43 protein-coding genes, 1 tRNA gene and 1 pseudogene (1 of these 45 only partly in view) are annotated in these 57,671 nt (G+C 46.3%); 19 read left to right on the top strand and 26 right to left on the bottom strand.

What is annotated here, in order from left to right; genetic code table 11:
- On the top strand, nt 1-2,199 hold the 3' portion of the coding sequence (locus tag QUA44_RS11490; protein WP_333250461.1) for a C39 family peptidase. It extends 453 nt beyond the left edge of the window; 2,199 of the gene's 2,652 nt are visible here — the last part of the coding sequence; its start codon lies off the left edge, out of view; it ends in the stop codon at nt 2,197-2,199.
- A 585-nt stretch (nt 2,200-2,784) separates the two neighbouring features.
- On the top strand, nt 2,785-7,290 hold the full coding sequence (locus QUA44_RS11485) for a DUF4347 domain-containing protein (protein WP_333250459.1): 4,506 nt from the start codon (nt 2,785-2,787) through the stop codon (nt 7,288-7,290).
- A gap of 65 nt (nt 7,291-7,355) precedes the next feature.
- Here the strand turns inward: QUA44_RS11485 and QUA44_RS11480 are convergent, their stop codons facing one another.
- Both QUA44_RS11480 and QUA44_RS11475 read right to left on the bottom strand, forming a co-directional pair.
- Nucleotides 7,356-8,258: a PEP-CTERM sorting domain-containing protein gene (locus QUA44_RS11480; RefSeq protein ID WP_333250458.1), complete on the bottom strand. Its 903-nt coding sequence runs from the start codon at nt 8,256-8,258 to the stop codon at nt 7,356-7,358.
- A 399-nt stretch (nt 8,259-8,657) separates the two neighbouring features.
- The gene (locus QUA44_RS11475; RefSeq protein WP_333250456.1) at nt 8,658-8,873 is read right to left on the bottom strand and encodes a hypothetical protein; all 216 of its coding nucleotides are present in this window, start codon (nt 8,871-8,873) and stop codon (nt 8,658-8,660) included.
- 612 nt (nt 8,874-9,485) lie between these two features.
- On the opposite strand from QUA44_RS11475, the gene QUA44_RS11470 reads away from it, so the two are divergent.
- The 8 genes from QUA44_RS11470 to QUA44_RS11430 all read left to right on the top strand — a co-directional run bounded on the left by QUA44_RS11470 (nt 9,486) and on the right by QUA44_RS11430 (nt 22,172).
- Complete coding sequence (locus tag QUA44_RS11470) at nt 9,486-11,369, top strand: ferredoxin--nitrite reductase (RefSeq protein ID WP_445243652.1); 1,884 nt, start codon at nt 9,486-9,488, stop codon at nt 11,367-11,369.
- A gap of 155 nt (nt 11,370-11,524) precedes the next feature.
- A complete protein-coding gene (locus QUA44_RS11460; protein WP_333250454.1) occupies nt 11,525-12,847 on the top strand; it encodes a CmpA/NrtA family ABC transporter substrate-binding protein in 1,323 nt (440 codons plus the stop codon).
- Between the two features lie 173 nt (nt 12,848-13,020).
- Nucleotides 13,021-13,890 (top strand): nitrate ABC transporter permease, encoded by an 870-nt coding sequence (ntrB, locus tag QUA44_RS11455; RefSeq protein WP_333250452.1) that lies wholly within the window; start codon nt 13,021-13,023, stop codon nt 13,888-13,890.
- Nucleotides 13,891-14,063: 173 nt separating this feature from the next.
- On the top strand, nt 14,064-16,088 hold the full coding sequence (locus QUA44_RS11450; protein WP_333250450.1) for a nitrate ABC transporter ATP-binding protein: 2,025 nt from the start codon (nt 14,064-14,066) through the stop codon (nt 16,086-16,088).
- Nucleotides 16,089-16,192: 104 nt separating this feature from the next.
- The gene (locus QUA44_RS11445; protein ID WP_333250448.1) at nt 16,193-17,845 is read left to right on the top strand and encodes a nitrate ABC transporter ATP-binding protein; all 1,653 of its coding nucleotides are present in this window, start codon (nt 16,193-16,195) and stop codon (nt 17,843-17,845) included.
- A gap of 374 nt (nt 17,846-18,219) precedes the next feature.
- The gene (locus QUA44_RS11440) at nt 18,220-20,415 is read left to right on the top strand and encodes a nitrate reductase (RefSeq protein WP_333250446.1); all 2,196 of its coding nucleotides are present in this window, start codon (nt 18,220-18,222) and stop codon (nt 20,413-20,415) included.
- Nucleotides 20,416-21,047: 632 nt separating this feature from the next.
- Nucleotides 21,048-21,353 carry an RNA recognition motif domain-containing protein gene (locus QUA44_RS11435; protein WP_106151106.1) on the top strand — a complete coding sequence of 102 codons (306 nt, stop codon included), beginning with the start codon at nt 21,048-21,050 and terminating at the stop codon, nt 21,351-21,353.
- A 360-nt stretch (nt 21,354-21,713) separates the two neighbouring features.
- Complete coding sequence (locus QUA44_RS11430) at nt 21,714-22,172, top strand: phosphate-starvation-inducible PsiE family protein (RefSeq protein WP_333250444.1); 459 nt, start codon at nt 21,714-21,716, stop codon at nt 22,170-22,172.
- A gap of 171 nt (nt 22,173-22,343) precedes the next feature.
- Here QUA44_RS11430 and rimM read toward each other — a convergent pair whose 3' ends face one another.
- The 3 genes from rimM to QUA44_RS11415 form a co-directional block, all read right to left on the bottom strand.
- On the bottom strand, nt 22,344-22,985 hold the full coding sequence (rimM, locus tag QUA44_RS11425) for a ribosome maturation factor RimM (RefSeq protein WP_333250442.1): 642 nt from the start codon (nt 22,983-22,985) through the stop codon (nt 22,344-22,346).
- A 209-nt stretch (nt 22,986-23,194) separates the two neighbouring features.
- A complete protein-coding gene (locus QUA44_RS11420) occupies nt 23,195-23,827 on the bottom strand; it encodes a response regulator transcription factor (protein WP_332995821.1) in 633 nt (210 codons plus the stop codon).
- A gap of 88 nt (nt 23,828-23,915) precedes the next feature.
- On the bottom strand, nt 23,916-25,190 hold the full coding sequence (locus QUA44_RS11415) for a molybdopterin-binding protein (RefSeq protein ID WP_333250440.1): 1,275 nt from the start codon (nt 25,188-25,190) through the stop codon (nt 23,916-23,918).
- A gap of 117 nt (nt 25,191-25,307) precedes the next feature.
- Here QUA44_RS11415 and QUA44_RS11410 point away from each other — a divergent pair, with 117 nt between their 5' ends.
- The 3 genes from QUA44_RS11410 to cobO all read left to right on the top strand — a co-directional run bounded on the left by QUA44_RS11410 (nt 25,308) and on the right by cobO (nt 27,354).
- The gene (locus QUA44_RS11410) at nt 25,308-25,925 is read left to right on the top strand and encodes a hypothetical protein (protein ID WP_333250438.1); all 618 of its coding nucleotides are present in this window, start codon (nt 25,308-25,310) and stop codon (nt 25,923-25,925) included.
- A gap of 159 nt (nt 25,926-26,084) precedes the next feature.
- A complete protein-coding gene (locus tag QUA44_RS11405; RefSeq protein ID WP_333250436.1) occupies nt 26,085-26,663 on the top strand; it encodes a Uma2 family endonuclease in 579 nt (192 codons plus the stop codon).
- Between the two features lie 55 nt (nt 26,664-26,718).
- Entirely contained in the window at nt 26,719-27,354 is a 636-nt protein-coding gene (cobO, locus tag QUA44_RS11400; protein ID WP_333250435.1) for a cob(I)yrinic acid a,c-diamide adenosyltransferase, read from the top strand.
- A gap of 49 nt (nt 27,355-27,403) precedes the next feature.
- Here the strand turns inward: cobO and QUA44_RS11395 are convergent, their stop codons facing one another.
- From QUA44_RS11395 to ribBA, 8 genes are all read right to left on the bottom strand, one after another.
- Nucleotides 27,404-30,052, bottom strand: a complete 2,649-nt coding sequence (locus QUA44_RS11395; RefSeq protein WP_333250433.1) for a CHASE4 domain-containing protein — start codon at nt 30,050-30,052, stop codon at nt 27,404-27,406.
- A complete protein-coding gene (locus QUA44_RS11390; protein ID WP_333250519.1) occupies nt 30,040-30,537 on the bottom strand; it encodes a hypothetical protein in 498 nt (165 codons plus the stop codon). Before QUA44_RS11390 ends, QUA44_RS11395 begins: the two co-directional genes overlap by 13 nt.
- A 465-nt stretch (nt 30,538-31,002) precedes the next feature.
- Nucleotides 31,003-32,007, bottom strand: a complete 1,005-nt coding sequence (locus QUA44_RS11385) for an RNA polymerase sigma factor, RpoD/SigA family (RefSeq protein WP_333250432.1) — start codon at nt 32,005-32,007, stop codon at nt 31,003-31,005.
- A 733-nt stretch (nt 32,008-32,740) separates the two neighbouring features.
- Nucleotides 32,741-34,129 (bottom strand): ATP-binding protein, encoded by a 1,389-nt coding sequence (locus tag QUA44_RS11380; protein ID WP_333250430.1) that lies wholly within the window; start codon nt 34,127-34,129, stop codon nt 32,741-32,743.
- A 7-nt stretch (nt 34,130-34,136) separates the two neighbouring features.
- On the bottom strand, nt 34,137-34,688 hold the full coding sequence (locus QUA44_RS11375; RefSeq protein WP_333250429.1) for a heme NO-binding domain-containing protein: 552 nt from the start codon (nt 34,686-34,688) through the stop codon (nt 34,137-34,139).
- A 586-nt stretch (nt 34,689-35,274) separates the two neighbouring features.
- The gene (locus QUA44_RS11370; protein WP_333250427.1) at nt 35,275-37,011 is read right to left on the bottom strand and encodes an ATP-binding protein; all 1,737 of its coding nucleotides are present in this window, start codon (nt 37,009-37,011) and stop codon (nt 35,275-35,277) included.
- Nucleotides 37,012-37,238: 227 nt separating this feature from the next.
- Nucleotides 37,239-38,678, bottom strand: coding sequence for a pentapeptide repeat-containing protein (locus QUA44_RS11365; RefSeq protein WP_333250426.1), 1,440 nt, complete (start codon nt 38,676-38,678; stop codon nt 37,239-37,241).
- Between the two features lie 49 nt (nt 38,679-38,727).
- Nucleotides 38,728-40,446: a bifunctional 3,4-dihydroxy-2-butanone-4-phosphate synthase/GTP cyclohydrolase II gene (gene ribBA / locus QUA44_RS11360; protein ID WP_333250424.1), complete on the bottom strand. Its 1,719-nt coding sequence runs from the start codon at nt 40,444-40,446 to the stop codon at nt 38,728-38,730.
- 170 nt (nt 40,447-40,616) lie between these two features.
- On the opposite strand from ribBA, the gene QUA44_RS11355 reads away from it, so the two are divergent.
- A complete protein-coding gene (locus QUA44_RS11355) occupies nt 40,617-41,465 on the top strand; it encodes a site-specific DNA-methyltransferase (RefSeq protein ID WP_333250422.1) in 849 nt (282 codons plus the stop codon).
- Here QUA44_RS11355 and QUA44_RS11350 read toward each other — a convergent pair.
- The gene (locus QUA44_RS11350; protein ID WP_333250420.1) at nt 41,457-42,068 is read right to left on the bottom strand and encodes a ScaI family restriction endonuclease; all 612 of its coding nucleotides are present in this window, start codon (nt 42,066-42,068) and stop codon (nt 41,457-41,459) included. The genes QUA44_RS11355 and QUA44_RS11350 overlap by 9 nt on opposite strands.
- Complete coding sequence (locus tag QUA44_RS11345) at nt 42,069-42,290, bottom strand: helix-turn-helix transcriptional regulator (RefSeq protein ID WP_333250418.1); 222 nt, start codon at nt 42,288-42,290, stop codon at nt 42,069-42,071.
- 266 nt (nt 42,291-42,556) lie between these two features.
- On the opposite strand from QUA44_RS11345, the gene QUA44_RS11340 reads away from it, so the two are divergent.
- Nucleotides 42,557-42,742 (top strand): hypothetical protein, encoded by a 186-nt coding sequence (locus QUA44_RS11340; RefSeq protein WP_333309684.1) that lies wholly within the window; start codon nt 42,557-42,559, stop codon nt 42,740-42,742.
- A gap of 89 nt (nt 42,743-42,831) precedes the next feature.
- Here the strand turns inward: QUA44_RS11340 and QUA44_RS11335 are convergent.
- Nucleotides 42,832-42,904, bottom strand: a tRNA-Phe gene (locus QUA44_RS11335).
- A gap of 134 nt (nt 42,905-43,038) precedes the next feature.
- Here QUA44_RS11335 and QUA44_RS11330 point away from each other — a divergent pair.
- Nucleotides 43,039-45,732 carry a glycosyltransferase family 39 protein gene (locus QUA44_RS11330; RefSeq protein WP_333250414.1) on the top strand — a complete coding sequence of 898 codons (2,694 nt, stop codon included), beginning with the start codon at nt 43,039-43,041 and terminating at the stop codon, nt 45,730-45,732.
- 89 nt (nt 45,733-45,821) lie between these two features.
- Nucleotides 45,822-46,769, top strand: a complete 948-nt coding sequence (locus QUA44_RS11325; protein ID WP_333250412.1) for a cobalamin-binding protein — start codon at nt 45,822-45,824, stop codon at nt 46,767-46,769.
- Nucleotides 46,770-47,050: 281 nt separating this feature from the next.
- On the opposite strand, the gene QUA44_RS11320 is transcribed toward QUA44_RS11325, so the two are convergent.
- The 10 genes and pseudogenes from QUA44_RS11320 to thrS form a co-directional block, all read right to left on the bottom strand.
- Nucleotides 47,051-47,695 carry a fasciclin domain-containing protein gene (locus QUA44_RS11320; RefSeq protein WP_333250410.1) on the bottom strand — a complete coding sequence of 215 codons (645 nt, stop codon included), beginning with the start codon at nt 47,693-47,695 and terminating at the stop codon, nt 47,051-47,053.
- A gap of 165 nt (nt 47,696-47,860) precedes the next feature.
- Nucleotides 47,861-48,643, bottom strand: a complete 783-nt coding sequence (locus QUA44_RS11315) for an MBL fold metallo-hydrolase (RefSeq protein WP_333250409.1) — start codon at nt 48,641-48,643, stop codon at nt 47,861-47,863.
- A gap of 482 nt (nt 48,644-49,125) precedes the next feature.
- Nucleotides 49,126-49,713, bottom strand: a complete 588-nt coding sequence (locus QUA44_RS11310) for an aminodeoxychorismate/anthranilate synthase component II (protein WP_333250407.1) — start codon at nt 49,711-49,713, stop codon at nt 49,126-49,128.
- 177 nt (nt 49,714-49,890) lie between these two features.
- On the bottom strand, nt 49,891-50,403 hold the full coding sequence (locus tag QUA44_RS11305) for a diacylglycerol kinase family protein (RefSeq protein ID WP_333250405.1): 513 nt from the start codon (nt 50,401-50,403) through the stop codon (nt 49,891-49,893).
- A 161-nt stretch (nt 50,404-50,564) separates the two neighbouring features.
- Nucleotides 50,565-51,101: an rRNA maturation RNase YbeY gene (ybeY, locus tag QUA44_RS11300; RefSeq protein WP_333250517.1), complete on the bottom strand. Its 537-nt coding sequence runs from the start codon at nt 51,099-51,101 to the stop codon at nt 50,565-50,567.
- Nucleotides 51,102-51,442: 341 nt separating this feature from the next.
- A complete protein-coding gene (locus QUA44_RS11295) occupies nt 51,443-51,664 on the bottom strand; it encodes a DUF3285 domain-containing protein (protein WP_194012213.1) in 222 nt (73 codons plus the stop codon).
- 96 nt (nt 51,665-51,760) lie between these two features.
- A pseudogene (locus QUA44_RS11290) lies at nt 51,761-52,552 on the bottom strand (DUF4058 family protein); the annotation flags it as partial.
- A 146-nt stretch (nt 52,553-52,698) separates the two neighbouring features.
- Nucleotides 52,699-53,484 (bottom strand): DUF4058 family protein, encoded by a 786-nt coding sequence (locus QUA44_RS11285; RefSeq protein WP_333250403.1) that lies wholly within the window; start codon nt 53,482-53,484, stop codon nt 52,699-52,701.
- A gap of 30 nt (nt 53,485-53,514) precedes the next feature.
- A complete protein-coding gene (locus QUA44_RS11280) occupies nt 53,515-54,303 on the bottom strand; it encodes a DUF4058 family protein (RefSeq protein WP_333250401.1) in 789 nt (262 codons plus the stop codon).
- Nucleotides 54,304-54,415: 112 nt separating this feature from the next.
- On the bottom strand, nt 54,416-56,242 hold the full coding sequence (gene thrS / locus QUA44_RS11275) for a threonine--tRNA ligase (protein WP_333250399.1): 1,827 nt from the start codon (nt 56,240-56,242) through the stop codon (nt 54,416-54,418).
- A 536-nt stretch (nt 56,243-56,778) separates the two neighbouring features.
- On the opposite strand from thrS, the gene QUA44_RS11270 reads away from it, so the two are divergent.
- Nucleotides 56,779-57,108, top strand: a complete 330-nt coding sequence (locus QUA44_RS11270; RefSeq protein WP_333250397.1) for a DUF2605 domain-containing protein — start codon at nt 56,779-56,781, stop codon at nt 57,106-57,108.
- A gap of 158 nt (nt 57,109-57,266) precedes the next feature.
- The gene (locus QUA44_RS11265; protein WP_333250396.1) at nt 57,267-57,578 is read left to right on the top strand and encodes a DUF2973 domain-containing protein; all 312 of its coding nucleotides are present in this window, start codon (nt 57,267-57,269) and stop codon (nt 57,576-57,578) included.
- Nucleotides 57,579-57,671 lie beyond the last annotated feature (93 nt).

Here is a 57,671-nt window from a genome sequence, read left to right as displayed (position 1 = left end):
GTTCAACTAAATAATCCAATTTCTCCGGTGGGAACCTCTGGCTTTTTCTACGAAAAACACGTACTTATAACCAAAGGCGCAAAAATCCTCATATTCGATCGCGCCGAGTTGCCCGCCCCGCCGCCTGGAATGCAGTTACTATGGGTAATAAAAAAGACCTGGTTAAAGCTCAACCCCACAGATTCTGCTACTTTAGGATCAAGTCAGAAATTACAATTTAACCCGGGAGAAACTTTCAATATTCTCGGCTACGCCTGCGTGGAAAACCATTTTCGAGTCGCTTTTGCTGGGGCAGTTCCTAAGTTAGGAACTTCGGGATTTGTGTACTCGCAGCACGTCCAAATTTTGCGAGACGGCCGGGGAATTGAGTATGATAGAAATGCAGTTACCATGACTGTTATCAAAACGACAGTGTTTAAAAAGCGGCCGGTAAATGCGACTAACCTGCAACCGGAAGAAAAATTTACTTTACCGGCGGGAAGGATTTACGGAATTGCGGGATTCTCGATCGAACAAAGCCACATTAAAGTCTCCCTGACCGAGAATTTGCCGCAATTTGGCAATACGGGTTTCATTTATCCCGATTTTGTGCAATTCAGCCGCGGTGGCAAATCTTTTAATCCCGCTGTGAACTTAACTTATCAAGGGCCGTCAGAAGTTTTAGTAAATCAGCCGATCGTCCTTCGGGGTACTTTTGACCGGCAACAAGCGGCAAAAATTGACCTGATAGCTGAGGATACATTTCCCCTAAGCGTCACGCTAAACCAAGAAGCCAGCACTTGGCAAGTTAATTTGTCTAAAGGATTTAGCATAGCGGGAGCTCGGTGGCTAAGGTTGCGGGCAACTGACAGCAAAGGCAACGTTACTGGCAGCCAAATAATTTACATTACCGTCAGTTCCGATCCGCTGACTGTCGGACAAGGTTTGACCTTAAAGATACTTTCTGACACTTTGTTTAAGGTAGCTGCGGTTGATTCTTCCCGGCTCAACAATCAGCAAAAAATTCTTGTCCAAGCAGGCCAGACTTTGACTGTTAGCAAGTACGGATTTATTGACGGGCATCTCAAAGTGATTCTGGATTTAGCTATTTGGCCGATCGGCACTTTTGGCTATTTTTACGAACCCGACGTTCAGTTGGCAAAAGGTACGAAAATCCTAAAATTTAACCTGGTTGACGTACCGAATAGCAACGTCAGCGCTCAACTTTTGGTAACTCAAACAACTCAGATTAAAGCTCAACCCGAGGATTCATCGAAACTGCCTGCCGATCAAATTGCTGACCTACTTTTAGGCACTACCTATGCCATTACTGGCTATGCCTGCGTTTTAGGGCATTTCCGAGTAACTCTCGCCGAATCAATTCCCGGTTTCGGCAAGATCGGATTTATTTATTGGCAGGACGTTAAAATTAAAAAAGACGGCAAAGAAGTTCCTTTTGACACCAGTGCTTTGACGATGACAATTCTGCAAGCAACTGTGTTTAAAAAACGCCCAGTAGATGCTGCTAGCCTGCCCTCTACCGAGAGAACTACGCTGCCTTTAGGTCGAGTTTACGGCGTGCAAAGCTACGGTGTGGAAGGTAATCACCTGAAAGTTGCTTTGACTGAAGAACTGCCGAATTTGGGCAATACAGGTTATGTTTTTCCTAGTTTTGTGCAGTTCAAGCGGGGAGATAAAATTTTCGATCCGGTTCCGAACAATGTCGAATTGAACGTGCCGTATTTTTCGCAGCGGGACAATCCGCGTTTTGACTGGTCTACTTGCAACGTAACTGCGATCGCCATGGTGCTTTATTATTATGGCCTTCGTTCTGAGTGGGGCGGACAGTTGGAGGATGAGTTGTTGCAGTGGTGTTTCGATTATGCCGGTCAGGGTTCTCAAACGGATCACAGTGTGCTTTCGGCGCTGATTCAGGCCTACGGGTTTAAGACGAGTTTTAGTACGACTCGCACATGGGCCGAGGTGCGATCGGAATTGCTGAATCGGCGGCCGGTAGTTTTAGCGGGAGATTTTACTGCGGCCGGTCACATTCTCACTTTAATTGGCTACAATTCTCAGGGTTATATCGTGCAAGATCCTTGGGGAAATGCCCTCACTGGTTACAGCGATACTGAGGGGAGAAAGTTGATGTATCCCTACAATTATGTCAATCAAGTTGCTGGGCCAGATGGGAATGTTTGGGCGCATTTTATCTCTTAATAATCTTTTGAGGTGCGATCGAGATTGCGACTGTCGATCCGGCTAGGGTTGGCAGTGCATTTGTGTCAATTTACAGCAGATTGCAGGTTTATAGGTAGTATCAATATCCCCGTAGGGACACGGCAATGCCGTGTCCCTACCTCTATTAGCTATATCGTTTGTATCGCAGTCTCGATCGCCCGCAATCAATATTACTTAATAATTTGAGCTATTTTTATGGGTAAAAATTTACATAAATTTCTGAAAAAAATGTTAGGGTTGGTACAAATTTTACCCGATCTAATCAAAAGTCGATGAGAAGTCGATGAGAACTCACTCAAGTTCTCAAATAGTCACCTGATTTAATAGCAATACGGTAAAAAGTCCGATCGACCCGATTTGCATATCCCCCCATTTTTTGTAGGGGCAATCCCCCTGCGGTTGCCCTCGTGGGCGGTGGGGAGGCACTCTTGGCACTCCCAAGGTCGATCGAGGGACTATTTATCAATACATCTTTATCAAATCTTTACAGAGTTTTATGCAATCAACCGTTATGGTTGATACAACAAATTTTAACTTTTTTTTAAACCAGGAATAGGTGGTGTGATGCCAAATTTTAATAGTCAAGTTTCAAGAAGTGCGATCGCCTTTATCGATTCTCAAGTTGAAGATTATCAAAGTTTGATTGCCGGAGTAAAACCGGGTACGGAAGTAGTGGTTTTGGATGGGAACAGGGATGCGATCGACCAAATTACCGAAGTTTTGGACGATCGCAGCAATATAGATAGCATTCACATCGTTTCTCACGGTGCTCCGGGCAGCTTGCAATTGGGCAAAACCAGATTAGGTTCTGAAAATCTGGAAACTTATTCCAAGCAATTTCAGCAGTGGGGAAGCGCTTTAAATCTGGGTGCGGACATTCTGATTTACGGTTGCAATGTCGCAGTGACATCCTTCGCCTTCATCCAGCGCATCGCCCAACTCACAAATACCAACGTTGCCGCCTCCAAAAACCTCACCGGAAGTGCAGCAAAAGGCGGCGACTGGGAACTGGAAGTGACAACCGGGAAAATTGCAGCCTCTCTAGCATTTCGGCCCGAAGTTCTAGCAACATACAGCCACGTCCTTGCCACCTTCAGTGAAGCCAGAAACTATAGTGTACCAAATGCTGGAGACATTGATACGGGCGACCTTAATGGTGACGGTTTCCTCGACTTAGTAGTGACAGGTAAGCAGGATCGCTTCTTCCCAAGAGATATTTCCATATTGTTGGGGACGGGCACTACGGGCAGCTTTGCTACTCCTATCAGCTTACTTAAGCCAGCAGGTAAGGAGAATCCCACTGGCGTTGCAGTGGGCGACTTTAATGGCGACGGCAAACTCGATTTAGCTGTAGCGAATCGTAAGGATACACAAGGTAACGGCAATTTCGTTTCCATCCGGCTGGGGACAGGTACTGGCAGTTTTGGCGATCCTACCAACTTCGGTGAAAATATAGATCATGCTTCGATCGCAACCGGTGACTTTAATGGAGATGGCAAGTTAGATTTAGCCACAACTCCTGACCGCGATAACTTCATTTCAATACTTTTGGGAGACGGTACTGGTAGCTTTGGCAATCCCGTTAAGATTAACACACAAGCACGCAAGTATAGTGTTGCCACAGCCGACTTTAACGGCGACGGCAAACTTGATTTAGTCACGTCGAACTATGAAAAGACTAATAACATCTCCGTTTTCTTAGGAGATGGTAAAGGCAACTTTAACTCCCCCGTTAACCTTAACTCCCCCGTTAACCTTGCCGCAGGGAGTGAGTTTCGCACTGTCGTCACAGGCGACTTTAATGGCGACGGCAAACTCGATATCGCCGCCAATAACAGCTTAGATCGATCTGTCTCTGTCTTTTTGGGAGATGGTACGGGTAATTTTGATACTGCTAACAACTTTAGTGTCACACCTTATCTATTTGGAGGTCCCGAATCTGTGGTTGCAGGGGATTTTAGTGGCGATGGCAAACTCGATTTAGCCACGTCTAACTACGTGCAGCAGGAACTTTCAGTCTTGTCAGGAGATGGTACGGGTAAATTTGGTACTCTCAGCAACTTTACGCTCCCGAAGGCCCCGAACACTGATGGTTATATTGCTTTTGCGGTTGCGAGAGATTTTAATGCTGACGGTAAGTTGGATATAGCTACGGCTTCCGGTCAAACTGTCTCGATTCTGCTGAATACATCGAATACAGTTAATTTTGGTGCGGCCACTTACAGCGGTGTGGAAGGAACAACAGACACAGTAGTTAATATTCCCGTCAACATCACCGGTGGCACTCCCTTAAACGATGTAGTTGTGCCAATTCTCCTCGATCCCACTAGCACAGCCACCGAAAATTCAGACTACACCTTTTCCCCTACTTCGATTACCTTCCCCGCAGGTGCAACAGATGACGCACTCACCAAAAATATTGCAGTTACTATCAAGTCTGACAATATCTCTGAAAACCCCGAAACAGTAATTTTCAACCTTGGTACAATTACTGGTGGCATTGCCGGATCTACAAATAAAACAACTCTAACTATTTCAGATCGAGTTTCTGTTGCTTATGCCATTGACACGAATGGTGTCACCATTGACGAAGGTAATAGCGGCAAAAAACCTCTAATTTTCACTGTGACTCGCGGCAACGTCACTAACGGGGCAAGTAGCGTCAAATATGCGATCGCAGGAACAGCTACCAACGGCAGCGATTATAACAATATCGGCGGCACTTCTGGGGCAAAAACTGCTACTGGCACGATTAATTTTGTGACCGGTGAAACATCAAAAACCATCACTCTAGATGTGTTAGGCGACACCACGGTTGAACCCGATGAAACTATTACCGTCACCCTGTTAGATCCCACAGGTATCGCAGCGGTAACACCGATAATTACCGCTGATACCGCTACCACAACTATTATTAACTACACTACACCGACGCCGACACCGACACCAACACCAGTCACGCCAACGCCAATTCCAACGCCAATTCCAACGCCAACACCAGAACCACCAACGCCAACACCAACGCCAACACCAGAACCACCAACGCCAACACCAACGCCAACACCAGAACCACCAACACCACCAACACCACCAACACCAGTCACGCCAACGCCAACACCAACGCCACCAACACCACCAACACCACCAACACCAGTCACACCAACGCCAACACCAACGCCACCAACACCACCAACACCAGTCACACCAACGCCAACACCAACGCCACTAACACCACCAACACCACCAACACCAGTCACACCACCAACACCGACCAATCGTCCTCCAGACGAGAATATTCGCCTGCGCTCTCGTTACACTCCTTTCGATCTGGACATTCCTAACGTCTACATAGACCCGGATGGCGACCTACTCACCTACACACTAACCCTGCCTGATGGCAGCTTATTACAGAGCAATCCGAACAGCAGTTGGCTGGGATTCTCGTTTGACTCTGCCACAAACAGCATTAAGTTCACCGGAACTCCCCCAAGCAACTGGCAATCCTTCAACGCGAAATTAACAGCAATAGACCCTTATGGTGCGAGTTCCAGCCAGATAATCAAAGTAACGAAATCCCGAAACGGCCGGGTTATCGACGGTTACATTGCCGAGGCTACTGTTTTCTTAGATGTCAACAAAAACGGTGTCCTCGATGCCGGCGAACCATCCACTACTACTGACTCTAACGGTGAATTTAATCTCAATCTCCCCTTCGAGACTTTCAACAACAATCAAAACGGGGAAATTGACTCAGGTAAAGGCAATTTAGTTGCTGTTGGTGGCACCGACACCGCCACAGGTTTACCCCTAGAAACACCAGTCACCGCACCACCAGATGCTACTGTTGTTACCCTCTTAACCACCTTAGTTGCCGACTTGATCGACAAAGGAGTTAGACCAGCAGAAGCACAATTTTTAGTCAAAAATGCCCTTTCCATCCCCACTAATATTGACCTGACTAGCTTAGACCCTATAGTCGCTACCAACAACAACCAACCGGGCGGTATCGCAACTTTATCGGCAATGGTGAAAGTTCAAAATTTCATCACTCAAACTAGCGCTTCGATCGACGGTGCTTCTAGTGCATCTAATACCGATATTGTCAAGAATGTTGTCAGTTCAATTACGAATCGCATTCAATCCGGCACTGTTTTAAACCTCAGCAATGCAGCCGACTTAGAGCCAATTATTCAGCAAGCTGCTGCTAAAATCAAGCAAATTGATCCCAGTTTCAACAGTCAAAAATTCACCCAAATTACCTCGCAAGCTGCGACTGTAATGGCAACAGCCAATCAACGCATTGATGCCGCTGTCTCCAGCACAACAGTCACATCCATTCCTGAAGCAGTCGCCCGCGTCCAAAAAGTAGCTTTGGGCGCAACTACTCAAGACTTAAAGGAAGTAACTGCGGGAACTAAGACAATTTCCCTGGTAGTTACTGAGAATACTGGTGCTGCTTTAGACACCCAAATTCAAGCTGTGACATTACCTGGTGGGATTGCGACTCCTGTTGTCACCGGCGATGCGGATTTGGGCAGCAATTCCCCCGATCGCATTCTCGGTACAAACGGCGACGATATCCTGACTGGTGGCAGCGGAAATGATGTTTTGATGGGCATGAGGGGCAATGATTACCTCGACGGTGCGATCGGCAATGACTCTCTTTTCGGCGGCAAAGGTAATGATATTATGCTGGGAGGTAGCGGTGATGATGCCTTGTTTGGCGGCCAGGGTGCTGACATTTTGAATGGTGGCGATGGCAACGATATTCTGCTGGGTGGTAACGGTGATGATTTGCTGACTGGCGGTTTGGGAAGTGATATTTTGACTGGAGGTGATGGCAATGATAAATTCTTGCTATCTGCTAATTCTGGCATCGATACTATCTTGGATTTTGAGGAGGGCAAAGATTTGCTAATACTCGCAAACAATCTCACTTTCTCCCAACTGTCAATTACTCAAGAAAACAGTTCAACTTTCATCCGTTTGTCAGCAACCGGTGAAATTTTAGCCTCTCTGAATGGGGTGTCTGGCAGCCTGATTAATGCTGCTAATTTCAATCTAGCTTAGAGGAGTTTATGAAGTGCAGGACACGGCAATGCCGTGTCCCTACGGGGATCGACCTAAAATCCATTTCAGCTAATTTTGTGCTTAATTTTGCGTTTCGCTGCACCAATACCTAGAATCCCAAATCCGGCTAAAGTACCGAAGATAGTAGCAGGTTCTGGTACTGGTTCAGCAGAACCTTGTTCAAAAGAGCCTTTAATGGCGATCGCATCATTAGCGCACTCGGCCAAAAAGTTAGCAATATAGTTCCCCGAAGGCATTGAGGATTTATTGAAACTGAATCCGATTGTTTGAGAACCTACTGCATTAAACTGAGCGAAATTAAGACCGAGGGCGCTCAAAGTGGCTGGCGTTAAAAAATTGATTTCTCCTACTTTTGTACCAGTAGCAATTGAGTTGAGAACCGTCCCGTCACCTGTTTGTTCAAAGTAGGGGTCTGTGGCCGCTAAATCGCCCATTGATGGGGTTCCGCCTTCAGATGCAACTACCGTATTGAATTGATTTAAATTGCTAAAGCCAGAGTTAGTTTGGGTGACGTTTTTAGCTGTAACATCTTTGTAAACACCTGTTGTAGCCACGCCGGAGTCATTTCCGGCTGCAAAGCGGATACCAAACAAGCTGCCGTTTGCATTAGCTGTATTGAAGTTTTGACCGGAAAAATTGAAGAATAAATCGCCGTAGTTGATGTTGCCTCTTTGAGCTAGTGGGTCGGCATATCCTGCTAAACTTAGATTGGAGTTGATGGCGATGAAAGCTGTATCTGATGTTTCTTTGATGGCGATGCCGTAAAATTCAAATTCTCCGCCGCCGACTTGGGGCCCTGTCACGCCGTCGTTGAAGGAATCGATCGCATAATTCCAGCCGTTAGATAGGGTTGCTGCTGTAGCCTGTGGTGGGTGTAGTGCCATAATGGCACAGAAAACAGCCGCTGAGCAAGTCCAGTGAATGCTCTTTTTAGTAGTGGAATTCATAGAAAGTTCCCTGATGAATGAGTGTTAAAAAATCAAGTCTGTCGATCAACTATTTTTAATTTTTAGTAAATCATAGATTCCGGCAGAATTTGTTAAAGTTTTGGTAAAGATTTTTTCTGGCAATTACGTAATTTCAACTAGATCTGTAAAAAAACAACTAATCGGTAAATAAATAGTAAATTAAGATTAATTCGCGGTAAAGGGAAGTGAAACAATCTCGCAAAATTAAATATTTGGAAAATCACAAAAAGTCCAGACGGCGAGGATAGATCAGGTTTTGAAAACAGTCAAGCAAATTCCTGCCCTACATCCGCTGCAGGCATCGTGGGTTCCTTCTAACTCAGGCGGTGGTTTCTGCACTTGCAGCGCTGCATAAATCAATCAAATTTTTAAATGCTGTTAACATATCGCCGACAGTTCGTTGACTATCTTGACTCTTCCCTTGATCACAGAACGCAGCAGGCGGTTGATCGAATGTCTGTATTCCTCGTCGAGAGAGTCGTCCAAAACAGCGGCCATCAAGCCGTAGCGATCGGCTAAAGTCAAACAGCCCGTCTCCGTAACAGAGGCAAGCATTTCGGAAATAGCGCCGGGGATAAGTTGAACTAAAAGCATGAGACGTTCCCTGAATTCGATACTTAGATCATCTCTCGTTCTCCGAAAATTAATAGTGACACTGGTATAGCACACAAGGTGATGTTTTGAGGCAAACTGTGTGACAGCGACCGCTCTAATGTTGTGACGATCTGGTTTTAAGTCTGCGATCGCACTCACAACATTAATCTTAGATATTCCAATTTCCCCCTCTCCCCTCCTAAATCTAAAGATTTAGAGAGATTTTTCGGTTTTGTGGGTGTCTTTACCCATTTCCCATGTATAAAACGCATAGGCATTATGCGAAATATTCATAAAACTCAATATTTTGTAAAAATAGCTACGAATATTTACAATCGTGGGCTTTACATTAGCTCATAACAAAGGTGCATCGAAACGCAGCGATCGACCGAATCATCGGTAGCAACTATAACCATAAATAGTTTGGCGACGTTCGAGCCAGCCCCCAGTAAAGCTCAAGTTTACAGAAGACCAACCATGCTTAAAAGAAATTCCATCTAGTAACTAAATATACAGTTTTAAATCCATACAGTCACTAAGGTTAGCAGGAAACACACACTTTATGCTCCAAGTCAATACCTCCCCACACCAGCCAGCAGCGAGGGTAAACCGATGACCCAAACAGTAGAACCCAAAGCCCAAGCGAGCCTGAATAAGTTTGAAAAACTCAAAGCCGAAAAAGATGGCTTAGCATTAACAGCCGAACTCGACCACTTCGCCGCAATCGGCTGGGAAGCAATGGACGAAATCGATCGCGAGCACCGCCTCAAATGGCTCGGCATCTTCTTTCGGCCAGTAACTCCCGGCAAATTCATGATGCGGCTGCGCTTGCCCAACGGCATCATTACTAGCAATCAAACCAGAACGCTAGCAGAAATCGTCCAACGCTACGGCGACGACGGCAGCGCCGACATCACCACCAGACAAAACCTGCAATTGCGCGGAATTCGCATCGAAGACGTACCCGACATCTTCCGTCGCCTCAAAGAAGCGGGCATGACCAGCATCCAGTCTGGCATGGACAATGTACGTAATATTACGGGTTCCCCAGTCGCGGGTCTGGACGCCGACGAACTGATAGATACGCGGGAACTGGCGAACCAAGTCCAAGACATGATTACGAACAGCGGCGAAGGCAACCCCGCGTTTTCAAATTTGCCGAGAAAGTTTAATATTGCGATCGCAGGCTGCCGCGACAACTCAGTCCACGCAGAAATCAACGACATCGCCTTCGTACCCGCTTACAAAGACGGCACCATCGGCTTTAACGTTTTAGTCGGCGGCTTCTTCTCCGCCAAACGCTGCGAAGCTGCAATTCCTCTCAAGGCCTGGGCAAGTCCCAGCGACGTTGTAGATTTGTGCAAAGCAATTTTAACTGTGTTTCGCGATCAAGGCCCAAGAGCAAACCGCCAAAAATCGCGGCTGATGTGGCTGATTGACGAACTCGGAATCGAACAATTCCGAGTCGAAGTCGAACAAGAATTAGGGCGCACTTTGCCCGCCGCCGCGCCCAAAGATGAAATCACCTGGGACAAACGCGACCACATCGGCATCTACCCCCAAAAACAATCAGGGCTCAACTATGTAGGGTTGCACGTTCCAGTCGGACGGCTGCAGGCATCGGATTTGTTCGATTTGGCCAGAATCGCCGAGGTTTACGGCAGCGGCGAGCTCAGGCTCACCGTCGAAGAAAACGTGATTATTCCCAACGTTCCCGAATCGCGGATTGAATCACTGGTCAAAGAACCGCTGTTGCAGCGTTTTTCCATCGATCCCGCACCGCTGATGCGAGCCTTGGTTTCCTGCACCGGCGCCAAGTTTTGCAACTTCGCCCTCATCGAAACCAAAAGCCGATCCGTGGCAATGATTGAGGAACTCGAAGCCGAACTTTCAGTTCCCAAACCTGTCAGAATTCACTGGACTGGTTGCCCCAATTCCTGCGCTCAACCCCAGGTAGCAGACATTGGTTTGATGGGAACAAAAGTTCGCAAGAACGGCAAAACCCTCGAAGGTGTAGACATTTACATGGGAGGCACAGTTGGCAAAGACGCTCATTTGGGTGCTTGCGTCCAAAAAGGCATCCCTTGCGAAGACCTCAAACCAGTGCTGCGCCAACTGTTAGTCGATAACTTCGGGGCCGTTCCCAAAGAGATTACAGGGGATGTAGCTTTGCTGAATCGGCAACTGCAATTGACGGTTGAGGATGGCGAAACGGCAGTGCCGGCAGCCAAACCTCAGACATCTACTGTCATTTTCGCTCGATCGGGCAAAGAAGTTGCTTGCAGCGAAGATGAATTTATCCTTGACGTTGCTGAACGGGCGGGAGTCGAGCTCGACAGCAATTGCCGGTCGGGAAGCTGTGGCACTTGCCAGCAGAAACTCCTAGAAGGCCAAACAGTCTACGACAGCAAACCAGACGCGGCCGCCGACTTAGAACCAGGGTTCATTTTAACTTGCAGTGCGCGGGCGATCGGCAAAGTGTCGATCGACGCCTAATCTGACATTGGGAAATGCGATCGGGAAAAACCAGATGGTGCCATTTCACGGTCAACAGTCAACAGTCAACAGTCAACAATCATTCCGGTGCAACCGGAATTGATATCAAATCTCACATTTCCAACATCTCAAAGTACAACAACAATTCAAGACAAATGAGCAACCTTTCCAGAAGAAAATTCATCATCACCGCCGGAGCAACAGCAGCCGGCACCCTCCTAGCCCACGGTTGCAGTTCCGGCCCCACCACATCTAACGCCACTCCCGGCGGCGCTTCGCCCACCGCCGCCCCAGCAGTCAACATCAACCCCGCCGACGCCCCAGAAGTTACCGCAGCCAAACTCGGATTCATCGCCCTCACCGACGCAGCACCCTTAATCATCGCCCAAGAAAAAGGGTTATTTGCCAAGTACGGCATGAAAGACGTACAAGTTACCAAACAAGCATCTTGGCCAGTTACTCGCGACAACTTAGAACTAGGTTCCGACAAAGGCGGCATTGACGGCGCCCACATCTTATCCTCGATGCCTTACCAAATGACATTAGGCACTATTACCAAAGGCAATCAGCCAGTGCCCATGTACATTCTCGCCCGGTTAAATACTAACGGTCAGGCAATTTCGCTCAGCAAAAAATACCTAGATTTAAAAGTAGGTACAGACAGCGCGCCCCTGAAAGCAGCTTTTGGCAACCAAAACCTTCCTGTTGCTATGACTTTTCCCGGCGGCACCCACGACTTGTGGCTACGCTACTGGCTAGCAGCCGGCGGTATTAATCCAGATACAGATGTTTCCGTGATTCCCATACCCCCGCCCCAAATGGTAGCGAACATGAAATCTGGCAGCATGGAAGCCTTTTGCGTAGGCGAACCTTGGAATGCTCAGCTAGTTACTCAAAAGGTAGGATACACCGCCTTAATAACTGGAGAACTTTGGAAAGATCATCCTGAAAAAGCTTTAGGTTTAAGAGCAGATTGGGTTGACAAAAACCCCAAAGCTGCAAAAGCAATTACAATGGCCGTACTGGAAGCCCAGCAGTGGTGCGGAAAGCTAGAAAATCGCGATGAAATGTGCCAAATCATCTCTCAAGATAGGTGGTTAAAAGTTCCAGTAGCAGATATTATCGGTCGCTCTAAAGCTCAAATTGACTACGGTACCGGCCGCATTGAAGCTGCCAGCCCTGTGGCAATGAAATTTTGGGCGGATAATGCTTCTTATCCCTACAAGAGTCACGATGCTTGGTTTGTCGCTGAAAATATTCGCTGGGGTTATATCCCGGCAACTACCGACATCAAAGCCACGGTTGATAAAGTTAACCGCGAAGATATTTGGAAAGCAGCAGCGACAGCACTTGGCGTCCCCGCAGCCCAAATTCCTACTACCACTTCTCGCGGTGTAGAAACCTTCTTTGATGGTGTGAAGTTTGACCCAGAAAAACCAGAAGAATATCTGAAGAGTCTGGCAATCAAAAAAGCATAATTAGTGAACAGTTGACAGTTGACAGTTGACAGTTGACAGTTGACCAGTTTTAAAAGTGAGTGGAGTTGGGTAGAGTGAAACGGAGGGTTTCCTAACTCAACCCACCCCAGACACGGTGCTCCCTTCAAAGTATCTACAAATAATCGATTATTCACAATACTGCAAAAAGAAAAATGGCAACAAACCTCGCTGTTTCTAAAAGCAAAAATCCAGTAAATTTCGTTCTGGATCAGGTTCAAAAAAACCGCCGAAAAATTATCCGCCCGCTAGTTGCGATCGCAGTTCTGCTGATAATCTGGCAAATCCTCTGCAACAGTCCAGAGTCCAGCTTGCCGGGACCCATCAAAACTGTCCAAGAAAGCTGGAATCTGATTATTAATCCTTTCTTCGACAACGGCGGTACAGACAAAGGCTTGTTCTGGCAAATTTTGGCTAGCTTGCAGCGGGTGGCGATCGGCTTTACTTTGGCAACAATTCTCGGCATTAGTTTGGGAATCCTCATCGGCACAAACTCCTTAATGTTCGATGCTTTAGACCCACTATTTCAAGTATTCAGAACTATTCCGCCTCTGGCTTGGCTGCCGATCGCCCTGGCTGTATTTCAACAGTTCAATCCCTTTGAAGGTATGGGGGTGAAAGCGAACGAAGTTTCAGCGCTTTTCGTAATCTTAATTACAGCAATTTGGCCGATTCTAATTAACACCACAGTAGGCGTTCAACAAATACCCCAAGACTACAGAAACGTCGCCCGCGTCTTGCGCCTCCCTAACCAAAAATACTTCTGGAAAATCCTGCTTCCCTCTTCGGTTCCTTACATCTTTACTGGCTTGAGAATTGGCATCGGTTTGTCTTGGCTGGCGATCGTAGCTGCGGAAATGTTAGTCGGCGGCGTCGGCATCGGTTTCTTCATCTGGGACGCTTACAACAGTTCTCGACTCAGTGCAGTGATTATAGCAGTTCTTTATGTAGGAATCGTCGGTTTAATTTTAGACAGAATCGTTGGTTTCATCGCTTCCAAAGTGGTTCCTGAAGAACAAAAATAGGATTTGGGCGTAGGGCATAGGGAATGGGGTATGGTTGCCCACTACAAACTGCTAGAAATTAGTTGTAAATTAATGCCCAATTCCCAATTCCCAATTCCCAATTCCCAATTCCCAATTCCCAATTCCCAATTCCCAATTAGCATCTAAAAATTACAAACTAACCTAAAATTGCCATGTCAGTATTTGTTGAAGTAGACCACGTAGATCGCGTATTTAACTTGCCCAATGGAGAGCAATACATAGCTCTTAAAAATATTGAACTGAAAATTAAAAAGGGAGAATTCATCACCTTAATTGGGCACTCTGGCTGTGGCAAATCTACGCTGCTAAATATCATCGCAGGTCTCGACAAAGCAAGTCAGGGCGGTATTACTTTAGAAGGGCGCGAAGTCCGCGATCCAGGCCCGGACAGAATGGTGGTGTTTCAAAATTACTCGCTGCTACCTTGGCTGACGGTGCGCGAAAATATTGCCCTAGCAGTAAATGAAATTTACAGCGGTAACTCTAAAGAAGATCGCGAGTTGGTGATCGAACACCACATTAAATTGGTCGGACTCGGGCACGCCGCCGACAAACGCCCAGGGGAAATTTCTGGGGGGATGAAACAAAGAGTTGCGATCGCCCGCGCCCTGGCGATTCGCCCGAAATTGCTGCTGCTAGACGAACCCTTCGGAGCTCTGGATGCCTTAACTCGCGGCGGTTTGCAAGACCAGTTGATGAAAATTTGCGAAGAAAGTAAAGTCACCAGCGTGATGGTAACTCACGACGTGGATGAGGCTTTATTACTGAGCGATCGCATTGTGATGCTCACCAACGGCCCGGAAGCGCAAATCGGGCAAATCCTCGAAGTGAACATTCCCCGCCCCCGCAAGCGCATGGAAGTTGTCAACCATCCGAGTTACTACGCGCTACGCAACGAAATGGTTTACTTCCTGAACCAGCAAAAGCGGGTCAAACAGCGCCGGGCCAAACAACAACCGCCTGTCATCGCCCGCAATGGCCTGGAAAAAATCAACCTCGACATCGGCTTTATTCCCCTCACCGACTGCGCCCCCTTAGTAGTAGCTAAAGAAAAAGGATTTTTCCAAGCCCACGGCTTGGAAGAAGTTACTCTCAGCCGCGAACCGGGCTGGAAAGCGATCGCCAAAGGAGTCGCCGAAGGACGGCTGGACGCGGCACAAATGGTCGCAGGAATGCCGATCGCCATGCTATTGGGTCTGGACGGTGAAGCCCCTGTGCCCGTCTGTAGCGCCATGACGCTCTCTCGCAACGGCAATTCGATTATTTTTAGCAAAGACCTTTACAGACAAGGCATTCGGACATTAGAGGATTTCAAAGCTGCGATCGCCAAGAGTCCCGATAAAGCTCACACCTTGGGCATGGTACACTCGGCCTCCATGCACAATCTGCTGTTCCGCTACTGGCTGGCCGCCGGCGGCATTGACCCCGACCTTGACGTGGCCTTGACCGTGATTCCGCCCCCGCAGATGGTATCGAATTTAAAAGCAGGCAACATTGACGGCTACTGTTCAGGCGACCCCTGGAACTCCCACGCAGTCAACAGTGGTACGGGTTTTGTCATGGCCCGTTCCCTCGATATTCTGCCCGGACACATCGAAAAAGTTCTAGGTGTTACCGAAGATTGGGCTCAGAAATATCCTCAAACCCACCTCGCCCTCGTCAAAGCGCTTTTGGAAGCCTGCGACTACTGCGACGATCGCCGCAACCGTGAAGAAGTCCTAGCATTGATTAGCCAAGAACAATACATCGGCGCAGATCCCAAAGACATCCGTCCGGGGTTCCTCGACCCGTACAACTCCGGTACGGAGGCAGAACCCGAAATGCTCTACAATTTCAACCAGTTCTCTGTTGACAAAACCAATTTTCCAGACCGCCTAGAAATGGTGTGGGTGATGGCGCAGATGGCTCGCTGGGGACTGATTCCGTTCCCGAAAAACTGGGTGGAAGTGGTCGATCGAGTTTTGCGGCCCGATGTTTTCGGTCAAGCAGTGCGCGAATTGGGTTTGCCGGATGTTGCCAGAGATCGCCGGACGATCGAGCTATTTGACGGCACCGTGTTTAATCTAGACGACCCGATCGACTATCTTCACAAGGTCAAAATCAAACGCAACCTCCGCATTGAAGAAATATTAATTGAACAAATAGGCAGTCAGTGTTCCATCAAACTGCTAGCATAACCAGCAAATAGGAAGAGGGAATGAGGAGCAAGAAATCAGGAAACAAGACTCCACATTTCCCGCTTCCTAAGTCCCTAATTTCAAATTCTCAATCTAAAGTTGTCATGTCTAATTCTTCAACCCAAAATCCAAATCCTGAAAATATGCAAACTCTAAAAACTCCCCAAACAACCAAAATTCAAACAAAGCAAGACTTTCTTACTATTAAAGACGTATCGAAAGTCTACGAAACTCCTAAAGGCCCTTACGTGGTTCTCGACGGTGTAAACCTGACTATTAATGAAGGCGAATTTATTTGTTTGATCGGTCACTCGGGCTGCGGCAAATCAACTTTGCTAAATATGATTGCGGGATTCAACGGGCCGACAAACGGAGAATTAGCCCTGGAAGGTTCGCAGATTACTGAACCAGGCCCCGATCGCATGGTGGTGTTTCAAAACTACTCGCTGCTACCGTGGCTGACTGCTACAGAAAATATTCACCTCGGCGTTGAAAATGTTTACCCGGAAAAGTCCGCAGACGAACACAATACGATCGTCAAGGAACACTTGGAATTAGTGGGGCTCACCGAAGCTTGTAACAAAAGACCGGGCCAATTGTCCGGGGGGATGAAACAGCGGGTGGCGATCGCCCGAGCTCTGGCAACTCGCCCCAAACTGTTGATTTTGGACGAACCTTTCGGAGCTCTAGACCCGATTACCCGAGAAGAGTTGCAGGAAGAATTGCTGAAAATTTGGCGGAAGGAAAAAATTACCGTCATTATGATTACTCACGATATTGATGAGGCTTTGTTTTTGGCCGATCGCATCGTGATGATGACCAACGGGCCTGCAGCTTCCATCGGTGAAGATATGCACATTCCCTTCAGCCGTCCCCGCAACCGGGTGCGGATTATGGAAGACCCGAAATACTACGAACTTCGCAACTTTGCTTTGGAGTTCCTGTTTTCTCGCTACGCCCACCACGAAGAAGGTGAAGAAACGGACTCGGAGACAGAAGCCGTCGCGCTACCGATGCCATTACCTGCTAGCAAAAAGCCTGCGGTTGCTGACAGGCCGATGCCACCTGTGTCCTTTATGCCTCACGCGGCGGAATTTCCAGAAGCCTCGCCGATCAAAGGCGGCATCCTGGCAGCATCGTGGTTCGTAGCAATGTTTACTTTAGCTGCGGTCAATATGTCTGTTGTTTCCAGCCAGCTAAAGCAAGCGAAACTAGGAGAAACTGCACCGCAGACGACGACTGCGGCGGCGGTTGTGACTTCTCCCCCCAGCCCGCCAATGGCAGCAAGTTCGATCGCACCGAATGCTAGCCCTGCGCCCATCGCTGCTGCTGCAAGTCCTACATCCATCGCTGCTGCAAGTCCTGCACCCATCGCTACTGCTAGCCCTGCACCCATCGCTGCTGCCGCTAACAGCGCCGTCGCGCCCAATGCAGCCACCACTGACACATCAGTGATTTCTGACCAAGCCGAACTCGATGCGATCGGAAAGCAGTTGTATGCACAAATCGACCAAAAATGGAGAACAACTCCGACATTTACCGAAAGCTTGACTTATCGGGTCAAAGTAAAACAAAACGGCGATATCCTACAGTTCGATCCCACAAATAAAGCAGCTAAAGATTTCGTCAAAGAAACTCCTCTGCCGGTTTTGCAAACTCCTGCCGGTGCAACAGCAGGCGCTGAAAAAACTGCTGAATTCCAAGTAACTTTTAGCCCGACCAATGGTGGCGTATTTGAAGTTAAATCAGGGAAGTAGGCGACATAATACTCTCGCACTAAATCTCGGATTGGTATTAACAAGTAGGTCAAAAGTAGTACCTGCGCGCTATTTGGGTCATGCAAGATTTTTTCCTCGCTCCCCATAGGTGAGGGTCACAAAATTCAGGTCTGGAGTACCTCGAATTGAGAGAGATTGAGGAACAGCGCTCCCTGGTTAAGAGGGATATCAATCGCGAGTTTTAGTAAGATAGCGGTTAATTTGAAGTCAGGGTATTGTCCGTTTCTAGGAAGCATTTTTGCGGTAAGTTAGTAAGTATTAAGACATTATTTGCAGGAGCCTTCATTTCCGACTATAATGACGAATTACCAATTACCCATTATCTTTCAAAAATTAGCATCTAAAATCACCAGATGGAAACTATAAAAACTCTTTGCCCATACTGCGGTGTAGGTTGCGGTCTAGAAGTTGTTCCCGACAAAAACCAAGGTTGGAAAGTGCGGGGCGATCGCAATCACCCATCAAGTCAAGGCATGGTTTGTATTAAGGGAGCAACCGTAGCAGAGTCCATTCGGAGCGATCGGCTACTGTATCCGATGATGCGAGATACTCTCGACAAACCGTTCCGCCGCGCTAGCTGGGACGAAGCTCTCGATGCAATTGTTAACCGCATCCAAACAATTCGCAGCACCCGCGGCCCCGATGCTTTGTGCGTTTACGGTTCGGGTCAATTCGCAACAGAAGATTATTATATTGCCCAGAAACTAATGAAAGGTTGTCTGGGTACTAATAATTTTGATGCTAATTCTCGATTGTGTATGTCTTCAGCAGTCTCTGGATACGTTCAAAGCTTTGGCTCGGACGGGCCGCCTTGCTGTTACGACGATTTAGAATTAACAGATTGCGCTTTTATTATTGGCAGCAATACAGCGGAATGCCATCCAATCGTATTTAATCGATTAGCAAAATACCACAAAAAGCATCCAAATGTCAAGATGATTGTGGTAGATCCAAGGCGGACTCCGACTGCGGAAGCGGCGGATTTGCACTTAGCAATTAAACCGGGTACTGATATAGATTTGCTTAATGGAATTGCATATTTGCTGTTACGCAGGCAAGCAATAGATTCTGAGTTTATTGAAGAATGCACGGCGAATTTTTCAGCTTTTGCTGAGGTTATTAGCAGCTACACGCCGGAGTTTGTAGCCTCGCGCTGTGGCATTACTGTCAGCGAGTTAGAAACGGCGGCAAACTACTGGGAACAGTCGCAGCGCGTTTTGTCGCTGTGGTCGATGGGAATGAATCAGTCGTCGGAAGGCACGGCAAAGGTGCGATCGCTGATTAATTTGCACTTGATGACCGGTCAAATTGGCAAACCGGGATGCGGCCCGTTTTCCCTCACCGGCCAGCCAAACGCGATGGGAGGGCGGGAAGCCGGAGGACTGTCTCACTTGCTCCCAGGCTACCGTTTTGTGAAAAATGCTGAACACAGAACCCAAGTCGAGGAGTTTTGGGGAATCGCACCGGGAAGTATTTCCCCGAATCCAGGCCGCACAGCTTGGGATATGATCACCGGCTTGGAAACTGGCGATGTCGAGTTGCTATGGATTGCAGCTACTAATCCGGTGGTGAGTATGCCGGATTTGGAACGCACTAAAGCCGCTTTGCTGCGATCGCCCTTTACTATTTATCAAGAAGCTTACTATCCCACTGAAACCTCGGCCTACGCTCACATCCTGCTGCCGGCAACGCAGTGGAGCGAAAAAACTGGGGTAATGACAAATTCCGAACGCCGGATTACCTTTTGTCCCGGTTTCGACACTCCCTCCGGGGAAGGCCGCGACGACTGGAGCATTTTCGCGGAGGTGGGGCGCAGGTTGGGTTTTGCCCAACACTTTGCTTTCGACAGCGTTGCTGACGTATTCAAAGAGTACGTGCAGTTGACGCAGGGCCAGCCTTGCGACATCACAGGCCTCAGCCACGAGTATTTGCGTACAGAAGGCCCCCAGCAGTGGCCTTGCCCAGAAAATCAGCCTCCGCATCCAGCAAACGAAGCGAAACGGCTTTATACTGACAGGCGTTTTCACACTCCTGACGCGCGGGCGAGATTTTCGGCCTATCACTCCCGGGGACTGGCAGAACCTCCCGATCCGAATTATCCCTTTGTGTTGACGACAGGGAGAGTTTACGGACACTGGCACACGATGACGCGGACGGGTAGAACAGAGAAAATTAATCAATTGCACCCCGATCCGTTTTTGGAAATTCACCCCCGCGATGCTGCCCAATTGCAGATTAAGGAGGGAGATTTGCTGGAAGTTCGATCGCGCCGTGGCAAGGCGCAGTTTCCGGCAAAAGTCACAAAGGCGATCGCCCCAGGTACGCTATTTGTACCCATGCACTGGGGTTCTCTGTGGGCCGAAGGTGCTGAAGCCAATGCCATGACTCATGCTGCAAGCTGTCCAGATTCCAAACAGCCTGAGTTAAAAGCTTGTGCGGTGCACTTGGTGCTGGTTGGGGCAGAAACTGCGGCGGAAGTTGGATCAGAAGTTGCAGCAGAAGTTGGGGAATTTAATTGGGCAAAATCCACCCTTGCCGTCACTTCTTGAGCTGGCCTCCAACTACGGAATGTTACAAATCACCGCAGAACGAGCGGGAAGATCCGGGTTAGATGGGGAGGAACTTGGTTGACGTTCGGCGAGCGCTCAGTCAATCACGCTCAGTCGAACTATTGGAGATGTACTCCACACATGAATCTGGGATCTTGAACCAGAGCGTTGCCCTGAGCTTGTCGAAGGGTCGAAAATTTTGCACTCTTCCCGACAGGAGTCCGGGGCTTGTATCCGTTTTTGGGGTAACAACCTCTCTGGATCAAGCAAATTTGAACCCGGAGATACCCTACACATAAATCTTAAATCGCAAATCCCAGATCTAAAACCTAAAATCGTTATGCCATTACGCAGCCTAAAAACTGCGTTTCCCCGGCAGAGCCCGGGAATAAGGAAAATTAAATTTATTTATTCTGAGTTGTTCCTTCTTGATTGGGAGTTTTTCCTTCGGCAGAATGCCTTCTGGCGAATGCTTTCTGGCTTGTTTTAAATTAATTGAGTCAGACAATTGCAGTTTGCACCCATAGGTGCTATGATCTTTTTACAAGGCTTTATTTTCGGCAGTACAGTTCGTTCGATCGGCGTTCCTCCGGATTTAAATCTCTACACCCTCTGATTCTGGAGAATGTTCAATGTCAATCTATGTCGGCAATTTATCCTACGAAGTAACGCAGGAGCACCTCAGCCAAACTTTTGGAGAGTACGGTACAGTAAAGCGCATTCAATTGCCTGCTGACCGCGAAACAGGTCGGATGCGTGGCTTCGCTTTTGTAGAAATGTCTACAGAAGCCGAAGAAACCGCAGCCATTGAGGCTCTTGACGGTGCTGAGTGGATGGGTCGCGACCTCAAGGTCAATAAGGCTAAACCTCGTGAAGAACGTGGTTCTTCTAACAGCGGTAACTGGGGCAACAACGACCGCTCTTCTCGTCGTTACTAAACCACTCCAGCTAAATTTTTAGCTCGCTTGTGTATGGCGTCGGAGCAATCAGGGAGTAAACAATCATTCTTTGTTGAGAATAGATAGTTATTTCTCTGAGCGCACCGCGCATTGAAGTCCTCAAAATGTTGCTAGGCAATAGTTTGAGGATTTCTTATGGCAAAAATTATTAATCAGGAGTTCGCTCGCGTGCGATCGATTCCTAGCTGACCCAAAAAACTATAAAATATAACAGGCAGAGAGAGCCTCCTTCCCCAGCAACGGGTTGCCGCCGTGAAACCAAACACTCACCGAGTTTTGCGCTTGCAAAGTGTACCGAACAATGACAGAATCATCAAGAAAGATGACTAAATCACTGGTATGCTGAAAAAAATATTTAGGCAAATTTCTAAGTTTGGCAATGATGAACACTTTCTGCATTTCACAGAAAGTGTAGAAGTAGCAATATCGAAAATTTTATCACTGGCGATGATTTGGGTAATTCTCCTCAGCGTTTGCGATTTGCTGATTTTTTTAGCAAAAGAATTGGTAAACCACAGTGATAATTTGTTAAAAGACACCTTGTTTGTCATATTTGGGTTGTTTTTAAATGTTTTAATTGCTCTGGAAATATTGGAAAATATTACAGCTTATCTGAAAAAGCACGTAATTCAAGTAGAGCTAGTTATTGTAACTTCTTTGATAGCAGTATCTCGAAAAATCATCATTCTTGACCTAGAAAAGAAAACAGCAGCCGACTTGATTGGCTTGGCGACGGCAATTTTCGCCCTTTCAATCAGTTACTTGATAGTGCGGTACACAAATAGAGAAAATGATTAATATTGGGAATTGAGAAGGGGGAATTTTAAATAACTAATATAGCAATCCTCGCATCCTTTGTGAATTTCTTACTCCCTCCCCGAACCCGCGGGGAGGTTTGGGGTGGGGTAAAAAATTTACGACTTATTTAGAATTGCTCTATCATATCCGGTCGCTTGACCAGAAATGATATTATTCCAATAAACCAGGAGGAGGCACAATTTCAATTCTGCCTTGTTCTAAGTCAACAACTGGCACAATCTCTTCCACAAAAGGAATCAATATTTTTGTGGATTTAGGCTCTTTAACGCGAATTTTCCGTGGTTTGCGGGTATTTCTGGGGTCAGCGTTGGCTTTGGGAGTTTCAGGCTGTTTTGGCTTTTCTAATTCTGCGGCGACAGTTTCCGGCGGCGTTAGATTCGTTTCTACTTCTAAAAGGTCGTTACCTGCGGGAATAATATCACTTACCTTGCCTAGGATTTCCCCGGTTAACTGGTTAAAAACTTCCATACCGATCAAATCTTGGACGTAAAACTCATCAGATTCGAGGTAAGGTCGATCGGTCTTTTCAACAAACAACTTACAGCCCCGCAGCGCCTCAGCACTATCGCGGTCTTCCACACCCTCTACCTCTACAGCATACAGCCCTTTACCCGGAATGTAGCGACCGCCCAAAAACTCGATCGGTTCCGGTTCACTTTTGTTAGGGCGCAAAATCCACCGCTTCCCCGGTTCGATAAATCTTTCCGGGAAATCCGAATCGGGATAGACTCGCACTTCCCCGTCCAAACCTTGAGCTGCTACAATTTTACCGATTTCTATCCACTCAGACATAGATTATATCACTCAAATTGCTAGTAATTGGTAATTGGTAATTGGTAATTGGTAATTGGTAATTGGTAACTAGGAATTCTTCCCTCGAACCTCTTCCCCACATCCGTTAAATCCGTTAAACAATCCGGTGCCGAACTTCCCTATTCCATCAACATCCATCCGTTAAATCCGTTAAATCCGTTAAACAATCCGTTGCCGAACTTCCTTCTTTACACCAATCCAGTTCTCAGCGCTACAACTGCTGCTTGCACGCGGTCATCCACTGCCAACTTATTCATAATACCGCGAACGTGAGTTTTAATAGTATTTGGACTCAAGTAAAGCGCCGCCGCAATTTCGGGATTGCTGTTACCTTCCACCATTAATCTTAACACCTCCAATTCCCGCTGCGACAACTGACCAAAAGTAGTTGTAGAGGCAGGTATCGGGGGTTTGAGGTGTTCGATGACAGTCCGGGCAATTTGAGGGTCAAGATATGTAGCTCCCTCTGCTGCGGCTGCAATCGCTGCTAACAGCCTGTCTACGGAAGCACCTTTAATGCAATAAGCATCAGCCCCACTAGAAAGGGCAGCAATAATTTCAGTTTCTGCCGTGTGAGAAGTTAACATTACTACTCGAACTTCTGGCAGTTGTGCTTTAATTTGCTGCGTCGCTGCTATGCCGTCCAGCCGCGGCAAACCGATATCCATCACAATAATATCAGGTTTGAGTTTCAGTGCGGCTGCTACGCCTAAATAGCCGTCTTCTGCTTGTCCTACTATTTCTATTTCTGGGGAATCGGCTAAAACTTGCTCTAATCCCAGTTGCATCATCGGGTCATCTTCAACAATTAAAATTCTCATAATACGAAGGAAGTTCGGCAACGGATTTTGTAACGGATTTAACGGATGGAAGAAGTAAGACTACTGACTACTGACTACTGACTACTGACTACTGACTAACTTTTAAAACTTCTACAAATTCGCCGGGCCCAACCCAGGTTTCCGTTGGTGGCAAAACTGCTAAACCAGTGGTATTGGCGAGGTTAATTAAATTGGCTGAATTTTGGCTGCCGCTAGCAGGTTCAAATTCCCAGACTCCGGCAACTAAATGTAGTTTACCCCAAATGTAAGTTTCGCGCCGACCAGGCGATCGCAATTCAGCATTACACCTAGCTTTGACAAACTCCGGCCCCCAAGCATCCGGGGCAAGCCCAGACATCTTTCTCAAAGCAGGCACAACAAAACGCCAACAGCAGACTAAAGCCGAAACCGGATTTCCCGGCAAACCAAAATAGAGACAATCCGAACTCAAACTCGGCGAGTCCTGATTTTTTTCACCTCGTTTAAACCCAGCAACCGTCAAAGGTTTCCCCGGCTTAATCGCCACAGAACTAACGTGAACTTTTCCTCCCAAATCCCCCAATATTTTCTCAATATAATCGTAGTCTCCTACCGAGACTCCCCCCGTAGAAAGCACCAAATCCGCCGTCGCAACAGCCCGGGATATCGCCTTGTTTAACGCCTCTTCATTATCAGGAACAATGCCCAATCGAATCGGTTCAAATCCCATTTGCGCCAACAAAACTGTCAAAGCATACTGATTCGAGTCTACCAGTTTCCCCGGTGCCAAAGGTTGGTCTGGCGATACCAATTCGTCACCAGTAGAAAAAATTGCCACCCGCAGCCGCCGATAAACGGGAACTTGAACGCACTGGGCAGTTGCTAACACCGCCATTTCAGGGGCATTGATAACTGTACCGGGAGTTAGCAAAGTTGTTCCTGCTTGATAAAAAGCGCCTTTGTGCCTGACAAATGCTTGCGGTTTTTCAGGAGAAACTAAGATAAAAATACGATCGCCCTCTCGCCTTGTTTCTTCCTGCATTACCACCGTATCAGCACCCGCAGGCATCACCCCACCCGTAAAAATTCGCGCCGCTTGCCCCGATTGGACGGTATTTTGAGGCTGATATCCGGCTGGAATCTCCTCAACTACTTCGAGTACCACTGGTTTTTCGGCGCTACAGTTTTCCACATCAGCAAAGCGCACCGCGTACCCATCCATTGCCGAATTGTCCCAATAAGGAAAATCGAGAGAACCAGTGACGGGTGCAGCCAAAATGCGCCCCGATGCTGCCAGCAAGTCTACAGTTTCTACATCCCGCTGACTGTCGAGGGGTTGCGCCAAATTTAGAACTATCGATTCTGCTTCTTTCACTGACAGCATGACTGTCTCCTTGTTTTGATAACACTCCTGATTAAGTTTAGCAAAATATCCAGAGATATTGGTGATATAATTTTTTTGTATTTGAGCAGTAAACCTAATTTTTGGTATTAATTGCTTATGACTATTTCTCGCTTTGTTGTCCGACTAAATTGTTTATCCTTCTTCCTAGTGGCGCTGCTGATATTTTTTACTCAACTTTTCGGGTTAAAAGTCAGCGATTTATTCTTTCAGCCTTATTTTTCTCCCAATCCCAATGTCGCTTTATTAACTCGGACTTTCCAAGTTTTATGTTCTGTGCCAGTCGTTATTTGTACTTTTACCTATGGATTAGCTAAAACTATTCAACCGTGCCATGAAAAAAATCGATTTATTTTATTTTCTGCTCTTTTAACAGGTGGGTTTCTGCTGAATCAAACTTACCGAATTCATATATATATGATCGCATTAGGAATTCCCAAGCTAGGAGTAAGTCTTTTGTACGCCCTTGTTTTGTCATCCTACGGATGGTTTTTTCGGCGAGAACTACAGTTAACTCCCTACCAAATACTGTTAGCGGGTTTGGGCTTGTTGTTTTTTGCGATCGGCATAGATTCCCTGCATTTAAAAAACAAGATATTTTCCAGTTTACTAGAGGGAGTACCTAAATTGTTTAGCGAAATAAACATTGCATTTTATTATTGGTATGTCTGTAAGTGTTCTCTCCAAAAAGCTTTTTATAAAACCATGGAAAGCTAGTTATAAGTAGGTGATATCATGATCGCAAGCGGCTCAATAAATATTCTAATATCTTCTGTGTACCTCAATAATATTTACAGCATCTGCATCATTCTACCTTGCTCGGCATTCATATACCTTATCTGGCTTAAAAATTCCCCCACATCCTGATAAAATATCATGATAGCAGTTACCATCAACTTCAACTCCATAGTTAAACTAACCGACGACCAATTTTATCAATTGTGTCGCGAAAACCCCGATGTCAAATTTGAACGCAATGCCGAAGGAGAAATAATCGTTATGTCACCCACAGGAGGAGAAACCGGAAATTATAACTCAGAAATTAATGCTGACTTTGTGATTTGGAACAGACAAACTCAACTGGGAATTTGTTTCGATTCTTCAACTTGCTTCAAACTGCCCAGCGGTGCAAACCGTTCTCCCGATGTCTCTTGGATTGAAAAATCAAGATGGGATGCACTCACTCCCGAACAAAAACAAAAATTTCCTCCCATTGCCCCGGATTTTGTCTTAGAGTTAATGTCGCTAACCGACAGTTTAAAAGATACTCAAGACAAAATGCAAGAATATATGAACAACCAAGTAAAACTAGGCTGGTTAATCAACCGCAAAACGCGCCGAGTCGAAATCTATCGTCAAGGACAAGAAAAAGAAATTTTGGAACGTCCGACAGAACTTTCAGGAGAAAATGTTTTGCCCGGTTTTGTGCTAAACTTGAAAACACTGTGGCAATAACTAGACATCTTGCATCAGCGTTTATTTGCGTTCATCTGCGGTTAAAAAAAATCTAATGGAAACCAATACAGAAACTACTGCAACCACTGGCTTAACAGCCCAACAACACAAACAGAAAATGCAGCGCCGCCAAGAAGTGCAATCACAGCGAATCGCTAACTCCTCGAAAGAAAAAGGTTTAATTATTGTTAATACGGGTAACGGTAAAGGCAAAACCACGGCAGCTTTGGGAATGGTTGTGCGATCGCTCGGTCACGGATACCGCGTCGCTATAGTACAATTTATCAAGGGAGCTTGGGAACCCGCAGAAAAAGCCGTTTTTCAACTCTGGGAAAAACAGCTAGAATTCCACGCAATGGGGGAAGGCTTTACCTGGGACACGCAAGACCGCGATCGAGATATCGAAACAGCTAAAAAAGCCTGGGAAAAATCCCTAACTTTTATCTGCAATCCCGAATTTAAATTAGTTCTTCTAGATGAAGTCAATATAGCATTAAAACTAGGTTATTTGCAAGTCGAGCAAGTGCTTTCCGGGTTAGACCAAAAACCAGAAGAAACCCACATTATTTTAACAGGCAGAGGCGCCCCGCCAGCGCTAATTGAACGGGCAGACTTGGTGACAGAAATGACATTAGTTAAGCATCCATTCCGAGAACAAGGGATTAAAGCTCAAGCAGGTATTGAGTATTAATGTTGTTCGTAGTCAAGACTTTTTCGCCCCTCTCAAATTTTAAAAATAGCTATGCTGGCAAAATCAGGGTAAAAGTTGACCCCTTGCCAAATTCGCTACTCACAGTAATTTCTCCCCCCAGCATCTGAGAGTATTTCTGCGCTATTGCCAAACCCAAACCCGTACCTCCGTACTTACGGGTAGTCGAAGCATCAGCTTGCGTAAAAGGTTGAAATAACTTTTGTAGCTGTTCAGGAGTCATCCCAATCCCCGTATCACTGCAATTAAAAATTAACTGTTCAGAATCCCAACTATTCTCGTCATTTTTAATTCTTTCAACGCTGAGTGTAACTGTTCCTTTATGAGTAAACTTAGCTGCATTACTGAGCAAATTAAACAAAATTTGAGTCAATTTAATTTGGTCGGAATAAAATTCGCCAATATTATGAGGACACTCCACATTCAGGCGATTAGTGTTTCGCAAAAATAGCGGTTCAACAGTTATGGCTACATCTTGAACAGCCTCGCACACGTCAAAAGTTTCTAATTCAAGTTCCGCGTGACCGGCTTCAATCTTCGACAAGTCCAGAATATCATTAATTAAGGAAAGTAAAAGCTGGCCTGAATTGTGAATTCTCTTCAAATCCAACACAAAATCTTCTTCGCCCAAATCTAAAGCCTCTTCTTGCAGAATCTCGCTGTAACCGATAATCGCATTCAGAGGAGTTCGCAGTTCGTGGCTCATGTTAGCCAAAAACTGACTTTTAGCCAAACTAGCTGCTTCTGCAGCTTCCTTGGCTTTGTACATTTCTGCCTCGGCTTGCAAGCGGTAGGTCACGTCGTGAGCCAGCACTAATTCAGCATTTCTGCTATCAAATACCAGAGTATAAGAGGTAATTTCTACATCAATAATTGTTCCGTCTTTTTTGAGGTGCTGCCCCACACCTGCAAACTCAATACCGACATCTACTGGGGAGATATTTTCTAGCAATCTCGGCAGCTCTTGGGGAGGACGAATGTCCGCAACGGTCATGTTGAGAAATTCGTCGCGCGTGTAGCCGTAGTGTTGGACAGCAGCCTGATTGACTGCTATAAATTCCAGAGTTTCTAAATCGTAAACCCACATCGGATGGGGGTTATTTTTAAACAAAAGTCTGTAGCGTTCTTCTGAGGCTCGCAGTTCGGCTTCGGCTTGCTTGCGCTCGGTAATGTCGCGGACAACAGTGCAAATAATCTCGCGGCCGCCGTAGGAAATCACGCTCCCGCTCACTTCTACATCCACGCAGGAACCGTCTCGGCGGCGGTAGAGAACTTCGCCAATTCTGAATTGTTTGTCCGTCAGCAGCAACTCGATATTGTTGTCAATTAGGTCTTTAGAGTAAGCGATGATATCGTAAATAGTCAGTTGCGAAATCGCATCAAGACTGTAATCGAGCAAGTCTGTAAACGCTGTATTGGCTTCCAAAAGACGTTTGGTTTGAGCGTCCCACAGGAAAATGCAATCTGTAGCTTGCTCCACGACAGCTCGGTAGCGGGCTTTTTCCTCAAGTTGTTCGCTTTCGGCGATCGCGATCGCACTCAACATTCCGTTGATAGTATGGGCAAGGTCGGACAACTCGTCTTCGCCCGTCACCGGTAGTCGCACCGACAGGTCTTGGCTGCTGCTGACGCGGTTCACCGCTTTTGCCAAACCGCTCAGCCGAGACAGCACCAGATACTCTAGCAGCAGCAAAGTGCAGCCGACAAACCCAATTCCCGCCAGGATTACAGACACCAGCAGGTAGAGCAAACTAATTTGACCTTGCCGATATATTTCTCTGGGGATATCCACCCGCAGCAGCAGCGCAGGTCGATCGTAAATATCGTTGATTAGAGCGTAACCCGCGATCGACTCTTCGCTTAAAGGACGCACCAAAATCGGTTTTTTTTCCGACAGTTTCTCCCGCAGTTGCTGAAAGTCAGCAGGCAAATGAGCCTCATTAACGCTGTGTACGATCAGTGGCAAGCGAGTAATTTTAGAAACCTTCGCAATACCAGCAGCATCCAAATTGCGCCCGAATATCAGCGTACCTCGGATCGGGCCGATGCTTTTAGTCGTGAGAATTGGCCGGGAAGTAATCAGTATCGGCCCTGACGGCAGCAGCATGATACCAGCGAGGCTGCTGTTGGCGTTGGGGTGCTGCAACAGCGGGTCACTGAGAGAAATGCGCCGTTTTAATGCTTCTGGAACAGGCGTTAGTTTCAGCTTTTCGCTGTCTAAACCCGTACCGTAAACTATTTTGCCAGAAGTATTGACAAATACGGCTATATTAACTCTTATATTAGCCAGCCCTTCTGGAATTAAATTGGAGTCAATGAATTCTGAGTTGCGGTTTTGGATAAAATCGTAGGTGTCGTCCCAGGCAGACCAGTCGGCAAAGCGCGAGTTGAAGTCATCTGCGGTTTGCTCGAACACGCTGAGCACTCCCTTGACAACCTGGGTGGCTTCTTGTTCCTCTGCTTTTGCAAGGCTGCCCAAGAGGATTCTTGATGAGGCGGCATACAGAATGCCAGTCAGTCCAGCGATGGTAATGCCAATGATCGATAGTGTTTTCCGACGCAGTTTCATCTTGCCGTGTGTATGATTTTCGTCCGAAATTCTCAACTCAGGAGCAATTTTACTGTTGTTTCCTGAACCCTGAATGCTGGGGCGGCGCCAGTCTTCTGCTACTTTCCCCACACCTGTTGTTTGTGAGATTCTTTGCAAATATCCAAGATGCGCCGATCGTTCTCGCTGATGGTAGAAATTGGGTAATATTGTTGCAGGTTTACGGAGTAGGGAGAGCGACTGCCGTCGTAACTGTCCACTACTATTAAATTTAACTGAGTTCGATCGCTTGTGCCGTAAAAACAGTAAAAAGCAGACCGAGGCAGGTAAAAAGCGCCGACTACCTTACTCTGCCGCATTTCAAATACAAAATATTCTTGTTTAATTTCCTCTGGGTTCCTCGACTGGCCGTAGAGGTAAATGCCATCTGCTAAACCTGCGCTAGCTGTATCGGGCGCAGGATTTGGGGGAGATTGCGAGCTTAAAACGCCGGATTTGATGTCCGAGTCCTGCGATCGGCGTGCGGGGAATGCGATGCTCAAGTTACCGGGCGAGAGAGCAAGCACGATCGCGATCGCTTGTAAACTTCCTGTCAATATCAAATAAGTCAAAACCACTCCAGACCCCAAAATTTAAAATACCTGGTTCCAAGCGCCTCTTGTACCAGTTTCACAAAGATTGTAGAGAAACCGGGTATTTGGCTTAATGTTGGCTATTAATTTGAAGGAACGATCGCCCGCCCGGTTCCTGAACTCAAATCTAAGATTAGTTTTGATAAATTTTGCGTCCGTCCTGATTGGGCAATCCACCCATCAAATAATACCATTTTAGATTTTAAATTTTATAGTCCTGGACGCATATACTACGATTTTCGGTCCGAAGACAACGTAGTGAAGCAATCTCAAACCCTTGATTTAAGCTCGATAGTGCGTAAGTCCTATTTTTAGATTAAAGAATGGAATAATTGGGAATGACCTATTGCCTAATTGTGTGAATCACCGGCTTACACTTACATTCTTGTTTCAAACGGGTATAAACGTAAAAAAAGTTGAGATTTTGGGAAATCTCAACTTTTTTAGTGACTAACTAGCCAAGTATTCTCGGACTTGAGATTGGCGGCGCCGCAGGTGGGCAAGGGCTTGATGTTCTAGCTGCCGCACCCGTTCCCGGCTGAGATTTAACCGTTCTCCGACTTTCGCCAGAGACATTTCTGTGCCGTCTTCCAAACCGAAGCGCAGAATTATTACATCTCGCTGCTGGGGGGTAAGTTCTGATATCAAAGTATTCAGGTCTTGTCGCAGCAATTCCGAGGTAATGTAGTTGTCGGGAGATGCAGTTTCGTCTTCTAAGAGTTCTTGCAGTTCAGTATCTTGGTTGTCGCCTACCCGCAAGTCCAAAGAAACTGGATGTCTTGCCATCAGCAGGTATTCTCGAATTTGCGAAGGTTGCAGTTCCAGGGCGGTGGCAATTTCCGCAGGGGAGGGAGAACGGCCCAACTGCTGGGTGAGTTCCCGCTGCACTTTTTTGATTTTGTTTAGTTTTTCGGTGATGTGAATTGGCAATCGAATCGTGCGGGCGTGTTGGGCGATCGCGCGGGTAATGGCTTGCCGAATCCACCAGTAGGCATAAGTAGAAAATTTGTATCCCCGCATCGGGTCAAATTTTTCTACTCCTCGTTCTAAACCGAGGGTGCCTTCTTGAATTAAATCCAAGAATTCCATATTGCGTTTCTGGTATTTTTTGGCGATCGCCACTACTAGCCGCAAATTCGCTTCAATCATCTTTTGCTTTGCCCGCCGCCCTATTTGTAAGATCCGGCTAAGTTCAGGTTCGGTCAACTCCATTTCGGCAGCCCACTCTTGATTCGTCAGATCCCGCTGCCATTCTTTAGCAAGTGCTTGTTTTGCTTCGATTAATTTCATCATTTGCTGCACCTGCTTCCCGAAAACAATTTCTTCTTCTCGGGTTAGCAGGGGTACGCGACCGATCTCGTGCAGATAGGTACGAACCGTATCCGTTGAGGAGTATGGCCGGCTGCCCATGCGATCGGCTTTCACTGTTTTGTTTTTGGGGGTTGTGGTGGACATGGGTGAGTATTGCACTCCTTGTAACAACAGATAAAAAGTTGGTGATACCCTGTCCCACTTTTGCAAGTGGGATAAAGACTGCGACAAAGGGGATGTTTCCCCTCCTGTTTATCGGTGACGATCGGTAGAAGCTTTTTGTTTGGGATTACTTTTGTGCTGGATTTTCCAGTAATCCCCGTCGATTTTCGGTAGCTTACTAGCTTTAACGGCTAGTTCAAGGCGAAGTGAAGCAAGAGTTTAGTTTTCTCAATATTATTCCCAATTTTGAGGATCGTAAAGGGTAAAAACCTCTGTCTTAAGGTCAAGATTCTACATTTTTCCTTAAGGTTTTGAATTCCCTGTTAGTTTTAACTGCCACTCAACTTCACAATACTCATGCAAACAGACTCATGCAATTCGAGGGCTTTGTTTTGCTCTCTGTTCTATCATCGCTTGAATTTTTCTCCCTGCCTAGATGCTGCGATGCGAGATAACCGAACTCGATCGCCGTATTAGATGCGAGTAACTGTTTAAAATATTTATTGACATTTTTATTAAAATATGCTATGCGAATTCGGATGCGAGTAAGTAAAGGTCTATAAAAGCTGGCTGTTGGGCATTTAAATTGTAAATTTCAATGCCGTATTCCCCACTAGCAAGAATCATCTCCCCCTCTCCCCCTCTCCCCCTCGAACATAACAGACAATTCCAGAGGGCGATCGAAGCTTAAAAGCTGGCTGTGAACGCGCCAGCCCTAATTTGTTTGCCTCAACGGAATTTCAACGTAAAACTCCGCCCCGGAACCCGGTACACAAATGCCGCGAATCAACCCCTGATGTTTCAAAACAACAATCTGGTAACTGATTGAGAGCCCCAACCCCGTACCCTGACCTACAGGTTTTGTGGTAAAAAACGGGTCAAACATTTGATCGCTAACAAGAGTGCCAAATCCCGGCCCGTTATCGGCAATTAGCACTCTGGCGCGATCGCCCGCCGGCAACAGTTCCGTGCGAATCCGAATCCTACCGCCTTCACTGGCACCCATTTCTATAGCATCTATGGCATTGCCGAGCAGATTGACAAACACCTGATTGAGCTGTCCTGCATAACATTCTATAAATGGCAGATCGCCATATTCTTTAATCACTTCAATTTCCGGCCTGCCATTATTTCCTGTGAGCCGGTGTTGCAGTATTAGCAGCGTACTATCTAGCCCTTCGTGGATATTGACAAACTTCATTTCCGCTTCATCTAGGCGAGAAAAATTACGCAGCGACAGCACGATCTTGCCAATCCGGTCAGCGCCTACCCGCATGGAAGAGCAAAGTTTAGGCAAGTCTTGATGTAAAAATTCAAATTCAATTTCATCTCTATAAGCTAGAATTTCCGGTGCCGGAGCGGGATTGTATTTTTGATAGAGTTCTATCAGTTTCAGCAACTGTTGAATGTTGTCGCGGGCGCAGTCGAGGTTGCCTACAATAAAATTGACGGGATTGTTGATTTCATGAGCTACACCCGCGACAAGTTCACCGAGGCTCGACATTTTGGCGCTTTGGATCAGTTGCGCTTGGGTTTGCTGCAATTCTTGCAGAGTTTTCTTGAGTTGTTGGTTTTGGGCTACAGCATTCGCCGCCTGTTCTGCTTCCTGTAGTGCCACGCGCAATTGAGCTCGCTGTTTGGTTAATTTCTCAGTGAGTTTTTTAGCATCCGCTAAGGCAGTTTTCTGTGCTTGCAACAAGAAAAGCAAGTCAACTACCCGATCGTGAAGGGCGAAATCGTTAATCGTCAGCCCCAGCGGGGCGAGATCCGCTAAGTCTGCGATCCAAGGGGAACCGAGGAAAAAGATTACTTCTTGATTTTCCGCCACCACCATCTGCCCTTTAAGCAGCATTTTGCTGTGCAGTGATTCGAGAAGGAAGATCGAGCGAGACTGCTCTCGAATGGCGTCAAATTCTAGAGGAACGTTCGGCCGTTCGATCCGAAAGTGTTCCTTGAGCGAACTTCCTAAAGATAATTCGGGGCAGATCCGAGCTAAAACATCTCCCAAATGCACAATTTCAGTCTCCCATCTCCGGAATGCTAAATGAAATGGAAAAGCTTTTGCAAATATCAGAGGAGAAGAACTGAATACAGGGGAAACCATAATAGTTTTAGCTAGATTTGCAGTGGATGGAGAACACGTCGCGATCTGCTCCCTGAGTGCGATCGCTTGTTTGCTCGATCTCTACCTCTGTTTGGAATCGGCACGCCAAACCTTTCAACAGCCCCTTCACCATTGGGGCAAACCCTTGCCTGTGAGAGTAATAGTGCAGTTCCATGCTATTTTCTGAGTTTTCAGTACACTGAAACGAAGGCGGTTGAAGCTGGGGAAAATTCAACCCTACGCGGGCGTGGAGGTTGTCCAGGTTTGCCAGAAACTCCCGCAGGTTATCTCCCGCCATATCGAGGATTTGGGCGTAGCCTTCAGAGGCGGTATAGATTACCCAGTATTCGCCGAAAGCCTGTAAAATATCATCGGCGCTGATTCCTAGCACTTCGCTTGCCGAATGTACCAGCCGGTGAGTGAGATCGTCTGGATAAGCATCCATTGTCATGAAAACGTCAATGTCTACATCTGCTTTCTCTTTGATGGTTTCCCAAGTCTCTTCCCCGAAGCGAGAACAAACCATTTCTTCGATCGCTTTGTTAACTAAACCGTACATTTATTACTCCTGCTTATCGAAGCGAGTGTTTTTTTTTGATACTTGCACTTCAACTGGCTTGAATTATATTGTATGCCACCTGCCGCACCGAGAATTGTCAAACTGCGAATTAGAACGGGAATTTCCAAATTGCGATCGGGCCACAAATTAACATTTTTTTGTATAAAAACTCACATAGTAAATTGGTGAAATTCCTTTAAAACCGATTATGACAGTCGAGGGTGCCGCAAGCGATTAATATAACTTAAACTCTGATTTTGGGTTTCCATAAAGTTATAGACGATCGGGCTTTCCGACTCCTAGCTAGCTGCTAAAAAATCCTCAAACCCTTAAAAATTGCGTTTAAATGCCTAAGTTTTATTTATCTTAAATTTTGTGAAATGAGGGCTGAGGGTATGACGGGGAAAACTCCTGGGTTCCTAGATGAGTGCTAATTTTATTTTACTGTCGATCCTCGCACTTTCTAATTTATAACTCAGGCAAAAACCAGGTATTTCCCTCCTTGCCAGCGATCGCCAATTGTTCGCAAAGACTAATTTACAGTAACATTTGCCTAAGTTCTGTAATTAATCTAGCCGTTGTCAATCTAAAACCCCAGATCCATTTTAGCAGATTCGGCCTCTGCAAATACTTGTTCATCGGGCATTTCTTGCCAGTCAATATCCCCAATTTCTCTGTAGAATTGCTCGTCGTAAGGACGAGTTTGCACGACTACGGGCATCGGTACGGCGTGGCCCAAAACTAATGCTTGCTGTTTCGAGTCGAGTTTTGCCAAAACAGAACGCAAACTCTGCCCTCCAGAAACGCCGGTAAAAATAGCATCGATGTCTTTATCGTCGTTTAGTAAGGCTGTAATCCGCGTTCCGACTTGCGACATGACTTCGGCGTCGATGCCGGAGGGACGCTGGTCTACAATCAGCAGAGTTACGAAGTATTTTCGCATTTCTCTGGCGATCGTACCGAAAATAGTCGATCGCACGATCGCCGGATCGAGAAAACGGTGAGCTTCCTCAATGGTAATCACTAACGGTTGCGGCTTGTCGCACGGATTTTTGCTCATCAAAAACTTCTCAGCTTTCCGCACGTAAGATGCGTGAATGCGGCGAGTAATCACATTTGCCGCTAACATATACGACAGCAAATCCGAGTGCGAACCGAACTCAATTACTACATTTTTGCCACCATCTAAACACTGCAAAACTTCAGTTACATAATTTTTTGGACAGCGTTTGCGAATATATTTCAAATCATTCAACCGCTCTAATTTGCGCTGCAAAGCCATAATCGAAGACTTATTTCCCCGCTTTTCTTCACAAAACATTTGAATATCTTCGTTGGTCATTTCCAGCAACTTGTTAATCCAACCCTTGCCCAACTCATTGCGTAAAATAATCGCATTTTCGATACTAGCTTCCGACAAATTTAACTCCCGCTGCACCAGCGAGATATCTTCCACTTCAATTTCCTCGAAACTCAAAAACAACTCTTGAGCATCGCGGACTCCCCGGCGTTTTGTCGATTCTGGATCGAGAGTATAAATCTGAATTTTATCGGGAAACAACTGCCGCAAACCTTTAACAGTGCTAAATTGTTTTCCTTCGGAAACCGCTTCCCACCCGTACTCAGAGTGCATATCAAAAATTAGATTAACAGCAGCTTGTTTACGAATAATTCCCGATAAAAGCAAGCGCGTCAGAAAAGATTTTCCGGTTCCAGACTTGCCAAAAACTCCGTTGCTGCGTTCCACAAATCGATCTAAATCCAAGCACACAGCAACGTCCATGTCAATCGGTTTGCCGATCGCAAAATTGCAACGGTACGGGTCATCTTCCCAGCCAAAAACCGCCCTAAAATCGGTTTCTTTGGCATCAAACACCTGGGAAAAGTGACTGGGAATCGTTTTAACCGGCAGCAGTTCCATATCGGCGCCACTTTGCGCCTCAAAAGAGCCCAAATTTCCTAACGCCACCTTTTTCTCAGGGACTCCGTTACCTGTTGGATTGAAGATTGCTTGAGATTTTTCTTTTTCCGCAGTCAGCATCAACATGGGCGCAAGCTCGATCGTACCGTAGGTGCTGCTACCGGCGAGGACTGCGATTAGAAAATCGTCGTTGGGGTTGGGAGGGTTGGATAAAATGCGTCCGCTGGATGTTCCGAGAGACACGTCGGTGAGCATACAGAAAAAGTGCGATCGCACCCCCCGCACTACTAGAAATTTCCCCACCCTCATATCTTCCACCGAAACATCTGCGTGCAGTCGCACTTCTAATCCCTTGCTCAGAGAACCTTGAATAACAGAGCCTAACGGTTTGTCATTAGTCATTTGTCAGTTGATTAGTTGTCAGTTGATTAGTTGTCAGTTGATTAGTTGTCAGTTGATTAGTTGTCAGTTGTCAGTTGTTATTCGTTTATTAGTTATTCGTTTATTAGTTATTCGGTAATTATTAGCAACTGCCAACTAGCAACTAATCAACTGCCAACTGCCAACTAGCAACTGTCAACTGTCAACTGCCAACTGTCAACTGTCAACTGTCAACTGTCAACTGTCAATTACCATTCCGATTCTAGTGGCAATTCAAAAAAACTCGGACTCATATCTATATCGGCCAAATCGGTTTCGCTCAAATAAGCATCGGTCAAAAATACCCCTTTAAAACTTGCGCCTTTGAGGTTAGTACCTTTCAGGTTAGCACCTCTGAGATTGACTCGGAATAAATTAGCATCGCTCAAGTCTGCCTCAGTTAAATCTGCTCCCTCCAAATTTACTCTCATCAAATCTGCTTTTCGGAGGTCAGCTTCGGTTAACTTAGCGCCGCTGAGGTCAGCTTTTGTCAAGTCTACACCTCTCAAGTCTGCCCCGCTCAAGTTAGCGAACAGCAAAGTAGCTCCAGTGAAATCTGTCCCCCTCAAATCGGCATCCCTTAAATTAGCGCCGCTGAGGTCAGCCCTTGTTAAGTCTACACCCCGGAGGTCAGCAGAACTCAAGTTTACTTGGTGTAAAATTGCGCCGCTTAAATCTGCTCCTCTCAAATCTGTTTGCTCCAAGTTTGCACCTTTGAGGTAAGCTTTTTTTAAGCTAGCTCTGCTGAGGTCTACATTTTTGAGATTAACCGAACTTAAGTTAGAACCGCTCAAATTAGCTCCGCTTAAATCTGACCCGTTTAAGTCGGCTCCGGTTAAGTTTACCCCTTGCAGCGATACATTGGGAGCAATTAAATAAGCTCCGCCCAGAGCGGGATCAATGCCTTCGGAAAACAATGTTTTGTTGCTATAAACTGCTTTCTCTAAAATCGTGCCGCTCAAACTAGCTTCCCTCAAGTCCGCTGCGCTGAGGTTGGCTCCTGCTAAGTTTGCCCGATCGAGTTTTGCGCCAAATAAAATAGCTTTGTATAAGTTTGTCCGCCGCAAATCGGCTCCTTTTAAATCGGCTTCGGTCAAATCTACCATAGCCAGATTTAAGCCAGGGAGCGAAGCATTGGGAGCTAGCAAAAATGCTCCCATTGCACCAGGGTCAATATCGTCAGGAAAAATAGTCCGGTTGTTGTAGACGGCCTTGTCTAAAATCACGCCGCTCAACTGAGAACCGCGTAAATCCGCCCCGCTGAGGTTGGCTCTGGTTAAGTTGGCTTCCTGGAGATTTGCTCCCACTAAATTAGCCTTGATCAAACTTGCTTGTTTGAGATTGGCTTGACTGAGTTCTGCTCCTACGAGAGTAGCTTCTCGGAGGACAGCACCGGTCAAATCGGCTCTAGTGAGATTGGCTAAATTGAGAAATGATTCAGCTAAATCCGCACCGCACAGATTGGCGCCGGTGAGGTCGGCTTCAATCAGGTCTGCATACCTAAGCATAGCGCCGCTGAGGTTGGTTTCTCGGAGGTCTGTTCCCCTGAGGTTGGCTCCCCGGAGTTCCGCACCCCCGAGGTTGGTGCCTTTAAGCGCTTGTCCCCTGAGGTCGAGCCGGTGCAGAAAGTCACCAACGTTCATGTCCATGTCAAATTTGCTCTATTTAATGCTCAACCTAGCTTGGCATTCCGATGGCTTAATCGGGAAGATGGCAAAAACTGTAGATTTTTTGAGGTTCGAGCCTCGCGCACTCTCCCACCACTTGTTCGAGGGGGAATGTCTCGCGATCGAGCTGGACTTGCAGGGTTTTGAGCGGATCGGCACCGGAGGAAACCATGAATTCTAATTTTTGCAAATCCGACCAGGTGGCTATTTCGCCGAGAATTTGACCGATCGCCTTGACGTAAGGATGGTTTGGATCTTTGTACCAATCGGGGGCTGCGAGTCCAGCTTGGTCGAAGCCGAGGTGAACGATGAGCGAGCTTTCTCCGAACAGGGCTATTCCCACCGGCCGTGCTTCTTCTTGCAGCAGTAAATCGCGACTTGCTACCAAATGCCGCAGTTTCTCAAGGTGTTCGTACCGATTTTGAATGGCAGAATCTTCCTCTTTTCCTTCTGTTTTCTGGCTTCTACCTTCTTCCTTCGTTTCGTTCCACTGAATCGCCACTGTTACTAAATAAGTTTGCAGTAGCATATGACCGAGTTTTTCGGCTTTTGTTGCCAGATAGATCGAGTTGTAATCTGTGGCTTCAATCAGTAATGGGACGCGATCGGCTACTTCAATGCCGTAACCTTTCAACCCGGCAATTTTGCGCGGGTTGTTGGTAATTAACCGAATTTTTTGAACTCCCAAATCGTTGAGCATTTGTGCTCCGACGCCGTAGTTCCGCAAGTCGGCGGGAAATCCCAACCGTTCGTTGGCTTCTACGGTATCGTATCCCAAATCTTGCAGGGAGTAAGCTTTTAGTTTATTTACCAATCCAATCCCCCGACCTTCTTGGCGCAAGTAAACTATGACGCCAGAACCGACATTTTCGATCATTTTTAGTGCCGCTTGCAGTTGCATCCGGCAGTCGCAGCGCAGGGAACCCAAAGCATCGCCGGTCAGGCATTCGGAATGCACCCGCACCATCACGGGTTTGTCTTTAAATTCTGCCGGGTTGCCCTTGACAATAGCAACGTGTTCTGAATTGTCTTGGGTGTCGCGGTAGGCGTAAATCATAAACTCGCCGAATTGAGTGGGCAATTTGGCGACGGTTTCGCGGCGGACGAATCGATCGTGCTTGAGTCGGTAGCTAATTAAGTCAGCAATACTGATTATTTTAAGGTTGTGGGTTTTGGCGTAGTCGATTAATTCGGGCAACCTCGCCATCGAACCGTCGGGGTTTTGAATTTCGCAGATGACGCCGCTGGGATACAGGCCGGCGAGTCTGGCGAGGTCAACCGAGGCCTCGGTGTGGCCGGCGCGTTTGAGGACGCCACCGTCGATCGCCCGCAGCGGGAAAATGTGACCGGGACGGCGCAAGTCTTGAGGTTTGGTGTCCGGGTGGATTGCTACTTGGATGGTGCGCGCCCGGTCTTCGGCGGAGATACCGGTACTGACGCCGTTAACTGCATCGATGCTGACGGTGAAGGCTGTTTGGTTGTTGTCGGTGTTTTTGCTGACCATCAGGGGCAGTTCCAGGCGATCGAGCCTTTCGCCACTCAATGCTAGACAAATCAAACCCCGCGCGTTCACGGCCATAAAATTGATGTTGTCGGGGGTAGCGAATTGGGCGGCACAAATCACGTCGCCTTCGTTTTCGCGATTTTCGTCATCGACTACTACCACCATGTGACCTGCTTTGAGGTCTGCGAGGGCGCTGTCAATTGAGTCAAATTGAAAGGATTGAGTTGAGGTGTTGTTATTTGGCACTGAGAAGTTCAAGCTATAAACTGTATTGTTATGGAAATAGAATCTATTTTTGATTGTAACCTTTTGTTTCCGGCAGGGGCCTTCCCCAGTCCAGATGAGTTTGACAATATTTCTTAACTCATTTACTATAATTATTGCATTTTGTCAACAAAATATCTCCCAAATATTTCATGAGCTTGACTGATATCGCGAATATTTTAGGTAAACCGTACTTCCAAGCTCCTAATTGCGTAATTTATAACATGGATTGTTTGGAAGCATTGAAGCTGCTACCGGATCAATTTGTAGATTTAACCGTTACCAGCCCGCCTTATAACATCGGCAAAGAATACGAAAAATCCTTGGTGTTAGATGAGTATTTAAACTGGTGCGAGCAGTGGATAGCCGAGGTTTACCGGGTAACGCTGGATCGAGGAGCGTTTTGGCTGAATTTAGGTTATTTGTCAATTCGCGATCGGGCAAAAGCAATTCCGATTTCCTACCTGCTTTGGGACAAAGTTCCTTTTTATCTGATTCAAGAAGTTGTCTGGAATTACGGCGCGGGAGTTGCGGGCAGCAAGTTCTTTTCACCCCGCAATGAAAAGTTTCTCTGGTATGTAAAAAATCAAGATAAGTATACATTTAATTTGGATGAAGTGCGCGACCCCAATGTGAAATATCCGAATCAGAAAAAGAACGGCAAGATTAAAGTAAACTTAAAAGGCAAAAATCCGACGGATGTTTGGCAGTTCCCAAAAGTTACGTCGGGGAAAAACCGAGCTTCAAAAGAACGCACTGCTCACCCCGCTCAATTTCCTGTTGCTGTTGTCGATCGCATCATCAAGTCTGCATCGAATTTAAACGACATTGTTTTAGATCCATTTATGGGTTCCGGTACTACAGCAATTGTGGCCCTGGGTTTGCAGCGTCAAGTTATTGGATTTGAAATTAGGGCTGATTACTGTGAGATTGTTGCTAGTAGAATAGATAATTTTTTGAGGGACAAGGAACTCACAGAAGCGCAGTTATCTTTATTCTAAAGTTGGTAATTGCAGCAACTTATAACGTTCAACAGCAGGACTTAATTTCGCTTGTTGCCCGGTTGCAGCGGCTTGACCTTGCCAATCTTCTCGGTCTAACCATCCAAATCTGACTAAATTAATCTGCGGTACTTGTGAGCCTTGAACGTTTTTGTTAAATTTCTGGAAATTAATAACAAGATAATAGCCCGATTTATTCTTCTTTCCTTCTATACCAGTAGTGCTTAGTTGAGTATAACTGCGATTTCCATATGTATTACGATTACTTGAAGAAGTTTTAATCTCGATCGAGAAGCAATCATCTAGAAGACAGACCAGATCTTTTTCAGTAGCATTTTCTTCGCGACGCCAAACTTCTGGGTATCGCCTAGTCAATTCTAATGGGATGAGTTCGTGCAAAAAGTATCCCATAATTTGGGGGCGGGGAAATAAATCTACACCTATTTTATAGTTTTTGCTGGTTAGATTAGATTCAAATATTTCTCGCCAGACTTGAATTACTACTTCATATATTTCGTTGGGGCTAAGTGGATGTATCTCTATCAGTTCCCGCGTTTTTACTGCCCAATCTTCTGTGGCAAGCCCCGCATAAGGTGAAGTCATTTACTCTATCCCCTCCAACAATTTGCTTAGCGGTACTTCCAAAGCTTTAGCTAGACGCACAATATTTAGAAGAGCGACATTTCTCTCGCCACGTTCTATACCGCCAATGTAATTTCGATGCAGTTCTGCTAGTTCAGCTAACTCCTCTTGACTTAGCCCCTTAGCTTTTCTCAATTTCCGAACTTGTTCGCCAAATATTTTAAGCTTTATATTTTTTATCACTAGAAAAATCTAAAGCTTGTAACGGCTTTAAATCTACACACTATGAGTGTTAATTTCAAAAAAGTTTCAATCAACTTGGCAGATCCGGCACTGTCCAGCCATTTTTATGGACGATCGCACTGCCCAGAAAGTAGCGCTATTGTTAGAAAAGGGATTTGTGTCAGCGAGACTCCCGGAGATTTTTATGAATATTACTTTGAGTCCTGAGCAAGTGAAATTGATCGAAGCGCAATTAGCACGCGCGGCAGTTTACCTCGCCGGAAGAGGTGATTACAAAAGCCCTCCAGACTTTGACTCAAACACACCAGCATTATTGGGAGTGGGTGGAGGAGGTGCGATCGGGCGTGGAGGAAGCGGAGGCGGAACTATCGCGGGGAGAGGGAATTCCCTTAGAGACTGCGATCGAGCAATTGCAAGAAAAGTTTCGCAAGGCACGAGAGGTTCAGGGATGAGCCGATGCTTTGTCTCTCCAACAGCAAGCCGAGACTTAGTTCCAGTTTCGCCCTAAAAAAAAGCCCTCAACTTTGTGAGGGCTTTGCGATGCCAAGACGGAGACTTGAACTCCGGACACGTGGATTTTCAGTCCACTGCTCTACCAACTGAGCTATCTCGGCTTGTTTTTTTACGCTTAACCACCTTAACAGACACATAGGCAATTTAGCAAGCACTTTTCTAAAATAATTTTTAGAGCGCCCGGAACCGCCCGCCTGTAATGTAAAAGCTGCACGCCTAAAATCCAAAAATCGCAATGACACAGCAACATCGGGACAGCGAGGGCAAGAGTCTGCTTGTCTTAGGCATAATTTGGCTGCTGGGGGCAATTAGCGATCGCCTCTGGTTTGCCTTCGATCGATCTGTACCCGCGTGGGATCAGGCAGAATACCTCACGAGCACGCTGAATTACTGGCAGGCGCTGCAGCATCCTCAGTGGTTTTCCGGGGATTGGTGGACAAACTTCTGGCTGCTTTCGACAAAAATTCCACCCTTGACGTACATCTTAACGGTGCCGTTTTTGAATGTTTTCGGTGCTGGGGGCGATCGGGCAACCCTCGTTCATTTACTATTTAGTGCAATTCTCCTCGCCTCAGTCTACAGTCTGGGCGTCCAATTATTTAACCGGCAAGTCGGTTTGTGGGCCGCTGCAATTTGCGTTTTGTTACCCGGACTTTATCGGTTCCGCTTGCAATTTTTACTTGATTTTCCCTTAACTGCTGCTATTACTTTTTGTTTCTATTGTCTGACAATGTGGAAGCAAGAAGGTTCGGCAGCGGATTTTGTAACGGATGTAACGGATAGACTGAAGTTGGAAGAAGGAACTAAAAAGAAGCATAAATTCTCTCCCTCCTCTCCCCCTCTCCCCCTTTCCCCCTCTCCCCCTCTCCCAATCTCCCAATCTCCCAATCTCCCCCTCTCCCCCTCATCTTTCTTTTGGGCTATCGCCTTTGGAATTTCTCTCGGCTTATCAATATTAGTTAAACACACTACAGTCTTATTTCTGTTTACCCCGATTGTGTGGTTGGCTGTGGGTGCTGTGCGGCAAAAAGCTTGGGGAAGATTAGGTCAATTAGCTGGTGCTTTGTTGGTGTCGCTGGCAGTGTTTGGACCCTGGGCGAAAACTAATTGGCTGTTAATTTTGACCGGGGGAAAACGGGCCACGCTGGATTCTGCGATCGCCGAAGGAGATCCGGCCCTCAATACGATCGACGCTTGGATTTACTACTGTCAGCACTTACCCGAACAGGTTTCTTGGCCTCTGTTACTTATTCCCTTAGTAGGATTGATACTTTATTGGCGTCGTCGGCAAGATAGTTCGTCAATCTTTTATCTCAACTCCTGTCGGTGGCTGGCTGTTTTCTGGGTAGGAGCTTATTTAATTAATTCTCTAAATATCAACAAAGACGACCGATATGTGATACCTTATTTGCCAATTTTATCTATTTTCTTAGCCTACTGTTTAACGCTGTGGCCTTCTCGGTGGGGACGACAAATTCGCTGGGGTACAATTGGCTTGGCCATTCTGGCGATGCTGTTCCATATCTTGCCGCTGGGAGGTGCTTTTGGACATAGCTTAGTTCAAATTATCAGTCCCGGCAATTCTAACTATCCTTACTTGGGTAAAGAGTGGCCGCACCGTGAGGTAATTGCAGAAATTATTGATAGGGAACCTTATTTGCAATCTACTTTAGGCGTGTTGCCTTCGACACCGGAAATTAACCAGCATAATTTGAATTTTTACGGTGCTTTGGCGAATTTTCAGGTTTACGGGCGGCAGGTGGGAACAAATTTAAAAGAAGTGCCGCAAGATGTGCGATCACTTTCTTGGTTTGTAACCAAAACTGGCCCGCAAGGTTCGATTCGCGAACGGATTAAACAAGCTCAAAATGCAGCGGTGGCTGCAGTTGAAAAAGGGGATAAATTTGAGTTAGATAAAACTTGGATTTTGCCAGATTATACTAACTTAAATCTTTATCGGAAGCGAGTGCAGCCTGTCGAAATACAGCCGTTGAATGAAGCGCGATCGCAAGTACAATTAGATCGAGTTACTGTCGCTGCAAAAGCAGTTCCCGGAGTCGCGCTGCCGGTTACTTATACTTGGTCTGGGCCTTGGCAGCAGTTGCAGTCTGGTTTAGTGTTGGTAACGTGGCAAAATCAGCAGTCTGGCAATATTCCACCGGGACAGACTTTCAGGATTTTACACGATCGCGCGATCGGCCAGGCGACTTTGCATTCGGGGATGCTGGAAGCGGATAAATTTGCTGTGGGGTTTCGAGTTGTCGATCGCACAGCGATGCTTCCTCCTGCTAATATTGCACCGGGAAATTACAATCTGCAAGCTACTTATCTAAATCGAAAAACTGGCGAAACTTATCCGATTAATGTGCCGACAGTTAGTGTTAAGATAGACGCAGAGCCTGGGAAAGAGAATAAAGCGCCTGGAAACGAGGATAATACAGATAAGCCTGAGTTAGATTTGGTGACTCAATTGCGGGCGATGGCGGTTAATTTACCCAAAGGATTGCCCGGTTTAGAACCAGTGTTCGAGCAGATTGGGCGCATTAATCAGTACGATCCAACTCAGGATTATACAGTGCAAGCGGAACAAGCGTTAGAATATCGGCTGAAGCAAGAACCAAATAATCTAGAATTGGCTTATGCTTTGGCATTTTCTCGGGTATTGCAGCAAAATGTCAAAAGTGCGATCGCCGCCTTAGAAAAAGTTACCCAACTCGACTCAAAAAACCCTTACGCTTACGCCTATCTCGCTTTTGTACACCTGTACGGCTGGCATCCCAAAGCCGCTCAAACTGCCTTAAAACCTGCTCTCGCTCTCAACTCCAACCTACCGGAAATTAGAGTTTTAAACGGTGTAGCGGCTCTGATGCAAGGTAATCTAATTCAAGCATGGCAAGATTTGCAATTCTTAAAAAAGTTGAAAGTTTAACAATCCTTTTTATTGTGGCACGGGCGTCCCGCCTGTGCTTCTAAATCTGTAACGCCTGTGCTTATAAATGTGTAAAAAACCGAAAATCAATGAACCAACTCAGAATTGTCTCTCTAATTCCCAGTGCCACCGAAATTGTAGCAGTTTTAGGATTAACCGATGCAATTGTGGGCCGTTCCCACGAATGCGACTATCCCCCAGAAATCCAAAATTTACCTGTTTGCACTCAGCCTAAATTCAATCCCGAAGGAACTAGCAGCGAAATTCACAACCGCGTGACAGAATTGTTGCAAAATGCGCTGAGTGTGTATAAAGTAGAAATAGAGACTTTGGAAAAATTGCAGCCGACTCACATTATTACTCAAGCTCAATGTGAAGTCTGTGCTTGTTCTCTAGCAGAGGTTGAACAAGCAGTAAGCACGCTGGTAAATAGCAAGCCGGAAATTATTTCTTTGCAGCCGAATCTGCTAGCAGAAATCTGGACGGATATTGAGCGAGTTGCTGATGCTTTGGGCGTAAATGGCAAAAGTGCGATCGCACTTTTGCAATCCCGCATCGAGGCTATTACCTCGAAAACACAAGCATCATCTATTTTTACCACAAAACAGAGACTTCCCAAAGTAGCCTGCATCGAATGGATTGAACCTTTGATGGCTGCCGGTAACTGGATTCCCGAATTAGTGGCAATGGCGGGAGGCAATTCGCTGTTTGGAATTGTCGGGGAACATTCCCCTTGGTTAAAATGGGAATCGCTAGTAGAAGCTAATCCCGATGTAATTATTTTCATGCCTTGCGGCTTTGATTTAAGCCGCACTCGCAGCGAAGCAATGCAGATCACTAAATACGCAGAATGGCTTAATTTGCAAGCAGTAAAAACAGGAAATGTTTACATAACTGACGGCAATTCTTACTTTAATCGGCCGGGGCCGAGATTGGTTGATTCGTTAGAAATTTTAGCAGAAATTCTCCATCCCCAAGTCTTCGATTTTGGCTATCGCGGTAAGGGTTGGCAGTCATTTTTTTCAGTTGACAGTTGACAGTTGACAGTTGACAGTTGACAGTTGACAGTTGACAGTTGATAGCTACCTCTACCTGGAAAGAAGAGAATTGGAGTAATGAATAGTCTTCTTTTAATTTCTCCCGATCAGGGTTCCGGCTTTAAACCAATTCTTTGTGGTAACTACCTGCAGCTAGCTAAAGCTTGATCTAGATTAATTCTGAATTGCCTGCCATACAAATAAGGACACAACATTGTTGTGTCCTTACTTCGCATTCATTTGACCAAATCTGATGTCATTTGATGCAAAAACGGCTATTTTTACATCCCATCAGGCGGCATCAAAACCTTGTCAATTACGTGAATCACGCCGTTGCTAGCTTTGATATCAGCTTTCACAACATTAGCGCCGCTGACAGTAACTTTGCCTGCGCTAACTGCCACCTTCAGCGAGGTACCTTCAACACTTTTAACATCGCCGGATTTCAGGCTAGTAGATAAAACCGAACCAGGAACAACGTGGTAAGTTAAAATCTTAGTAAGTTGGGCTTTGTTTTCCGGTTTGAGCAAATTCTCCACAGTTCCTTTTGGCAAAGCAGCAAATGCCGCGTCAGTCGGAGCAAAAACAGTGAAAGGGCCTTTTCCTTGTAAAGTTGTAACCAAACCTGCAGCTCCCAAAGCCTTCGTCAATGTCTTGAATTGAGCATCGCCAGATGCAATAGCGACAATATCATTAGCGGCGCCAGTTGTGGTAGGTGAAGCCATTGGTTTTGGTGAAGCCATTGGTGCTGGTGAAGCAGCGGTTTTCACATTTCCTGCAACTTGTTGAGTTGGAGTTGCATTCTTCACATTGGTGTTGGAGTTGATGTGAGCCCAAGCCGGGAAACCAATCAACGCGCTAGCGCCGATTACTCCTGCGAAACCTGTGAGTTGTTTCATCCAGCTAGGTACATTTTGATTTTTCATTACGCTTGCATTTCCTTATGAGATAAAACAGTGAACATGAATTGTTATGTTAGCCAAATCTCGACAAAAGGCAAGGTTGCCAAAGGCTTAGCTAGAGAGAAGATTCTCTGGTATTCCCGATCGACCAAAACTTCCTTACTATAACGCAAGCTGAGAAATCGGGCATCAACCGCTAAACCTGTAACTCAAAACCTCAATCACCGAACCAGTTTGGGGCAAGTCAGCAGATTTAATCGAAATCGTGTCATTATTCAATCGGCGCACCGGCGTACCATCCATCAGCGCCAAGAATTCATCTAGCGGCACCAAATCGCACGCAGCAGCATCGGCGGCTTGGGTTTTGTAATGCGTGGGAATCACCATCTTTGGTTTGAGAATTTGCAAAGTTTGCTTTGCTTCCGCCGGAGTGTAAGATTTCGGCCCTCCGCCCACGGGAATCAGCACGATATCCGGCCGCCCAATCAGGATTTGTTCTTCAATGCCGATCGGGCCAGCAACTCCACCCAAGTGTAAAATCTTAATACCGGCTTGCTGCCAGAGCCAAGCCACATTGATCCCAAATCGCCTTCCACCCTCCCGGTCTTTTTCCGTGCGAATCCCTTGAATCCTCAGCCCGTTCGATCGATAAGCCCCAGGCTCGTACAAAAGGCCGGGATTGCCCGAAAATCCGTCCACCGCCCCTTCATCGAGCAATCTGCTGCTAATCAGAATCAAATCAGTGGGTACTTTGGGAGAGCGATAGCCTGCCGTACAGCCCAGGGGGCGAAAAGGATTCACCAGCACCCTCGCACCGCCTCCGGCGAACAAGAAGCAAGTGTGGCCCAACCACTGAATCGACAAAGCATCAGCAGTTTGAGCTTGATAGCTTTCCCATCCAGATGGTAAACCAGTTGCTAAAGCTGCTAGCAAACCCGTCTGTGCGTAACGTATTAATTGTCGCCGTTTCATCTTGTGGTTGGGGTTGTCGGGTGTTGGTCGTTTGTTGTTATACCACAAAACACAGTCAGTCGATTTTAGATTTTAGATTTTAGATTTTAGATTTACTCCACAGATGAATCTGGGATATTGAACTTTGGTCTAAAATTTGGGCTTCACCGCGACGATTTTCGGAGGCTTGTATCCTTTTGTGGGCGGTTCAGATGCGAAAATGTGCACCCTAGTCTTACCGTAAGGTTCGCTCTTATAGCACCCGACAAATTCAGAGAAATTCAACTAAGTAAATCCACTTAATTAAACGTAAAATACGGCTCGCTAAAAAGCTGGCTGTGTATGTTTTATTCCTTCTTCCTTCTACCTTCTTCCTTCTACCTTCTACCTTCTTCCTTCTTCCTTCTTCCTTCTTTTCACCCTGAGCGAAGCCGAAGAGCCTTCTTCCTTCTTCCTTCTACCTTCTTCCTTCTACCTTCTTCCTTCTTCCTTCTTCCTTCAACTTAAAGCCGTTCTAAGAAATTTCGCAATAATTGCTTTCCCGAAGTTGTCAAAATACTTTCCGGGTGAAACTGTACACCTTCAATGTGCGGATATTCGCGGTGCCGCACGCCCATAATAGTTCCGTCTTCAACCCAAGCCGTAATTTCCAAAACTTCTGGACAACTCTGCTTTTCAATTACCAAACTGTGATAGCGAGTTGCAATCATCGGGGATTCGACGCCCTGAAAAACTCCGACTCCTGTGTGTTCTACCTGAGAAGTTTTGCCGTGCATCAACACGGGTGCAGAAACAATTTTGCCCCCGAATACTTGACCGATACTTTGATGTCCGAGGCACACGCCTAAAATTGGTAAAGTCGGGCCCAATTCTTTGATTAATTCCAGAGAAATTCCCGCATCTTCCGGCCGCCCCGGGCCTGGAGAAATCACTACGGCTGCTGGCTGTAATTGTCGAATTTCTGCTAAGGAAATTTGGTCGTTGCGATAGACTTGAACTTCGCTGGCTACGGGCAACTCGGCACCTAGTTCTCCTAGATACTGTACCAAATTGTATGTAAAACTGTCGTAGTTATCGATGACTATAATCACGGGTTAAGTTAGATTTTAGGTTTTAGATTTTAGATCTTAGATTGACTCGCTGCCTGAAAACAAGGGTTTCAAGATTTTAGATAGATGCCGAAGATAAAAATAGCTGCAATATAGACGAATAAAACTCAAAATCTCAAATTGGTCATCTAAAACCTAAAATTTTATGGGCCCAATAAGTTACTGACGGGCGATCGCAATTTGAACGACTGCCCACAAAGGAGGAAGCAGAAGTGCTGTACCAACGATGATCGCAGCCATTGCCGATACCAGAACCGCTCCGGCACCGCAGTCTTTGGCAATTTTGGCTAGTTCGTGGTAAGATTGCCCGACTGTCAAGTCTACCACGGATTCGATCGCCGTATTCAACAGTTCCATGGCTAAAACTATGCCAATGGTGACGCCGATCACAGATATTTCTACCGGTTGTAGTTGCAAAAATAGTCCGAGTCCGATCGCCAAAGTGCCAATAACTGTGTGAATCCGAAAATTGCGCTGAGTTTCAAAAGCATAACTCAGCCCCCCCCAAGCGTATCTAAAACTCGTAGCTAAGCTAGATGCGATTTTCCAGGACAGCTCTCGGTTGTATTTCAAGGCTTTTTTAGGCTCGTGGACTGTCTGGCTAGAAGAGTCTTGAGGCATGGGCAGAAACTGTGCGACTTGTGATGAAATTGAGGGTCTATCTAGTGTCATAAAGAACCAACTTTAATTTACAGAGATGAATGAAAGCTAAACTTTTCAAATTAACTTCATCAAGTCTAGGTAACTTTTCTCAGTTTTTACTAAAGTTCTGGTTTAATTTCAGAAAGTTATGTTGGGCTTGACATGATTTGTTAAATAACCATCAACTTCAGTTATGCTGTTTGGATCGTAAGACCGATCGCCCGTAGCAGTGTTTCTTGTCTGTCTAGCATTTGAGTCAGACTCTCCTCATCCGGGTGATCCCAGCCCAAAAGGTGTAGAAAACCGTGGGCTGCGAGCCAAGCTAATTCGGTTTTCAGCGGATGTCCTTGCTGCTGGGCTTGTCGCTGAGCCGTATCGATCGAGATTACGATATCACCCAAGTATAAGGGTTCAGAGGACTGCATTTCCTCTAGTTGAGGACAGTCTACCTCTAAAGCTGCGAAAGCTAGTACATCCGTCGGTCGATCGAGCTGGCGGTACTGGAGGTTTAGGGCTTGCATCTCCGGATCGGCGGTTAAACGCAGACTGACTTCGTAGCCAGGGGCGGATGGCACATCCGCCTCTTGGTTTTCCAGCCAAACGCTAAACCAATTTTCCCAAGTTTCGGTTGAAATTTCCCCGCTGGCTGCACTTTCAGGGAGGTTGGAACCGTCGGCAGACGATCGGGCTAGCCCATAACAGTCTTCGACGTTGACCTCAATTAGCATTTTCAGCATTTTTTGTCAAGCAATTTATTCAATTTTTGGGCAATTTCACATTGGGCAGGCTAATCGACTTTTTGCTTTTAGCTGGCAGATTACAGGAATCTGTGGAAGATTGCAACGGGTCGATCGCGCGATCGGACAAAACGGCCGGGAGCATCTCACTTTTGCAGCCAAGCTATAAATTGAAGGCAGGAGACAGGAGACAGGAGACAGGAGGAAAGAGGAAGAAAGAAGGAGTCAAAAGAAGTGTTTTTACAAATATGAGATGCTCCCAAAGGGCCCGCTATGGAACCCGCACAGGCGCGTGAGTGTGTGTATCGACGAGGTTTCCAGCGCCCGGTGTTCTAAGAGTTGAAATAGCGATCGAGAAAAGCCAAACCGACGAGTACGCCCAAAAGTCCAGCCGCCGTCAAAGCAAAATGAAACAAAGAAGTCGCCCGCTTGCGAACCATATTCCGCATCGCCAGCTTGACATAACTCGGTGGAGGTGCATTGTTTGTCGGCGCTGTCGGAGTTTCGGCGGCGAGCTCTTCGGAGGCGGGAGTTGTGGAGGGAGGTTGACTCATAGCGGTTAGTTTAGAAGGTTAACAGAGGGGCTGCTGAAGACAGACTCGCCACGATGGTAACAAAAATGTAACGTTTTGTGTAGGATTTTTTAGGTCTCAGACGGCAGGAGGCTGGTTTCCCGCAACGCCAGAATCAGCCCAAACAGCATCGGCTTCGGACAGCGGGGGCATTAACTGGGCCGTATAATCCAGAGTAATGTCATAGGCGGCGCGATCGTACACTGTATTCAACAACGCCTGCAAATCTACAATTGGTTCCACATCGCCGCCGCGCAAAGGCAAAGGAAAACAAGGAATCGCATCCTGTAGATTAAAAACGTATAAATCCGCCCTAGGTCTTTGATTGCTCCGACTCACCAAAATCCGATAATGAGCTGCAATATCATTGTCCAAAACCGGGAGAGGTTCCCAACCCCGCAACAAATCAACCTCCACAAAATTAGTGCGACTTCCGAATATCTTATCCCGCTTTTCCTCATACATTTCGCGCCCTTTCCCCGGACGTTTATTAGCAGGTGAAATAACTTCAATCACCGTCACAACTTCCTTAGTTGCCATATCTATCACCTCCAAATACCCTTCTCTCACCTCCTCAGACATCGCCAATCTTATTTTCAAAGGTTCAGTAGTTCGTGTAGCGACAGCCACATTCGATGTACTTGGATTTGGAGAAACGGGATTGCACAGGATAGAAACATCAGCAGGCATTCCGACTAACAGAGATTGTTCTCCCTTGAGTTCATAAATTCGCTTTTCAATCGCCACTCGATATTTTGGCACCAGTTGCGGAACCATAGCATCTGCGATCGCCACTATCAACCGATTATGTACTTCTGGCCAAAAGTCAGGACTTTCTAAATAAGGATTCATCCCCGGAAATGGATTAGGCGTTGATTTAACTCCTCTTGATTTAGCTACTTAGGACTTATGCACGGGTGGCCAGAAACCGGGTTTTTGCTCCAAGACTTCGTTACAGCCCGCAAAAACCGCAAAAAACCCGGTTTCTTTGATTTTGATGCGTCCAGCCACTGTTATCATCCCCTCAATCCCCTTTCCCGCAACCAAGCATCAGCCCAAACAGCATCCGGTTCCGACAGCGCAGGAACGGGTTCTGTCGTATAATCGATTCTAAAATCATAGGCGGCGCGATCGTAAACCCCATTTAATAACGCTTGTAAATCTACAATTGGTTCCACATCGCCTCCGCGCAAAGGCAAAGGAAAAGCCGGAATTGCATCCGGTAGATTAAACAAATACAAATCAGCCGCGGGGCGACAATCTCCCCGACTCACCAAAATCCGATAACTTCCCTCAATATCATTCCCAAAAACAGGCAAAGGTTGGTAACTTCGCAGCAAGTCAATTTCCACTAAGTGCGATCGACTTCCGAACACCTTATACCGTTTTTCCTCATACATCTCCCGCCCTTTGCCGCGCTTGTTAGTCGGCGAAAGCACTTCTATTACTGTAACTACTTTCTTAGTTTCCTGTTCTATTACCTGCAAATAACTTTCTCTAACTTCCACCGTTGTAGGCACTCTCACTCTCACAGCCGTCACAGGCGGCGACATGACAGCAACATTTCCAGTGCTAGAAGTTGCTGGAATTGGCGATCGCTGCACGGCCACATCGGGAATACCGACCAATAAAGCATCTTCCCCGCTGATTTGATAAATTCTTTGTTCAATGTCCACTAAATACTTAGGCAGCAGTTGCGGAGTCAAAAAATCTGCGATCGCTACTATCAACCGATTGTGAACCGCCCGCCAAAAGTCAGGACTTTCTAAATAGGGATTCATCCCCGGAAATGGATTAGGCATAGTAATATATTGTTGAAATTTTCCACTAAATTAACCTCTCAATCCAGTCTCCCGCAACAAACCATCAGCCCAAACTGCATCCGGTTCCGACAGCGCAGGAACGGGTTCGGCGGTATAATCGATTTCAAAATCATATCCCGCGCGATCGTATACTTGATTAATCAGCGCCTGTAAATCCAAAACAGGCTCTACATCTTCTGGACGTAAAGGCAAGGGAAATGCAGGAATTGGATTGGGAAGGTTGAATAAGTATAAATCTGCGATCGGACGTTGATTGCTGCGACTGACTAAAACACGACAGTCGCTTTCATGGGAATCTCCCAAAACTGGCAAAGGTTCCCCACCTCGCAACAAGTCTATTTCGACTAAATGGGTACTGCTATCAAATATTTTCTTGCGCTTACTGCCATACTTTTCTCGACCTTCCCCTCGGCGTTTATTTGCAGGTGAAAGCACTTCAATAACGGTAACAACTTCCTTTGTTGCCATGTCGATTACTTCTAAATATCCTTCCCGAAATTCTTCCGACACTGGGATTCTAACTTTTAGAGGTTCCACAGTTCGGGAAGCTACAGCAATATTAGATGATACTGGATTTGTTCGATAGCGTTTCTGTTGGATAGAGACATCAGGAATCCCTACTAATAGAGAAGTTTCACCTGGAATTTCATAAATTCGCTTTTCAATAGCGACGCGGTATTTTGGGTGTAATTGCGGAGTTAGCGACTCTTTAATCGCACTAATCAGTAAATGATGAACTTCTGGCCAAAAATCAGGATGTTCTAAATAGGGATTCATCCCCGGAAATGGATTAGGCATAATCGTACCTCCCGTTGATTACTATCATTTTAGCAAACAGATTAGAAAAACGCAGACAATATCAAACAATCATCTGCGTTAATCCCCGTGCATCTGCGGTTAAAAAACTCCCCTAAAAATCACCATAACTGCTAATAGCAGCCTGCAACCTCCCCATAACTTCATCAAGAGAAATCGACCCCAACTCCCCAGCAGCACGAGTCCGAATATTCAAACTATTCGCCTCAACCTCCTTCGCACCCACAACACACATCACCGGAATTTTATCCTTCTCAGCATTGCGAATCAACTTGCCCAAACGCTCGCTACTTTCAACTTCTGCCCGAATATTCAGCGCCTTCATCCTCGCCTCCACTTCCTTAGCAAACGGCAAAAACTCCTCGCTAACAGGCAACAACCGCACCTGAATCGGCGCTAACCATATCGGGAAATCCCCCGCATACTGTTCGATCAAAATCCCGATCAAACGCTCCAGAGAACCGAAAGGAGCGCGGTGAATCATCACCGGACGCTTGCGAGTGCCATCTTCAGCAACGTATTCCAAATCAAAACGTTCTGGCAAATTGTAATCTACCTGAACAGTTCCTAATTGCCATTCTCTATCCAACACATCTTGGAAAATGAAATCGAGTTTAGGGCCATAAAAAGCCGCTTCTCCGATTCCTTCAAAATAATTCATTCCCAAAGTTTCCACCGCGCGGCGGATGGCACCTTGCGCCTTTTCCCAAGCTTCATCGGAACCGATGTATTTCTCTAAATTTTCTGGATCGCGGAAACTCAAACGCGCCTTAAAATTCTTCAGTTGCAAACTCTTGAACACTGACAGAATCAAATCCACCACGCTCAAGAATTCCGCATCCAACTGTTCCGGCGTGACAAACAAGTGGGAATCATCCACCGTAAAGCCGCGTACCCTGGTTAAACCGCCCAATTCTCCCGATTGTTCGTAGCGGTAAACCGTGCCAAATTCCGCTAAGCGCATCGGCAATTCGCGATAGGAACGCAGTTCGCTTTTGTAAATTTGAATGTGAAAAGGGCAGTTCATGGGTTTCATCACAAAACCCTGTTCGTTGGCTGCCGCTTCTGCATCTTCAGCCATCAGCGGAAACATATCTTCTTTGTATTTCTGCCAATGTCCAGAAATTTTGAACAAATCGACTCTGGCGATGTGGGGTGTCACAACTTGCAAGTAGCCACGCTTGATTTGTTCTTGTTTCAAGTAATCTTCTAGAATACTTCTCAAAATAGTGCCTTTGGGTGTCCACAAAGGCAAACCGGGGCCTACCGCATCGGCAAAAATAAATAAGCCTAATTCTTTGCCTAATTTGCGGTGATCTCGTCTTAGGGCTTCTTCTTTGCGGTGCTTGTAAGCTTCTAGCTGTTCGGGTGTTTCCCAAGCTGTACCGTAAATGCGCTGCAACTGAGCTTTGGTTTCGTCGCCGCGCCAGTATGCTCCTGCTAGACTTTCTAGCTCGATCGCCCTTCCGTTGATTTCATTGGTATTATCCAAATGGGGCCCGGCGCACAAATCCCACCATTCGTCACCCAAATGGTAAAGAGTAATCGGTTCGATCAAACCATCCAAAATTTCTAATTTGTAAGGTTCATTAATCTCCTTAATTCTGCGTTCTGCTTCCTCGCGGCTGACTTCTTCCCGAGTTACAGGCAATTTGCGGTTAATGATTTTGATCATTTCTTTTTTAATTGCCTTGAGATCCTTTTCAGTAAAAGGTTCGGGGCAATCAAAATCGTAATAGAAACCATTTTCAATCCAAGGGCCAATTGTGACTTGAGCCTTGGGAAATAACTTCTGTACCGCCATCGCCATAATGTGGGAGGTGGTGTGGCGAATTTTTTTTAGTGCCTCCGACTCGCTGGTGCGGGGCAACTGAATTTTAACGGACTCTTCTGGAGCGTTCATGGATTCTGAGCTAGACATCGGCTGAATTTAGCAATTAATGAGAGTTGCAGTTGCTTCTATCTTACTCAGAATGGGACTGCAACCGCTGACTTCCGGCTGGGGCTATTGGTGTCAACTTCAGACTAGAATACTTCAAAAATCTCGCTTTTAGCTGAGTCTAGATCCCCCTAAATCCCCCTTAAGAAGGGGGACTTTGATCATCATTTCCGGTTCCCCCCTTAAGAAGGGGGGCTAGGGGGGATCGGCGGCCTCATCGTCAGACAGCAGACGGGTAGTGCGTTTGACCTTAAGTTGATACCTGTGGACTTTCTTAATTTTGAAACAGTTGCTTTTGTTGTTTTCTGTATAACAGAGCCTTCAGCTATACACACGCTGTCTGAGCCGATATTTCCCATAATTTGGGGATTTCGACTCAAAAATCGCTGCTGGCACAGTTAAATTTATTCACACCCACCTGCTAATTGTTATTAAATTATTGAATTTTTGTTAAAAATATGTTACAATTTGTTAAGACCGTCTAAGACTATAATAGATAAATAACCCAATTTTGATCCATGCTTAATTCCAATTTGCCCGAGCCAGAATTGCTCAAAGCGTTACTGGAACCGCTGTTAGAGGATTTCAATTACTGGTTCGATCGATCGGCAAACCTCTTAGAAACTGAGGAAATTCCCTTTCTGGGCGACGAGGATCAATCTGACTTGCTGGCGCGAGTCAAACAGGCTCAGCAAGAAGTAGGCGCTGCTAAAGCTCTATTTCAAGCAACCGGAGGTCAAGTTGGGATTGAAACAGCAGCACTGATGCCGTGGCACAGACTGCTCGCCGAATCCTGGCAAGTATCGTCGCGCTTTCGCTCATGGCAGTCAGCTCCCCCAGGAAAATAAGGAAGCGAGTTCAAGTTAAACTTGCAGTTAAATCCCAAACTTTTGGAAATGTGGCGGCCCACTTGACAAGCTCAAACAGATTTCCAGTTAATAAGTTATTACTTGCTGAAACATTTTTGTAAATTGCTGTGTGGCTGTTTAGCCCGGAGAAGAAGATAATGTTGCACCTGCTTTATATTTTAGCTTTTACCGTTCTTGCCTTTCTGGCAGTCGGTAACTTAATCCGCAGTCTAGTCACCGTTGGTATGGAGTCCCAGCGCCCTCAACAGTTCAGGGCAAATAATCCCTACCCATCCTATCCTCGCTCTCAATCGGTACCGCATCCAGAACTTTTAGACGAGCACGGCAACATAGTCAACGAGCCGCTGTTAGTGATGCGTTCGCTGACTGTGCAAGACGCGCGCGAACAATTAGATGCTCTCTACAAATCATCTCCGGGCGGCAGCGACGAAGGGGGCGAACTAGCCTGATACAACGACAGTCACAGCATTTATACTCAGGCGCTATGCCTCAAAAAAAAAATAGGACTTACACGCTAGGTGTCCGAAACCCTTTTTCTTCAT

The sequence above is a fragment of the Microcoleus sp. N9_A2 genome (genome assembly GCF_036701775.1).
In the GTDB taxonomy this organism is placed as follows: domain Bacteria; phylum Cyanobacteriota; class Cyanobacteriia; order Cyanobacteriales; family Microcoleaceae; genus Microcoleus.
Note: the sequence above shows the minus strand (reverse complement) of the source record. Positions and strands in the feature narration are given on the sequence as shown.

Coding starts and splice junctions, on each gene's coding strand:
- QUA44_RS11265 (WP_333250396.1), top strand. CDS start 57,267: ATGTTGCACCTGCTTTATATTTTAGCTTTTACCGTTCTTGCCTTTCTG.
- thrS (WP_333250399.1), bottom strand. CDS start 56,242: ATGTCTAGCTCAGAATCCATGAACGCTCCAGAAGAGTCCGTTAAAATT.
- QUA44_RS11295 (WP_194012213.1), bottom strand. CDS start 51,664: ATGAGTCAACCTCCCTCCACAACTCCCGCCTCCGAAGAGCTCGCCGCC.
- QUA44_RS11305 (WP_333250405.1), bottom strand. CDS start 50,403: ATGACACTAGATAGACCCTCAATTTCATCACAAGTCGCACAGTTTCTG.
- QUA44_RS11410 (WP_333250438.1), top strand. CDS start 25,308: ATGACTATTTCTCGCTTTGTTGTCCGACTAAATTGTTTATCCTTCTTC.
- QUA44_RS11445 (WP_333250448.1), top strand. CDS start 16,193: ATGTCTAATTCTTCAACCCAAAATCCAAATCCTGAAAATATGCAAACT.
- QUA44_RS11280 (WP_333250401.1), bottom strand. CDS start 54,303: ATGCCTAATCCATTTCCGGGGATGAATCCCTATTTAGAACATCCTGAT.
- QUA44_RS11320 (WP_333250410.1), bottom strand. CDS start 47,695: ATGAAAAATCAAAATGTACCTAGCTGGATGAAACAACTCACAGGTTTC.
- QUA44_RS11430 (WP_333250444.1), top strand. CDS start 21,714: ATGCTGAAAAAAATATTTAGGCAAATTTCTAAGTTTGGCAATGATGAA.
- QUA44_RS11355 (WP_333250422.1), top strand. CDS start 40,617: ATGAGCTTGACTGATATCGCGAATATTTTAGGTAAACCGTACTTCCAA.
- QUA44_RS11405 (WP_333250436.1), top strand. CDS start 26,085: ATGATAGCAGTTACCATCAACTTCAACTCCATAGTTAAACTAACCGAC.
- QUA44_RS11365 (WP_333250426.1), bottom strand. CDS start 38,678: ATGGACATGAACGTTGGTGACTTTCTGCACCGGCTCGACCTCAGGGGA.
- QUA44_RS11440 (WP_333250446.1), top strand. CDS start 18,220: ATGGAAACTATAAAAACTCTTTGCCCATACTGCGGTGTAGGTTGCGGT.
- QUA44_RS11350 (WP_333250420.1), bottom strand. CDS start 42,068: ATGACTTCACCTTATGCGGGGCTTGCCACAGAAGATTGGGCAGTAAAA.
- QUA44_RS11475 (WP_333250456.1), bottom strand. CDS start 8,873: ATGCTTTTAGTTCAACTTATCCCCGGCGCTATTTCCGAAATGCTTGCC.
- QUA44_RS11435 (WP_106151106.1), top strand. CDS start 21,048: ATGTCAATCTATGTCGGCAATTTATCCTACGAAGTAACGCAGGAGCAC.
- ybeY (WP_333250517.1), bottom strand. CDS start 51,101: ATGCTAATTGAGGTCAACGTCGAAGACTGTTATGGGCTAGCCCGATCG.
- QUA44_RS11415 (WP_333250440.1), bottom strand. CDS start 25,190: ATGCTGTCAGTGAAAGAAGCAGAATCGATAGTTCTAAATTTGGCGCAA.
- ntrB (WP_333250452.1), top strand. CDS start 13,021: ATGGCAACAAACCTCGCTGTTTCTAAAAGCAAAAATCCAGTAAATTTC.
- QUA44_RS11470 (WP_445243652.1), top strand. CDS start 9,486: ATGACCCAAACAGTAGAACCCAAAGCCCAAGCGAGCCTGAATAAGTTT.
- QUA44_RS11450 (WP_333250450.1), top strand. CDS start 14,064: ATGTCAGTATTTGTTGAAGTAGACCACGTAGATCGCGTATTTAACTTG.
- QUA44_RS11385 (WP_333250432.1), bottom strand. CDS start 32,007: ATGTCCACCACAACCCCCAAAAACAAAACAGTGAAAGCCGATCGCATG.
- QUA44_RS11460 (WP_333250454.1), top strand. CDS start 11,525: ATGAGCAACCTTTCCAGAAGAAAATTCATCATCACCGCCGGAGCAACA.
- QUA44_RS11325 (WP_333250412.1), top strand. CDS start 45,822: ATGAACCAACTCAGAATTGTCTCTCTAATTCCCAGTGCCACCGAAATT.
- QUA44_RS11330 (WP_333250414.1), top strand. CDS start 43,039: ATGACACAGCAACATCGGGACAGCGAGGGCAAGAGTCTGCTTGTCTTA.
- QUA44_RS11270 (WP_333250397.1), top strand. CDS start 56,779: ATGCTTAATTCCAATTTGCCCGAGCCAGAATTGCTCAAAGCGTTACTG.
- QUA44_RS11420 (WP_332995821.1), bottom strand. CDS start 23,827: ATGAGAATTTTAATTGTTGAAGATGACCCGATGATGCAACTGGGATTA.
- QUA44_RS11485 (WP_333250459.1), top strand. CDS start 2,785: ATGCCAAATTTTAATAGTCAAGTTTCAAGAAGTGCGATCGCCTTTATC.
- QUA44_RS11380 (WP_333250430.1), bottom strand. CDS start 34,129: ATGGTTTCCCCTGTATTCAGTTCTTCTCCTCTGATATTTGCAAAAGCT.
- QUA44_RS11370 (WP_333250427.1), bottom strand. CDS start 37,011: ATGACTAATGACAAACCGTTAGGCTCTGTTATTCAAGGTTCTCTGAGC.
- cobO (WP_333250435.1), top strand. CDS start 26,719: ATGGAAACCAATACAGAAACTACTGCAACCACTGGCTTAACAGCCCAA.
- rimM (WP_333250442.1), bottom strand. CDS start 22,985: ATGTCTGAGTGGATAGAAATCGGTAAAATTGTAGCAGCTCAAGGTTTG.
- QUA44_RS11375 (WP_333250429.1), bottom strand. CDS start 34,688: ATGTACGGTTTAGTTAACAAAGCGATCGAAGAAATGGTTTGTTCTCGC.
- QUA44_RS11285 (WP_333250403.1), bottom strand. CDS start 53,484: ATGCCTAATCCATTTCCGGGGATGAATCCCTATTTAGAAAGTCCTGAC.
- QUA44_RS11315 (WP_333250409.1), bottom strand. CDS start 48,643: ATGAAACGGCGACAATTAATACGTTACGCACAGACGGGTTTGCTAGCA.
- QUA44_RS11480 (WP_333250458.1), bottom strand. CDS start 8,258: ATGAATTCCACTACTAAAAAGAGCATTCACTGGACTTGCTCAGCGGCT.